Source organism: uncultured Granulicatella sp., assembly GCF_963521425.1.
Taxonomy (GTDB): Bacteria; Bacillota; Bacilli; order Lactobacillales; family Aerococcaceae; genus Granulicatella.
Genome location: NZ_CAUQUN010000008.1, coordinates 1 through 57,671, shown reverse-complemented (window position 1 = coordinate 57,671; position 57,671 = coordinate 1). Strand labels below are relative to the sequence as shown.

The window sequence follows — 57,671 nt, the reverse complement described above, 5'->3', positions numbered from 1 at the left end:
GGATTAGAAGCTGTACGTAAACGTCCAGGGATGTATATTGGTTCTACAAGTAGTGCCGGTTTACACCATTTAGTATGGGAAATTGTTGATAACTCAATCGATGAAGCTTTAGCAGGATTTGCGACTCATATTGAAATTGAGATTACACCTGAAAACCATATCCGTGTTACTGATGATGGACGTGGAATTCCAGTTGATATTCAAGAAAAAACAGGACGTCCTGCTGTAGAAACTGTCTTTACAGTACTACACGCTGGGGGAAAATTTGGCGGCGGAGGTTATAAAGTTTCCGGTGGTCTTCACGGGGTAGGTGCTTCTGTTGTAAATGCACTTTCTACTGATTTAACCGTCCAAGTTTTTAAAGATGGAAATATTTATGAACAGTCTTATAAACGTGGTGCTGTTTTAGAAGATTTAAAAGTAATTGGAAAAACGGATAAACATGGAACTAGTGTTTATTTTGTTCCAGATCCAGAAATTTTCCAAGAAACAACTGTATATGACTTTGAAAAATTAGCGAATCGTGTACGAGAACTAGCTTTTTTAAATAAAGGATTAAAACTAACGATTACTGATTTGCGGGTAGAAGAGCCTGTTGTAAAAACATTTTATTATGAAGGCGGAATTAAAAGTTATGTTGAACATTTAAATAAGTCTAAGCAAGTATTATTTGAAGAACCGATTTATGTTGAAGGAGAACAAGATGGTATTCAAGTAGAAGTAGCTATGCAGTATACTTCAGGATACCATACGAATTTATTAAGTTTTACAAATAATATCCATACTTATGAAGGTGGAACACATGAATCTGGAATGAAAACCGCACTTACTCGTGTCATTAATGATTACGCTCGTCGTCAAAAATTAATGAAAGAGAATGAAGAAAAATTAAGTGGGGAAGATGTACGTGAAGGATTGACGGCTGTTGTATCTATTAAACATCCTGATCCACAATTTGAAGGTCAAACGAAAACAAAATTAGGAAATTCTGAAGCAAGAACGATTACAGATCGATTATTTGCAACTCATTTTGATAAATTCTTAATGGAAAATCCTCAAGTTGCTCGTAAAATTGTTGAAAAAGGGATTTTAGCTTCTAAAGCACGTTTAGCTGCTAAAAGAGCGCGTGAAGTAACTCGTAAGAAATCTGGTTTAGAAATTTCTAATTTACCAGGAAAATTAGCGGACTGTTCAAGTAATGATCCAAGTGTTTCAGAAATCTTCATTGTCGAAGGAGATTCTGCGGGAGGTTCTGCAAAACAAGGACGTTCTCGTCATTTCCAAGCGATTTTACCAATTCGAGGGAAAATCTTAAACGTTGAAAAAGCATCATTAGATAAAATTTTAGCCAACGATGAAATTCGTTCTCTATTTACTGCAATGGGAACAGGATTTGGTGGAGATTTTGATTTATCAAAAGCTCGTTATCATAAATTAGTGATTATGACCGATGCGGATGTCGATGGAGCACATATTCGAACATTATTAATAACATTATTCTATCGTTATATGCGCCCAGTAGTGGAAGCAGGATATGTTTATATTGCGCAACCACCTCTTTATAAATTAAAACAAGGAAAACAAGAGTTTTATATTCAAAATGATGAGGAATTAGAAGCAAAATTAAAAGAACTTCCTGCTAGTCCAAAACCACAAATTTCTCGATATAAAGGTTTAGGAGAAATGGATGCGGAACAATTATGGGAAACAACAATGAATCCTCAAAATCGTTCGATGTTACAAGTAACGGTTGAAGATGCTGCTGAAGCTGATCAAGTGTTAGATATGTTAATGGGCGATAAAGTAGAACCACGTCGAGAATTTATTGAAGCAAATGCGAAATTTATTGACGTGAATGATTTAGATATTTAATGATTGAAGAAGAGGAGAGACAAAATGTCTGAGGAAAAAGATTTAGAATTTTTCGAAGAAAAATTCGAACCAACGGATTTAGCAAAAACAATGCGTAAATCATTTTTGGAATATTCCATGAGTGTTATTGTATCTCGTGCGCTTCCTGATGTTCGTGATGGGTTAAAACCTGTTCACCGTCGTATTTTATATGGAATGCATGAATTAGGAGTAACGCCAGATAAACCCCATAAAAAATCCGCTCGTATTGTTGGGGATGTAATGGGTAAATATCATCCACACGGAGACTCTGCCATTTATGATGCAATGGTTCGTATGGCACAAGATTTCTCATATCGTTATCCATTAATTGATGGTCACGGAAACTTTGGTTCTGTTGATGGAGATAGTCCAGCCGCAATGCGTTATACAGAAGCAAGAATGAGTAAAATTGCTTTAGAAATGCTACGTGATATTAATAAAGATACGATTAATTACCGTGATAACTATGATTCAACAGAACGTGAACCAGAAGTTTTACCATCTCGTATTCCAAACCTTTTAGTCAATGGAGCTACAGGGATTGCGGTAGGGATGGCAACGAATATTCCTCCACATCATTTAGGGGAAGTTATTTCTGCCTTACATTTATTAATGAAAAATCCTGATGTTACAATAGCTGAATTGATGGAAGTATTACCAGGACCTGATTTTCCAACAGGTGGAATTGTATTAGGCAAATCTGGAATTCGTCGAGCTTATGAAACAGGTCGTGGATCTATTACGGTTCGTGGTCGTGTACAAATCGAAGAATTAAAAAATGGAAAAGAACGCATTATTATTACGGAATTACCATATATGGTCAATAAAGCTCGTTTAGTTGAACGTATTTCTCAATTGCATCATGAAAAGAAAATTGAAGGAATTACGTACTTAAATGATGAATCTGACCGTAAAGGAATGCGTGTCGTTATTGAAGTGAGAAGAGATGTTTCTGCTTCAGTTGTGTTAAATAATTTATACAAATTAACGCCATTACAATCGAACTTTGGATTTAATATGTTAGCGATTGTGGGACAAGAACCAAAAATTTTAAGCTTAAAAGAAATTTTACGACACTATTTAAATCATCAAGAAGAAGTGATTCGTCGTCGCAGTATTTTTGAAAAGAAAAAAGCAGAAGATCGTGCTCATATTTTAGAAGGATTACAAGTAGCTTTAGATCATATCGATGCCATTGTGGCGATTCTTCGTAGTTCTGCTAGTGGTGATATTGCCAAAGAACGTTTCATGAATGAATATGGATTAAGTGATAAACAAGCTCAAGCTATTTTAGATATGAGAATGGTTCGCTTAACAGGATTAGAACGTGAGAAAATTGATGCAGAATATGCAGATTTACAAGCACTTATCAAGGAATTAAATGAAATTTTAGCAAGCGAAGAAAGACGTTATGAGATTATCGAACAAGAATTATTAGAAATTCAACAAAAATTTGATAATCCTCGTCGTACTGAATTATTAGTTGGAGAAGCTTTAAGTTTAGAAGATGAAGACTTAATCGAACAAGAAGATGTAGTCATTACTTTAACGAAGAATGGTTATATTAAACGATTAGCAAATTCTGAATTTAAAACACAACGTCGTGGTGGGCGTGGTGTACAAGGAATGAGCGTCCATGATGATGACTTTGTAGAAAATATGATTTCATGTTCAACTCATGATTCATTATTATTCTTCACGAATACAGGTAAAGTATATCAAGCAAAAGGATATGAAATTCCAGAATACAGCCGTACTGCAAAAGGATTACCAGTTATTAACTTATTGAATATTGACTCAACTGAGAAAATTCAAGCGATTATTAGTGTACCGGAATCTGAAGAAACAGAAAGATTCTTATTCTTTACAACTTTACGTGGAACTGTAAAACGTGTGAAATTATCAGACTTCAAAAATATTCGTACAAATGGATTACGTGCGATTCAATTACGAGAAGATGATCAATTAATTCGTGTAGTAGTAACAAGTGGTCAAGATGGTATTATTCTTGGAACCTACCACGGAAATGCTGTAACATTCCATGAAGAAAAAGTTCGTGCAATGGGTCGTACAGCTGCAGGGGTTCGAGGCGTATCTTTACGTGATGATGATTACGTGATTGGAATGGATATTTTAACACCTGAACGTGAAGTATTAGTCGTTAGTGAAAAAGGATATGGTAAACGAACAGCTGCCAGCGAATATGCCTTAAAAGGTCGTGGTGGTAAAGGGGTTAAAACTCTTCGTATTACTGAAAAAAATGGTCCTCTTGTATGCTTAAGAACTGTAACGGGTGAGGAAGATTTAATGATTATGACGAATAAAGGAGTAATCATTCGATTCCACGCTTCAGATGTTTCTCAAACAGGTCGTGGTGCTCTTGGAGTTCGTATGATGCGTTTAGATCAAGATGCTATTGTAAGTTCATTAGCTATTGTAGATCGTGAAGAGGAAGCAGAAGAAACTGTCATTTCGTCTGAAGAAACAGTTATTTCTGAAAAAGTAACAGAAAACTTACAAAACTTCGCACAAGAATTAGTAGACGAACAAGAATAAAATAGTAAAAATAGACTTTTCTAAATGAGCAAAGGGGTTAAACATCCTTTTACGCTATGAGGAAAAGTCTTTTTTCTATTTATAATTAAGAGATAAAAAAATTCAAGTAAAACTTTATAAAAATCGGACTTTAGTCACTAGAAAAGCGCTATTTTTAGGTGTATAATCAGCGTAATTACAGGATGGGAGGAAGTTTATCATGATTGAATTTAAACAGGCAACAAAAAAATATGGAGATAAGGTAGCTTTAAACAACTTAAACTTAACGATTGAAAGTGGAGAAATTGTTGGATTAATTGGACATAATGGTGCCGGAAAATCTACAACGATTAAATCATTAGTGAGTATTTTGCCACTTACAAGTGGAACGATTGAAGTAGATGGCGTTCCTCTATCACAAGATCCATTAACAATTAAGCGAAAAATTGGATATGTGGCAGATTCTCCAGATTTGTTTTTACGTTTAACGGCTAATGAATTTTGGGAATTAATAGCAGTTTCTTATCAATTAACAATGAATCAAATCGAAGAAAGATTAACGTATTTATTAGAGTTATTCGACTTTACTCCTTATCGTTATGATGTGATTGAATCATTCTCTCATGGGATGAGACAAAAAGTATTCGTTATTGGGGCTTTATTATCCGACCCAGATATTTGGATTTTAGACGAACCATTAACTGGTTTAGATCCACAAGCTGCTTACGATTTGAAAAAAATGATGCGTGAACATGCCGAAAAAGGAAAAACAGTATTATTCTCTACCCACGTATTAGAAGTAGCAGAACAATTATGTGATCGTATTGCCATTTTGAAAAAAGGTGAATTACTATTTTACGGTACAATTGAAGAGTTAAAAGAACATAATCCTCAAGAGTCTCTTGAAAGTATTTATTTATCTTTAGCGGGACGTAAGGAAGGAGAGAATGTCGATGAATCTACAAGCTGTTAGAAAATTAGTAAAGTTGAATTTATTATATGCAGTTGCTCCTGCTCAATTAGCTGCTTATCGACAAAAACAAGAAAAAAATCCACTGAAAAAAATCGATATTCCTAAAAAAATCCTTCGTTCTCAACTTATGATTGGATTAATTTATATTGCTTTTTTTGGGGTTCTTAATTCATTTGTGAATCCTATTGGAAACAATCCTGTCCTATTTGCGAATATGATTAGTATTTTTAGTGCTTTTACATTTTCTCAAAGTTTTATTGCTTTTTATAATGTATTTTATGAAAGTAAAGATTTAACTTCTTATCGACCTTATGCTTTTAGAGAAGTAGAGATTATACTTGGAAAAGCTATTTCAGTTATGATGGTCGCTTTAATGGGATTAGGCCCGATTATTGCTTATTTTATCGTTTTACCGATTCAATATGGAAAAGATTTTTGGTATACCATTCCTTTAATGATTATTAACTGCTTTATCTTATTAGTCTTTTTAGGAGTATTTATTTTTACACTCGTACATTATTTGACAAGTTTGTCATTTTTTAAGAAGTATAAAAATATTATTTCAAATATATTATTAGGGTTTGTTTCTATTTTTTCAGGCTTACTCTATATTTTAATTTCTAATCATAATACTGTTTCAATACTAACGAAACAAGAGAGGGCTTTTATTCCTCCATTTGAAGCATTTTATGCAATGATTCTTCATCCATTATCGTTTGATGGAATGATTGGCTATATTGGTTGGATTGGAATTACCATTCTCTTATTGGTAAATATTTACTATAAAGTATTGCCAACCTTTTATGAAAAAGCGATGGAAGTTAGTTCGATTCAACAATATTCTAAAAGAGTTCGTAGCTTTACATTGGATAATTTTTCAAAATTAGTGAGAAAATACCATATCCAATTAATGAAAGAAGGGTCAATTATTGTTCAAGGAATCATTGCACCAAGTATTTTACCGTATTTGATGTTATTACCCATGATTTTTGGAATAATGAGAGAAGGAATTACTGTTACAGAATTTTTTACCTTCCGATTTTTAATTTCTTATTTATTAGTTGCATTACTATTTGCAACGACGAATTCAATTGGAAATAACTTAACAAGTATTGGTTTTTCTTTAGAAAGAGATAATTTTGAATATTTAAAAGTATTACCAATTGATATGAAAAAATATGCTCGTGAAAAATTTAAAGTATTATTTTTAACGCAATCTTCTGTACCGATTTTATTATTAAGTATTGTATTATTAGTACTACGCATGCCAGTTTTATTAGTATTAACAATAATAGTTACTTGGTTTTCAATTAGTTTTGGGTTATCAGCTTGGGGCTTTGAAAGAGACTATCGCCTACGTGTTCCTAATTGGAGTAATATTGTCGAATTACAAAGTAGAGGAAATAAATTTTTATTAGGATTCTTAATGTTTATTTTATTTATCCTTTTAATCCTTTGTATAGTGGCCTCTTTCCCAATTATTCACTTCCTTCCAGAAACAATTGGATATATCATAGGCGCTGCAGCTTTTATCATTCTGAATGGACTAGGGATATTTTTCGGTGAATTTTATTTAAGAAAATTGAAAAAAGCTTTATAATTTTTGACTCCATAGTGAAAACTATGGAGTTTTTATAGTTTTTAATATAGTTTCAAACTATAACTTAAGATAATAATTAGATAATTGACTAGAACAGTTTCTCCTGTTATTCTAAGTTCAGTTAAAGAAACGCACTATGAAAAGGTGAGTAGAGAAGGAAACTTGTTTAGAGAGTCTCGGTAGGTGAAAAGAGATCAAGAGAGAATTTTTGAAGATGGCCTTGGAGTGTTAGATATTGAATGATTAAATATCTACGGGTAGCCCGATATAGCAAGAGTATAAAAATACTCAAAGAGGGGATTATTGCGAAATAATTCTAAACCAAGGTGGTAACGCGAAATTTCGTCCTTGCAGTGAAAAACTGTAAGGATTTTTTATTTTAGGAGGAATATATCATGACAAAACAACAAGCACCATTTAGAGTAGATCACGTAGGAAGTTTCTTACGTCCAAAAGAATTAGTAGAAGCAAGAGAAAAATTTGCAAACGGTCAAATTACACGTGAAGAATTAACAGCAGTAGAAGATAAAACGATTCAAGAAATTGTGAAAAAACAAATTGCTGCTGGATTACAAGGGGTAACAGATGGAGAATTCCGTCGTGCTTACTGGCATTTAGACTTCTTTTGGGGCTTTAACGGAGTAGAACATGTAGTGGGGGAACGTGGCTATTTATTTCACGGAATTGAAACAAAAGCTGATACCGCAGTACTTAAAGCACCGATTAATGGGAAAAATCATCCATTTGTTAAACATTTTGAGTTTTTAAGAGATTTAGTAAAAGAAGAAGATGTAATTGTTAAATTTACGATTCCTTCACCTTCACAATTTTATTTTGAATTAATTCGTACACCAGAGCATATTGCTGCTTGGGAAGCTGTTTATTCAACAACAGATGAATTATTTGATGCTATTATTAAAGCTTATTCTGAAGTTATTCAAGATTTATATGATGCAGGACTTAAAACATTACAATTAGATGACTGTACATGGGGAGCTTTAGTAGATGATGGATTTACAAAACGTTTCCGTGAAGATCGTCCATTAGAAGAAGTAAGAAGAGATTTTGCTGCTCGTGCGTTACGATTAAATAATGGTGTCATTGCAAATGCTCCTAAAGATTTAGTCATTAATACTCACGTATGCCGTGGTAATTTCCATTCTACTTGGATTTCTCAAGGAGGATACAATAAAGTAGAAGATGAGTTATTAGGTGGGGAAAATGTAAATGCCTATTACTTAGAATTTGATACAGACCGCGCAGGGGACTTTAAACCATTAGCAAAAGTTGGAACAGAGAAAAAAGTAGTTCTTGGACTATTAACATCAAAATTTGCTGATTTAGAAAATAAAGATGAAATTATTGCTCGTATTAAAGAAGCTAGTCAATATGTACCATTAGAAAATCTATACTTAAGTACACAATGTGGATTTGCTTCAACAGAAGAAGGAAATGTAATTAAAGAAGAAGACCAATGGAAGAAAATTGCATTAATTAGCGAAATCGCTCGTGAGGTATGGGGAGAATAATTATCCCGCAAGAAGAAATTAGAAGATAGATTGGAGAAATAAACTTATGACAACACATGCACCATTTAGAGTAGACCACGTAGGAAGTTATTTACGTCCTAAAGACTTAGTAGAAGCACGCGCAAAATTTGCAAACGGAGAAATCACACGCGAAGAATTAACAGCAGTAGAAGATAAAGAAATCCGCGAACTTGTAAAAAAACAAATCGTTGCTGGATTAAAAGGCGTTACAGACGGAGAATTCCGCCGCGCATACTGGCACCTTGACTTCTTCTGGGGATTCAACGGCATAGAACATAGGGTAGGTGAACACGGTTTAAAATTTAACGGTGTCGAAACAAAAGCTGATACGGCAACATTAACAGCTCCAATTGATGGACATAACCACCCATTCGTAGAACATTTCAAATTCTTACGTGACTTAGTGAAAGACGAAGATGTTATTGTGAAATTCACAATCCCTTCTCCATCACAATTCTATTTCGAATTAATTTTTACACCTGAAAATATTGCAGCTTGGACATCTGTGTATCCAACAGAAAAAGAGCTTTTCGAAGCAATTAAAAACGCATATGTAGATGTAATTACAGACTTATACAACGAAGGTCTTCGTACGCTTCAATTTGATGATTGTACATGGGGCGCTTTAGCAGACGATGGTTTTGTAAAACATTTCAACGCAGACCGTCCATTAGAAGAAGTTCGTCGTGACTTTGCAGGTCGTGCATTACAATTGAACAATTCAGTTCTTAATGTATTACCAAAAGACCTAGTAGTGAACACACATGTTTGCCGCGGTAACTTCCAGTCAACATGGATTGCTCAAGGGGGATACGAAAAAGTAGAAGATGAATTATTAGCAGGCGAACACGTAAATGCGTACTACTTAGAATACGATACAGATCGTGCCGGCGACTTCAAGCCTCTTGCAAAAGTGTCTGACGGTAAGAAAGTGGTTCTTGGTCTTTTAACTTCAAAATTTGCAGACTTAGAAGACAAAGATGAAGTCATTGCTCGAATTAAAGAAGCTAGTCAATATGTACCATTAGAAAATCTATACTTAAGTACACAATGTGGATTTGCTTCAACAGAAGAAGGGAATATCCTTACTGAAGAAGATCAATGGAAGAAAATAGCATTAATTAGTGAAATTGCAGAAGAAGTTTGGGGAAAATAAATATAGTATTATAAAACAAACAAAGGGCTATGGGGAGATTTATGTTAATCCATAGCCTTCCATTTTTTTTAGGTGGAGGCTTTCTTGATGAAAATGGAGTTCAACAAACACCAGGTTCACCTGTGCGTGCAATTGCTTATTTACCAGAACATGAATAAAAGAAAAGAGGAATAAATATGTCAAATCATGAAAATTGTAATTGTTGTCAAAAAGCGCCTTTCCGCTTAGATCACGTAGGAAGTTTCTTACGTCCAGAACGATTAAAAGAAGCTCGTGCAAAATTTAGTGCTGGAGAAATTACTGCTGAAGAACTAGAACGTGTAGAAAACGAAGAAATTATTGCCTTAGTTGAAAAAGAGAAAGAACTTGGACTTCAATCCATTACAGATGGAGAATTTCGTCGTGCTTTCTGGCACTTAGACTTTTTAGAAAACTTAGATGGAGTGGAACTAGTAGAAGTAGAACATTTCTCTGTTCAATTTAAAGATAAAGATGTAAAACCAAAAACTTTACGCATTGTTGGCAAAATTGATTTTTCTGAAAAACATCCATTTGTAAAACATTTCAAATTCTTAAAAGAACATGCAGGTGATACACCAGTTAAATTAACAATTCCTTCACCAAGTATGTTACATTTAATTACACAAGTACGTGAGAAAAATTATGTCCCAATTGATCGTTACAAAGATAATGAAGCATTATTTTATGAGGATGTTGTGGCAGCATATCGTAAAGCTCTACAATGTTTCTATGACTTAGGGTGCCGTAATATTCAATTAGATGATACAAGTTGGGGAGAATTTTGTGCTTTAGATAAGCGTGAGGCCTATGAAGCACGTGGATTTAATTTAGAACAAATTGCTCGTGATTATGTAGACGTATTAAACCGTGTAATTGAATGGAAACCAGAAGATTTAGTAGTAAATATGCATATTTGCCGTGGAAACTTCCGTTCAACATGGTTCTCTAGTGGTGGTTATGAACCAGTTGCTAAGACTTTATTCGGTCATTGCCGTGTAGATGGATTCTTCTTAGAATATGATAGTGACCGTGCCGGAGACTTTACTCCATTACGCTATATTAAAGACCAAAAAGTAGTACTTGGATTAATTACTTCTAAATCTGGTGACTTAGAAGATAAAGATGAAGTGATTGCTCGTATTAATGAAGCAAGTCAATATGTTCCTCTTGAACAATTATGTCTAAGTCCTCAATGTGGATTCTCTTCAACAGAAGAAGGAAATATTTTAACGATTGAAGCACAATGGGATAAATTAAAACTAATTGATCAAATTGTTCGTGAAGTTTGGAAATAAATATTGAACAGTATGTGGATTTTCTGCATACTGTTTTTTATATAAAAATTAATACAAAATCGTTGTCAGAATGCAATTTCTCTGCTATAATAATGGAACGTGAGTATTAGTATTAATACTCTCCTTGCTTATTCAAAAGAATAAGCCAAAAGACCATAAGGAGGTGACAGTCAATGAGTCAAACATCAAAATACGAGATTTTATACATCATCCGTCCAAACATCGATGAAGCTGCTAAAGCTGAATTGGTTGCAAGATTTGATGCTGTATTAACAGACAATGGCGCTGTTGTTGTTGAATCTAAAGACTGGGCGAAACGTCGTTTTGCATACGAAATTAAAGATTTCCACGAAGGTATCTATCATTTAGTGAATATCACTGCTGAAGATGCAAAAGCAATTGACGAATTCGACCGTTTAGCTAAAATCAGCAATGACATCTTACGTCATATGATTGTTAAAGTAGAAGCATTTGCTTAATATTAAGTAAAACAAATCTTGAAAGGAGCAGATACTATGATCAATAATGTTGTGTTAGTAGGTCGTTTAACTCGACCAGTAGACTTAAAATATACTCCAAATGGAGTAGCAGTTGGAACTTTTTCAATTGCATGTGAGCGCCGTTATACAAATCAACAAGGAACTCGAGATACAGACTTTATTAACTGTAGAGTTTGGAGAAAATCAGCTGAAAATTTAGCAAAGTTTACTCGTAAAGGTTCTTTAATTGGTGTTGAAGGACATATTGAAACTAGAAACTATGAAAATCAACAAGGACAAAAGGTTTATGTAACTGAAGTTATCGTTGATAATTTTTCATTCTTAGAGTCAAAAAATGTTACTGAACAACGTCCAGGAAATGATGGATATAATGGTTATTCACAACAAAATCAGTATCAATCACAAGGTGGTTTTAACTCACCAAGTGCTCCTACATCATCATTTGGAAATGTTCCAGCAGATCCGTTCTTAGCTAATGGTGAAGCAATTAATATTTCTGACGATGATTTACCATTCTAATCAAAAGGAGGATACCGTAATGGCTCAACAACGTAGAGGTGGCGGCGCTCGTCGTCGTAAAAAAGTTTGCTACTTCACTGCAAACCACATTACATATATCGATTACAAAGATGTAGAATTATTAAAACGCTACATTTCTGAAAAAGGTAAAATCTTACCACGTCGTGTAACAGGTACTTGTGCTAAATATCAACGTCTTTTAACAGTTGCTATTAAACGTGCTCGTATTATGGGATTATTACCATTCACAACAGTAGACTAATAAAGACAAAGGACTGGATTTCCAGTCCTTTTTTATATCAAAATGTTTCACGTGAAACATTAGAAGTTTCCCTCTGATGTCCGAGTAGTAAATGTTTCACGTGAAACATTTTGAAAAAGTATGAAGGGTATTCCTTAGCTTTAAAATATGTTAAAATGTATATAGAAAGATGGTGATAAACATATGTTGAATCATTTTAAAGAATGGTATGAAAAACTTCCATCTTATCTAAAGATTCCTTCTGTAAAATATTATGGAGGATCCTTTATAATCCTTTTAACTATTCTATGTGTCATGAGTTTTGCGACTCATATATGGCTAGGATTTATATTTCTATTTTGGTTATGTTTATTTGCCATATTAGTGTATTTTTCTGTTCAGCATATCAGTAAACAAATAAATCAATATACAATTGATTTAGCTTACAAAATACGTAAAGGTGAGCAAGATGCCTATTTAAAAATGCCAATAGGTATGATTTTATATGATATGAATGAAAATATTACATGGATAAATCCTTATCTTCAGAAAAAACTCCAGAGAAAGGATGTTATCGGGATTCCATTAAAGGAATTAAATGAACGATTATATTATCAAGTAAAAAGACAAATTCAAAATCAAAAAGAAAATGATATTTTTACTCATATAGATAAAAAATACCAAGTAATCGTACATCCAGATATTCGAATGATATATTTAACGGATATTACAGAATATGCAAGTATTGAGGAAAAATATCATGAAGAACAAATTGTATTTGGACAAATATTTTTAGATAATTTTTCAGAAGTTTCCCAGTCATTAAATGATAGAAGAAAATCAAATTTAAATAATTTCGTAACGAATCAATTATCTAGTTGGGCTATCAATCATAATATCTTTATGAAAAGAGTGGACGAGGATCGATTTATTGCATTTTTAAATCGTAAATCATTAGAAACTTTGGAAAAAGAAAAATTTGATATTATGGATAAGATTCGTGAAACTACAGCAAAACAAAATTTTCCATTAACAGTTAGTATGGGATTCTCCTATGCTGATAAAAATAATAATGATGTAAAATATCCAGAAATTGCTTCGTATGCTCAAGCTAACTTAGATTTAGCTTTAGGACGTGGTGGTGATCAAGTAGTAGTTCGTTCTCAAAATGAGGATGCTCGTTTCTATGGTGGAAAATCAAATCCAATGGAAAAACGTACAAGAGTCAGAGCTAGAATGGTTTCTCAAGCATTAAAAGATTTGATGGAAGAGGCATCTGAAATTATTGTAATGGGACATCAGTTCCCAGATATGGATGCAATTGGAGCTTGTTTAGGAATTCGAAGAATCGCAAATATGAATCATAAAAAAGCTTGGATTGTGACGAATGAAAATCAATATTCACATGATATCCATAAATTGATGGATGTGATTCAAGAAAAAGAAGATTTAAGAGATGATATTATTTCTCCTGAAGAAGCTTTAGAAAAACTAACGTCAACTACATTAGTCATATTGGTGGATGTTAGTCGCCCAGTAATTGCTGCTGCTCCTGAGGTATTAGAGCAAGCAAATAAAATTGTTGTCATTGATCATCATAGAAGAAGCCAAGATTTTCCTAAAAATCCAGTATTAGTTTATATTGAACCATATGCTTCTTCAACTGGTGAATTGATTACAGAATTATTTGAATATCAAAATGATAATGTAGAAAGTATTCAACCAATTGAAGCAACTGCCATGTTAGGTGGTATTATTGTAGATACAAGGAATTTTACTTTAAGAACAGGATCTAGAACCTTTGATGCAGCAAGTTATTTAAAATCAGTTGGTGCCGATACAATATTAATTCAAAGATTATTGAAAGAAAATGTTGAAACTTATTTATTAAGAAGTCATTTATTAAATTCATTAATTTTATTAGAAAATAATATTGGTATTGTACAAGGAGAAGAAGATACTCCTTATCCAACAGTGGTAGCTGCACAAACAGCAGATATGATGCTTTCAATGGAAAATATTGATGCTTCATTTGTTGTTACAAAACGTGAAGATGGACGTATTGGTATTAGTGGTCGAAGTTTAGGAAATAAAAATGTACAACGTGTAATGGAAAAAATGGGTGGTGGTGGACACCTCTCAAATGCAGCTACTCAATTAAGTGATACTACGATTGCAGAGGCTGTTATTCAATTAAAAGAAGTGATTTCTGAATTAGGAAATGATATAGATTTATAGGAGGTAAGAAAAATGAAAGTTATTTTTCTACAAGATGTTAAAGGTAAAGGAAAAAAAGGAGATGTAAAAAACGTAGCAGATGGCTATGCACAAAATTTCCTTATTAAAAATGGTTTAGCAAAAGAAGCTACAACGGCTAGCTTATCAACTTTAGCAGGTCAAAAGAAAGCTGAAGAAAAACATAACGCTGAATTATTAGCAAAAGCAAAAGAATTAAAAGAATTCTTAGAAAAAGAAGAAACAGTTGTAACGATTAAAGCAAAAGCTGGTGAAGATGGTCGTTTATTTGGAGCTATTCCAGCAAAACAAATTGCAGAAGAATTCAATAAAACATTTAATGTATCATTAGATCGTCGAAAATTTGAATTAGCTGCACCAATTCGTGCTCTAGGATTTGCAAGAGTACCAGTAAAATTACATCATGATGTAGAAGCAACATTAACTGTGAATATTGTTGCTCAATAAATTCTTGAATGAGTAAAGGGCTGTGGATAAGTTTTCCACAGCTTTTTTTATTATCATTTGTTAAGAAAATCACAAAGTTTGATAAATAAAAACCACCGATTTTCATCGGTGGAAAAAAGGATTAGAAATATTTATTTTGGGAGGATAAATATTCTTATTTGGGAATGACTAAAGTATAGAGGAAGATTATGAAGAAATTATGAAATAAATTTATAGATTTTATTATATTTATAAAAAATTATTTATGATAGGCATGCCCTGCAGTAATTCGGAAAGAACGATAAATTTGTTCTACTAAAACTAGTCTCATTAATTGATGAGGAAGAGTAATTCTACCAAATGAAATTTTAGCATTCGCACGTTTTTTAACAGTATCACTTAGTCCAAGTGAACCACCAATAATGAAAATAATAGAACTTTTTCCATTTATTCCATAATTTTCAATCTTTTCAGCTAATTGTTCTGAACTAATTAAATCTCCCTCAATTGCCATAGCGATAACGGTATCAGAATCTTTTACTTTAGCAAGAATTTTTTCTCCTTCTTTATCTTTGACCTGTTCCATTTCTTTTTCACTTAGATTTTCTGGAGCTTTTTCATCTGGGACTTCAATTAGTTGTAGTTTACAATAACTCCCTAATCGTTTGGCATATTCATCTATTCCTTGTTTCAGATATTTTTCTTTTAATTTCCCAACACTAATAATAGTAATATTCATATAAATCTCCTTTAAAAAGCTTACGTTAGTATTATACTAAACATTTGGATAAAATTTCATTTATTTTATCGCTTTTTTTTTTGAAAAGCATTATAATTTTCAAGAATAGATTTTTATCATTAATGGAGGAATTAAATGATTCGTTTTTTATTTCAACAATCCATTCCTAAAAGAATAGCAGCTAGTTTTGCTATTGTTATTTTAGTGGGTTCTTTATTATTAAACTTACCTATCTCACAATTAGATACTTCACAGGCAACATATTTTGATCATTTGTTTACGACAGTTTCTATGGTTTGTGTAACTGGATTATTTACTCAACCAGTTGCTACTACTTATAATACATTTGGTCAAATGATTTGTATGCTATTAATGCAAATTGGTGGGCTTGGGTTAATGAGTATGATTGCTTTTTTCTTCTTTGATTCAGGAAAGAAACTATCTTTAACTGATCGTTTAGCGCTACAAGATAGTTTGAACAGAGATGATACAAAGGATTTTAAAGATTACTTACGTACGATTTTTAAATATACTTTTATCATTGAAGGAATAGCAGCTATTTTGTTTTCTTATCGATTTATTCCGATGTTAGGAGTCGGTAAAGGGATATTTACTTCAATATTTTTTGCGATTTCTGCTTTTTGTAATGCTGGATTTGATAATTTAGGAAGTAATAGTTTGGTTGATTATGCAACAGACCCATTATTATCAATTGTTATTTCAGCATTAATTATATTAGGTGGTATTGGTTTTGCAGTTTGGTTTGATGTGAAAAATTCTATTTCATGTTATCGTCGTTCTCAAAATAATAAATATCATAAGACATTTTATAAAAGATTACATTATCATACAAAAGTGGTTATTTTATTAACATTAGGGATTTTAGTGGTAGGAACTGTATTAACTCTTATTACAGAGTGGCATAATCCCGATACAATCGGAAATTTAAATTTTGGGCAGAAATTATTAGTTAGTTTCTTTCAAACTGTAACCATGAGAACAGCAGGATTTGCAAGTATTGATTATACAAAAGCTAATCCATCCACTTTACTACTCTATTGTATTCAAATGTTTATTGGAGGTTCTCCAGGCGGAACTGCTGGTGGTGTTAAAACAACAACTGTATTAGTCGTTTTATTATTTATTCGCTCAGAAATTTATGAGAAGAAGTCCATTAATTTTAGACATCATACGATTTCTTATGAAGTGGCTAGAAAATCATTAATGATTTTTATCATCTTTACAGTATTAACATTAAGTAGTGTATTCTTGTTAAGTATCACAGATCCACAAGCTCCATTATTATATACATTATTTGAAACGATTTCTGCTATGTGTACAGTAGGAGTAACGGCTAATTTAACACCGACTTTATCGATGATTGGACAAATTATCATTATGATTTTAATGTTTATCGGAAGAATTGGACCTTTAACGGTATTATTAAGTTTCTCAAATCGTAAGAAACAAGACTTAAAAATAAAATATGCGAAAGCTCCATTATTAATTGGATAGAAAGTAGGATTAATTATGACAAAAACAGTAGGAATCTTAGGATTAGGCTTATTTGGTACAACGATCGCAAAACAACTAAGTCAATATGACTGTGATATTATTGCAGTAGATAGTCAAGAAGAAAATGTGAATCGCATGGAACCTTATATTACAAAGGGAGTTATTGCGGATATTACAGATTATCATGTGTTAGAAGAGATTGGAATTAGTGATTGTGATGTAGTGGTCATTGCAACAGGAAGTAATTTAGAAGCGAGTATTTTAGCAGTGATGCATTGTCATAAATTAGGAGTTCCAAAAATTGTAGCAAAAGCTAAAAGTAAAACTTCAACAGAAATTTTAATGAAAATGGGAGCCACAAGAATTATTAATCCTGAAAAAGAAACAGGAATTCGAGTTGCTAAAAATATCTTGCATCATAAATTATCAGATGTAATTTCATTAGATGAAAATATCTCCTTAGTAGAATTTTATCCACCATCATCATGGGTTGGAAAATCATTAAAAGATTTACATTTACGTCAACAATATGATTTAAACCTAATTGGCTATCGCCAAGAAGAAAATGCACCGTTAAAAACTCAGTTAAGTGCGGATTTTGAAATTCAAGACAATGTTATGTTAGTGGCGATTATCGATAGTAAACAATTAGAAAATGCCGATTTTTTGAATGAAGATTAATAAAAGAAAGCTCCCTTTTTAGGGAGCTTTCTTTTTTGAGTTTGCATTAACGAATAACTGTTTCAGTTTCTGCATCGAAGAAGTGTGATTTATTTAAGTCAAATGCTAAATCAACCATTTCTCCTGGGTTGTGGAAGTCACGAGCATCCACTTTAGATACGAATTCAGTGTCATCTACTTTAGTATATAACATAGTTTCAGCACCTAATAATTCTGATACAACAACTTCAGCTTTTACAGAAGATGAAGGATATGTTTCAAGAACAATTTGTGAACCTTTAATATCTTCTGGACGGATACCGAAGATTAATTCTTTACCATTGTATCCTTTTTCTTCTAATAATTTTTGCTTAGCTAATGGTAATTGTAAAGATAAACCTTTACCGTTTGAAATTACGCCATCTTGTAATGTTACTTTGAAGAAGTTCATTGCTGGTGATCCAATGAATCCAGCTACGAATACATTGTTTGGAGTGTTGTAAACTTCTTGAGGAGAACCGATTTGTTGAACGATACCGTCTTTCATAATAACGATACGGTCAGCCATTGTCATCGCTTCAGTTTGGTCGTGTGTTACATAAATAGTAGTTGTTTCTAAACGACGGTGTAATTTAGCGATTTCTGCACGCATGGCAACACGTAATTTAGCATCTAAGTTTGATAGAGGTTCGTCCATTAAGAATACTTTAGCATCACGAACGATTGCACGACCTAAAGCCACACGTTGACGTTGTCCACCTGATAAAGCTGCTGGTTTACGATCTAAGTATTGAGCTAATCCTAAGATTTCAGCTGCATTTTTAACACGTTTGTCGATTTCAGCTTTGTCATATTTACGTAATTTTAACCCGAATGCCATATTATCATAAACACTCATATGTGGATATAAGGCATAGTTTTGGAATACCATTGCGATGTCACGATCTTTAGGAGCAACATCATTCATTACAGTGTCCCCAATTTTTAATTCACCTTCAGAGATATCTTCTAAACCAGCAATCATACGTAATGTTGTAGATTTACCACATCCAGAAGGTCCTACGAATACGATAAATTCACGATCTTTGATATGTAAGTTAAAGTCTGTTACTGAATAGAAATCAGCATTGTCGTATTTTTTGTGAATATGATTTAATTCAATTTGTACCATTTTATAATTCCCCTTTGTTTCTTATTGGATAAATTCATTATACATGAAAAAGCTTTCAAAACCTACAGTCCCCTTGCCTAAAAAATCCTCTTCATTTTTGTGCAAGTTGCTGAATAATTTATTATTATGATATAAGGTTTTGTAAAAAATGAAGGGACTTCTAGTGTAATTTTACGCTTTGAATGTTATGATAGAAGAGAATAATATGATTAGAAAAGGTGATGAAATGGAAAAAAAACGTGGATTTGAAATTATTACTAGTTATCAAGATAAAGGGATTAATATCCCAAAACGTTCTACAAAACATTCAGCAGGATATGATTTTGAAGCAGCAGAAACAATTGTATTACCAAGTATTTGGAAGATGATTTTTAAATATTGTGCTGTTCAATTAAAACAATGGGTTTACCGTAGTGATAGAGAGGTAGTAGAAGCAGAATTAGAAAAAGAACAAAAAGTATTAAAACCAATTTTAGTTCCTACAGGAATTAAAGCGTATATGCAAGAAGATGAATACTTACAATTAGCAAATCGCTCTAGTAATCCATTAAAACACTTCTTAGTATTACCAAATGGGGTAGGAGTTGTGGATAGTGATTACTATAATAATGAAGGAAATGAAGGACATATTTATTTCCAATTATTGAATTTTGGATTATTTGATAAGGAAATCCAAAAAGGTGATCGTATTGGTCAAGGAATTTTCCATTCATTCTTGAAAGCAGATGAAGATGATGTAGAAGAAGCGAATGAAAGAACGGGTGGATTTGGTTCATCAGGTGTTCGTTAGAAAGGAGTTTTTATGGCAAAAGCAACCGTTAGCTATCTATGTTCAGAATGTGGGTATGTTTCTCCTAAATATTTAGGGAAATGTCCGAATTGTGGACAATGGAGTACAATGGAAGAATATAAGGAAGTTGCTACAAGTAGTACTAAAAAACAATCTTTAGTGAGTCATTCTGAGGAAGAAAATCGTGCAAAACCACTGCGTATTGATCAAGTTGCCTATGAACGTGTAAAGCGTGTAGAAACTTCAATGCAAGAATTAGATCGTGTATTAGGTGGTGGAGTAGTTCCTGGTTCTCTTGTACTAATTGGAGGAGACCCTGGAATTGGGAAGTCTACTTTATTATTACAAGTATCGAGTCAATTACAAAAAGCAGGAGGCAGTGTTTTATACGTTTCAGGTGAGGAGAGTGCTGCGCAAGTAAAAATGCGTGCAGAGCGTTTAGGGATGCAAGCAGACGGTTTTTATATTTATCCGGAAACAGATTTACAAGCTGTAGTGACACAAGTCGAACAAATTAAACCAGACTATGTCATTATTGATTCAATTCAAACAATGGCTCATCCACAAGCAACAGGAATTGCAGGAAGTGTTTCTCAAGTAAGAGAATCTACTGCAACATTGATGAGATTAGCAAAGTTAAATCAAATTGCAATTTTTATTGTAGGGCATGTGACAAAAGAAGGAGCTTTGGCAGGTCCTAGAATGTTGGAACATATGGTGGATACTGTATTGTATTTTGAAGGAGAAAAACACCATAGTTTTAGAATTTTACGTTCGGTGAAAAACCGTTTTGGCTCAACTAATGAAATTGGCGTATTCGAGATGATGCAAGATGGATTAAAAGAAGTCATCAATCCGTCAGAAGTTTTTTTAGAGGAACGGTTAAAAGGAGCAACCGGTTCAGCAATTGTTGTATCACTAGAAGGTAGTCGTCCAATATTAGCAGAAGTTCAATGTTTATTATCTCCAGCAGTATTTGGAAATGCTAGAAGAACAACAAGTGGACTAGATTATAATCGAGTAGCGCTACTAATGGCAGTATTGGAAAAGAGGGCAGGATTATTGCTACAGAATCAAGATGCTTATTTTAAATCAACTGGTGGCTTGAAACTAAATGAACCCGCAATTGATTTAGCGATTGCAATGAGTATTGTTTCGAGTTATAAAGAACAAGGAACAGCGGTAGATGACTGTTTCGTAGGGGAAATAGGTTTAACTGGAGAAATTCGTCGTGTAAATCGTATTAGTGACCGTGTGAGAGAAGCACAAAAATTAGGATTCAAACGAATTTTTATTCCGAAAAATAATATTGATGGATGGGAATTCCCAAATGGAATTGAAGTTATTGGAGTTTCCTCTGTGAAAGAAGCTATTCAAAAAGCATTTTAAAACTTTATTAGATAAGGAGGGAGAATAAAATGGATTTATCTTTTAAAGGTCAACTTTTTGCCAAACGAATGATCAGCCTTATCTTTGTAATTGTAGGCGGTAGTTTGGGAGTGACCTATTTACCATCATTTTGGGAACTAATAGGGATTTCAAATGAATGGTTAAATTCTGCTGTGGTTAGTGTAGTGATTGGAGCTATTATTTTCTTTTTTATTTCATTAGTATTAACAAAACCTATCATGACAGGATTTAAAAAATTAGAAAAATTAGTGAATCAATTATCTGTTACGTATTTAGTCTTTGGATTATTAGGGATGTTGCTTGGATTAGTAGTTGCTTCATTTATTAGTTTACCACTAACAAATTTACAAATACCGGCTATTACACAAGTGGCACCAGTAGTATTGAGTATTATTTTTGGATATTTAGGATTTTATATTGGAACAAGTCGCAGAGGAGACTTTCATAAATTATTGAGTTTAAAGAAAAAAACAGAAGAGCCTCAAGTGCTTGAAAGAAAAGTGGATGATGCTTTCCATAAGTACAAAATTTTGGATACTAGCGTGATTATTGATGGACGAATTTATGATATTGCGCAAACAGGATTTTTAGAAGGAGTGTTAGTCATTCCAGTATTTGTACTGAATGAATTACAATATATTGCAGATAGTTCCGATAGTGTGAAACGAGTTCGTGGTCGTAGAGGATTAGATATTTTAAATGCTTTACAAAAAGAATCAAAAGTTCCTGTTGAAACATATGATGGAGACTATGATGATATTACTGAAGTTGACCGTAAGTTAATTCGATTAGCTAAAGCGATTGATGGAGTGATCATTACGAATGACTATAATTTGAATAAAGTTAGTGAATTTCAAAATGTTCCTGTCTTCAATATTAATGCATTAGCAAATGCGATTAAACCTGTTGTGATTCCAGGGGAAATGATGAAAATTCAAGTGATTAAAGCTGGAACTGAAAGGCAACAAGGGGTTGCTTATATGGATGATGGAACAATGATTGTAGTTGAAGATGGTCAGCATTATATGAATCAAGAACTCGAAGTTATTGTAACAAGTGCGTTGCAAACAGCAGCAGGGAGAATGATTTTTGCAAAACCTGCTCATTCGCAAAAGAAAATGAATAAACCAGAAGAATAGAATCTATGGATTTGTAAAAGTGGGAAGAAACAAAAATGTTTTTTCTCACTTTTTTTGTATTGAAAAAAATGACTAAAGTCATTTTAGTTGGTGACGAAAGTCAGTAGGCGGGGATAGGAATAATTTGTATAATAAGGATACAGTAAAGAGAAGGGAAGAGAGAGTATGATGACTTATCAAAAAGGAAAAGAAAAAATTGTAATCGTCATATTAGGAATACTCTTAGCTCTTGTCGTTTATAAATTTTTCTTACATTAATGAGTACTAACTGATAAAGGAGAACAAATATGGCATACGTTGAAATTCAATCTATTACAAAATCATTTGATGAAAAAAAAGTATTAAATCAAGTATCTTTTGAAATTATGAAAGGGGAATGCTTTGGATTATTAGGGCCTAATGGTGCTGGTAAATCAACCCTAATTGATATTATTACTGGATTAAAGAAAACAGATCAAGGAGATGTCTTGATTGATGGGCGTTCGATTAAAGAAGACGCGTTGACGATTCGACAAAAATTAGGAGTCGTTCCACAAGAATTAGCGATTATTGAAGAATTAAATGCAGTTGATAATTTAACGTATTTTGGTGGACTATATGGCTTATATGGGAATACGTTAAAAGAGAGAATTGCAGAAATTCTAGCAGTAACTGGCTTAGAAGAAAAGAAAAAAGAAAAGGTAAAAACTTTTTCAGGTGGGATGAAGAGACGATTGAATATTGGGATTGCACTCTTACATCAACCAGAATTTTTAATTTTAGATGAACCAACGGTTGGTGTTGACCCACAATCGAGACAGCATATTTTTGACTTTTTAGAAACTTTAAATCAACAAGGAACAACTATTTTATACACTTCGCATTATATGGAAGAAGTGGAAGCATTATGTGACCGTGTATTTATTATGGATCTTGGAGAAGAAGTGGCATATGGAACAAAAGAATATGTGAAAGAATTAGTAGGTTTAACGTATTCTATTGAAGTAGTACTGGATCGTATTCCACAAGGATTCGAGCAAGTGGTGCTAGATAGTGAAAATGGTATTCAAGAAGTAACGGTTGAAAATCGTCAAATGAATTTAGTCGTGGATCGTTCGATTTACTCTATGATGAAATTTATTTCTTTAGTAGAAGAAAATCACTTAGTCATTAAAAAAGTTTCAGTCAATGAAACAACATTAGAGGAAGCCTTCTTGAAATTAACAGGAAAAGCATTACGAGATTAAAGGAGAGTAATATGAAATTTTGGTATTTTTTAAAAGCAAATCTTCAGATGATGTTCAAACAGTTTCATATGCAGTTTTTTATGATTGTATTAGCGCCTTTAGTAATAGGACTGTTTATTAATTTTTCAGGGAAAAATGTCATTGAACGTAAACCGAATAAAGTAGATACATTATTATATGTGGAAAATCAAGATCAAGAAGTGTTAGGAAATATTGTCCAAAAAGCACTTGAACAATTGAATGAACGAGAAATCATTGTCATGACAACGGATAAAGAAAAGGCAGAATTAATTGCTACCATTCCAACAGATTTTTCCAAAACTGTATCGGAAGGACAGCAAACAAATCCGATTCAAATACAAAAGAAATCAAAAGTTTCAACTAGTAATCAATTGACGTATGAAATCATTTTGAAAAATATTACAGGTCAATTATTAGAGCAAGTGGAATTGAAAGAATTGGTGAAGAATAAAAAACAAGTGGATGATGCAACAGCAGCTGTATTGTCTACGCAAATTCTTCAAAAAACAAATGAGGTTCTTACTACAGAACTCTATCAAAGAAATGATTATCAAACGAGTCGAATGCTAACAAGCGAGCAATACTTTTCTACTGCGCAATTAACGATGATTTGGTCCATGGTTTTATCAATAGTGGTGGCAGGTGCTGTGAAGCCTGAATTAAGTGGATTAAATAAACGAGTGAAATTATTACCACTTAGTGTTCGGCAAAGAGAAACATATGGATTCATCTCGAATTTTATACAATTTTATATTTTCACCTTATTATATGTAGGAAGTTGGAAGGTGATTAATCCATCAACCTTTAACGGTAATCTATTTGGGATTGCAGGAATTTTAGCCATTCAACTATTTGCGATGCTTTCGATAGCAGGATTTGTAAGTATTTTTATTACGGAGAAAACATTAGGAATATTTTCTTCTATTATCTCACTTGGATTTGTTCTTTTTTCAGGAGCTATTCCACTTGATAAAATGAGTCCAATGTTCCATTGGTTTGGAGATAATCCATTTAGAAGAGTATTGATTGAACCAATCATTCGTATGATGCAACAAGAATCGGTAGGAGATTTTATAATCATCTATGTTGTAATCGTCATCGTGGCTTTACTGATTACTGAATTACAAATTCGTTGTTTACAAAGAAGGGAGGAATACTGATGGATTTATTAAGAGGGATAGGCTTTCATATTAAAAGAATCGTAAAGAGTCCAGCATTGATAGGTCAAATGGTGATTCTTCCAACAATAGTGACACTTTTTATGGTATTCATTCAATTATCGAGTACAAATAAAAACAGCACAAATACTTCTTCATCCACTCCTTCATTAGCAATTGTATTGGAAGAAGGAAATGAAGAGTTTCAACAAGAATTAGAAAGTTTATATTCGAAAAATGTTTTTTATACAGATAAAGAAAGAGCTCTAAACGAGTTAGAAAAAGGATATATTCGAAGCGTATATGTTGTTCCTAAAAATTTTGTGCAATCTTTAGGAAATGGACAAAAAAAACAGATGGAAGTGTACAGTCGTCAAAAACAAAAAGAAGTTTTATTAGAACAGGATATGCAAGGAATCTTGCAAAAACAATTAGTTGATACAGCTCTTCAAAAAGAAGGCATATTAGAAAAGGGAGAATTATTCAAGCAAAGTGAAAATCAACTCGTTCATTTTGAAGAAAAAAATGCAACAACTGTAAGCTATGTGTTATTGCTATTGTTAGTGATGTTTTATATTTTGTTTAATGTATCTTCTATTTCGTTTGACTTAATTACCTTTAAGAAAAATTATGTATTAAAACGTTCATTATTAGCACCACGTTCGAATGCGTGGATTACAAAGAGCTTTTTGGGAGCTTACTTTGTAGTGATGTTTGTTGCGAATTTATTTATAATTTTCTTTATGGATAGAGTGATGAATGTAGGAATTCCAAATTGGTTTAACGTTTGTTTATTAGTTGCAAGTGGAATTATTTATAGTTTGAGTCTAGGATTATTTTTATTTAGAATTTTTAAAAATCCAATGATGGCACAACAAGTAGGAGTTTTCGGAACCCTTTTCCTTGCGGGACTTGGAATGGCACCAAAACTATTTCAGTCTGGGATAATCGACATTGCTGCTCATTTTAGTCCAGTTTATTGGTTTGTTCAAATCATTGATCGTCAAGAATTACTTCCAGGCATTCCAATGGTATTAGTGATGGCACTTGTATTCTTTACGGCAGGGAATTATCGTTTAGAAACTTATGTTGATTAAGAAGTATTGCATCAATTTTTGAATAATGGTAGGATGAATAGAAAAATTATCAAGCTGAGGAGATTGTATGCCAGTAGGAATTATTATCAATTCATTTGCCATTTTATTAGGAGGAATTGTTGGTGGGTTTGCCGGACATAAAATTCCTTCGGAAATCAAAACACAATTAAATTTAATTTTTGGATTATCTGCTATGATGCTAGGAATCACTTCCATAGGATTAGTAAAAAATATTTCAGCAGTCATTCTATCTATGATTATAGGAACGATTGTGGGAATATCTTGTAAAGTAGGATTAAGAATCAATCAATTGGGACAATTACTGGAACGTCCAGTAGCGAGATTTAGCAGTGGAGGTCATGGGGAATTAAGTCAGGAAGAATTTTTGATGCAATTAGTAACAGTAATCGTATTATTTTGTTTTAGTGGAACAGGAATTTATGGTTCGCTTGATTCTGGAATGACAGGAGATCATAGTATCTTAATTGCAAAATCTATTCTAGATTTTTTCACGGCTGCTATTTTTGCTTGTAATGTTGGATATGTTGTTTCATTAGTGGCAGTACCACAATTTATAACGTTCTTTTCGCTATATTTATTTGGGACACAAATTTTACCTTTGACCAATCCGGTGATGTTAGCGGATTTTAGAGCTTGTGGTGGCATGATTATGTTAGCAACAGGCTTTCGAATCATTAAGGTTAAAATGTTTCCAGTAGCCGATATGATTCCCGCAATGCTCATCGTAATACCGATAAGTTGGGGATGGGTTAATTGGATTCTCCCATTGATTACGGGATAAACTGGGTGTATAATAAAATTGATAAAAAAATCACAAAGGAGTGGTTAGGATGATTATTACAACAACACCAACAATTGAAGGACATAATATTGTTGAATATAAGGGAATTGCTTTTGGAGAAGTCATTTCAGGGGTAAATGTATTAAAAGACCTTGGAGCAAGTTTTCGTGATTTCTTTGGTGGCCGTTCTCAAGGGTATGAAGAAGAATTATTAAAAGCTCGTGAAGATGCTCTTCGTGAATTAGAAAAACGTGCAGCTAATTTGGGAGCGAATGCTGTTGTCGGAGTGAAAATAGATGCTGAGACAGTAGGAACAGGTGGTATGTTAATGGTAATGGCATCTGGTACTGCTGTTGTTGTTGACTAAAATCTTTATTAAGAGATAGAAATTATTTATAGGGGTGATGGTTTTTCCATCCTCCTTTTTTAGTTTGTTTTTAAGTCGTTGAAAAAATCACAGGATGTATTACAACAGTAAAAAGTTATACTGTAAAAAATAGTTGAGAATCAATAATTTTTAAATGATTCTATTAAATAATAAAAGGAAAAATGCAAGCGGATACAGTTGAATCAAGCTTTTTTGAAATTGAATGGTTTAAATAATAATAATTTTAACAGATGAATACAAATATTTTATAAATCTTATCTGTACTAAACTGTATTAATACAGTTAGTTCAAGGTGTTCTATTTTGTTGAAAATTAGTTATTTTAAGGTGGAGAGCTTTAAATATAGGCTTTTTAATAGTTTTTCTTTATAAAAAATTAACAAACTGCTTGTATTAAATATCACTTATGTGAAAAAATAGTACAGATTTTTGTGATTATTCCATTGATAATTATTGAGAAACGATGTATAATGTGCTTGTTAAAAGAAAAACAAAAACAAAACCCAAAAGAAAAGAGGAAAATAAATGGTTAATAAAGCAGTTGTAGAATCCCAAGAACTTTTTGAAAAAGCTTGGGAAGGCTTCAAGGGTGTAGATTGGAAAGAAAAAGCAAGTGTATCTCGCTTCGTTCAAGCTAACTACACACCTTATGATGGAGATGAAAGCTTCCTTGCTGGGCCAACAGAACGTTCACTACACATTAAAAAAGTAGTAGAAGAAACTAAAGCTCACTATGAAGCAACTCGTTTCCCAATGGACACTCGTCCAACTTCTATTGCTGATATTCCTGCTGGATATATCGACAAAGAAAACGAAGTAATCTACGGTATCCAAAATGATGAATTGTTCAAATTGAACTTCATGCCAAAAGGTGGTATCCGTATGGCGGAAACTACTTTGAAAGAAAATGGATATGAACCAGATCCGGCTGTTCACGAAATTTTTACAAAATATGTAACAACAGTTAACGATGGTATCTTCCGTGCTTATACTTCAAACATTCGTCGTGCTCGCCACGCTCACACTGTAACTGGTCTTCCAGATGCTTACTCACGTGGACGTATTATCGGTGTTTACGCACGTCTTGCTTTATATGGTGCAGACTACTTAATGCAAGAAAAATTAAACGACTGGAACTCAATTGAAGAAATCAATGAAGAAACAACTCGTTTACGTGAAGAAATCAGCTTACAATACCAAGCATTACAACAAGTTGTTCGCTTAGGTGACTTATACGGAGTTGATGTTCGTAAACCAGCGATGAACGTTAAAGAAGCTATCCAATGGGTAAACATTGCCTTCATGGCTGTCTGCCGTGTTATCAACGGTGCTGCTACATCTCTAGGTCGTGTGCCAATCGTATTGGACATCTTTGCAGAACGTGACCTTGCTCGTGGTACATTTACTGAATCAGAAATCCAAGAATTCGTTGATGATTTCGTTATGAAACTTCGTACAGTTAAATTTGCTCGTACAAAAGCTTATGACCAATTGTACTCAGGTGACCCAACCTTCATCACAACTTCTATGGCTGGTATGGGTAACGACGGTCGTCACCGTGTTACTAAGATGGACTACCGTTTCTTGAACACTCTTGACAACATCGGTAACTCTCCAGAACCAAACTTGACAGTTCTTTGGACTGACAAATTGCCATACAACTTCCGTCGCTACTGTATGCACATGAGCCACAAACACTCTTCTATCCAATACGAAGGTGTAACAACAATGGCTAAAGACGGATATGGTGAAATGAGCTGTATCTCATGCTGTGTGTCTCCACTTGACCCAGAAAACGAAGAACAACGTCACAACATCCAGTACTTCGGTGCTCGTGTAAACGTTCTGAAAGCCCTTCTTACTGGTTTGAACGGTGGTTACGACGATGTTCACAAAGACTACAAAGTATTTGACATCGATCCTATCCGTGACGAAGTTCTTGAATTCGAATCAGTTAAAGCGAACTTTGAAAAATCTCTTGACTGGTTGACTGACACTTACGTAGATGCTTTGAACATCATCCACTACATGACTGATAAGTACAACTACGAAGCTGTTCAAATGGCCTTCTTGCCAACTAAACAACGTGCCAACATGGGATTCGGTATCTGTGGATTTGCTAACACTGTTGATACATTGTCAGCTATCAAATACGCTACAGTTAAACCAATCCGTGACGAAAATGGCTACATCTACGATTACGAAACAATCGGTGAATACCCACGTTGGGGTGAAGATGACCCACGTTCAAACGAATTGGCAGAATGGTTGATCGAAGCTTACACAACTCGTCTACGTAGCCACAAACTTTACAAAGACGCAGAAGCTACTGTATCACTTTTGACAATCACATCTAACGTTGCTTACTCTAAACAAACTGGTAACTCACCAGTCCACAAAGGTGTATACCTCAACGAAGATGGTTCTGTGAACTTGTCTAAACTTGAATTCTTCTCACCAGGTGCTAACCCATCTAACAAAGCTAAAGGTGGTTGGTTAGATAACTTGAAATCATTATCAAGCTTAGATTTCAGTTATGCAGCTGATGGTATCTCATTAACAACTCAAGTTTCACCTCGTGCTTTAGGTAAAACTCGTGATGAACAAGTAGATAACTTAGTAGCAATCTTAGACGGATACTTCGAAAGCGGCGGTCAACACGTTAACTTAAACGTAATGGACTTAAACGATGTTAAAGATAAAATCTTATCAGGTGAAGACGTTATCGTACGTATCTCTGGATACTGTGTAAACACTAAATATTTAACTCCAGAACAAAAAGCTGAGTTAACTCAACGTGTATTCCACGAAATCTTATCTATGGATGATGCTTTAGCATAAAAATAGAACTTAAATGGAGACCACCTAGCCTTGGCTAGGTGGTTTTTTATGCTAGAATACTAGATTATCCTATTGAAAACGTTATAAGAATTGTGTATAATACAACAAATATCAAAAGTAGGTGAATGGAATGAGAGAGTGGTATAGAGAACTACGTGAAGATTATAATGTTAGCCGTTCATATCATGAAGGATTTTGTGAATGGTATATTAAAAGAAAAGCACCAGATAGCGTTAGACAAATCTTAGCTTATTCCATCTTTTTCTTCGGAGTATATTTATGGACGAACATACAATTAAGTATATTATTAATTGAATTAGGTTCAATAGGATATATTTTAATTGTATTGTATGAGTGGATTCAAAAACTGAGAATGAAAAATAAAAACCAATTAAAAAAGGCTGGAGAATAACTCCAACCTTTTTTATTGTTTATTAACTTATTTTACTTCTACACGATCTAACCATGAAGTAGCTGTTTCATCTAATACAACATTTAAGTCTTCAATATTTTTGCGACCAGTTGAAGCTAACCATTCACGACCTTTGTCGTCTCCTTCGTTAGCATAAACTGCAACTGAATCTTTCCAAGTAGCACGTCCACATAATACTCCATTAAATTTAGAACCTGCTTCTTGAGCAAAGCGTAAAGTTTCTTGGAATAGTGATGCAGATACACCAGCACTTAAGAAGATAAATGGTAAGTGAGTGATTTCTGATTGTTCTTTGAAGTATGCTAAAGCTTCTTGACGAGTATAAACTGGTTCAACACCTTCTGCTGTAAAGCCTTCTACAAAGTTCATATTTACAGGAACTTCAACTTTTAAGACATCTACTTGATAACGAGGATCAGAGAATACTTTCATCGCATCATTTACTTTATGAGGTTTTAAGCCTGCATAATGAGCAGATTTTACATCTTCATTACTTGCATCATAAGAAACGATTTCTAAGAAGAAAGGAATATCTTCAGCAGTACATTCACTACCAACACGTTCTACCCATGCATGTTTGATATCGTTAATGGCTGGATCTTCATCAATATCATAGTATAGTAATACTTTTACAGCATCTGCACCGATTTCTTTAATACGTTTTGCTGACCAGATTGGTAATAAATCAGGTAAGCGTCCAACTTCAGTAGCATCATAACCTGTTTTTTCATATGAAATTAATAATCCACAATCTGCATTTCTTTTTTCTGCAGCTGGTAGCCCGTATTCTGGGTCTAATAAAATTGAGCTTGAATATTTTGTTAATTCTTCAGAAATTAATTCTTTAAAATGAATAATTCCTTCATCACCTGTTTGGTCTGGATTTCCAGCAGCAATCATTTTTTTAAGAGAACCACGTTGGTCGATAGCTAATGCACCGATGACATGATTTTCATTTGATAAACGACGTAAATGTTCGTATTTTCCTTTTGTAACTGTATGTTTTGACATATTTAACACTCCTAAACTTGTTTTTAAGGATTTCTCACGCCTTAATTTCTCTGTCTAACTTTTATTATTTTTCAAAATAAGCTTTACCGTCTAAATAAGTAGCTTGTAATTGTAAGTCGTCATCTAATACGATAAAGTCTGCAGCGTATCCTGGATTTAGATGTCCACAAACATCATCAATTCCAACTGATTTTGCAGGGACTAAACTAGCCATTAATAAAGCTTCATGAGGAGTTGCAATTCCCCATTTTACAACATTTTGTACTCCTTGGATTAGTTCTAAAATACTTCCAGCAAGGCTACCGTTATGTTTTAATCGAGCTGTTCCTTCTTTTACAATAACGTCAAATTCTCCTAATGTAGATTCGCATTCACCTAATCCACCTGCACGCATACAGTCTGTAATTAAAGCTGTACGGTGTCGACCGCAACAATTCATGACAATATTCGCAGCAACTGGATGAACATGGTGACCATCACAAATTAATTCGTCAAACACATCAAATTCATTTGGAAGAGTTAAGGCTGCTCCAACTACACCTGGTTCACGGTGGTGAAGTCCTCGCATGCCGTTATAAGTATGAACGAAAATATTTGCACCTGCTTCAACTGCATTTTTACATTCTTCATATGTTGCATCTGTATGAGCTAAGGCAACGTAGATATCTTCTTTTACAGCATGTTTGATAAAGTCAACGGCTCCATCACGTTCAGGAGCAATCGCAATTTTCTTCACCCAACCATTTGCTTTTTGTTGCCATTCATCTAAAATTTCTGTTTTTGGATCCCCCATATATTTAGGATTTTGAGCCCCTTTATGGATTTCACTAAAGAAAGGCCCTTCTAAGAAAATCCCTCTAATTTTAGCTCCAGGAATTGACGTTGCATTGTCTCCGATTGTTTGACAGACATCATTTAATAATTCTCTAGAAGCTGTTAAAGTAGTTGGTAAGTAAGAAGTAACTCCGCAACTAGGTAAACCATCAGAAATAGTTTTTAAGCCTTCTACATCATTATCCATTACATCTGCGCCTTTATATCCATGAATATGTGTATCAACAAGACCAGGTGCAATGCTATAAGCCGAATAGTCTACAATAGAACCGTCCGTTGGTTTTTCTTCTTGAAACTCTCCGAATACTCCAGAATCTAATATTGGTAAATACCCAGGACCTTTTACTTTTTTTTCAAAATAAAATTGTTTTGCATAAATATAAGTAGTCATAATATCCCTCCTTTAAATCATTTATGAATTTATATTTATTGAATGTTTAGCGGATGGATTGTTACACCTTTTACAACACGGTTTACTGTTCCGCTTGGAGAAGGTGTGTCTGGTTTGTTTCCAACTTTAATAGAAGATAGTAAACCAATCGTTTGACCAAAAATAGCATATGGAAGAGCTAAGTAAGCATCTGGAATAGATGAAAATTCTTCTGCAAAATCAAAGCTAGTTCCTTCATATTTACTTTCTACAGATACTCCGACTGCACATACTAGAGGTGCGATGCTGTCTCCATACATTTCTTCTAAAATGTCTAAGTCGTATTGACGTGTATAAGCATCATTTGAAACAAATACAAATGCTAATGAACGAGAGTCAACGAATGATTTAGGACCGTGACGGAATCCCATAGATGAATCATAAATTGTTGCAATTTTACCCGCTGTTAATTCTAAGATTTTCAATTGTACTTCTCGAGCTAGACCTGCTAATGGACCAGAACCAAGATAAATCACACGATTATAGTCTAAGTCCACAAATTGTTGTAATACATGTTCACGTTCTAAAACACTTTCTCCCATTTTACGAATAGCTGTTACAAATGCAGCTTTTTCTTCAACAGAATGTCCTTCATCAAAAATTAATAAAGCTGTTAAAGTCATACAAGTAAAGCTACCAGTCATTGCAAAACCAGCATCATTTGAACGAGCAGGCATCATTAGTAATAAATTACGGTCATCACCAGGTGCTGCTAGAGCTAATTTTCCTTCTGGAGCACAAGTAATGGTAATTTGATAGAAGTCTTTGACAATTTGTTGTCCTAATTGAACGCTGGCTAAACTTTCTGGAGAATTACCGCTACGTGCAAAAGATACTAAAATTGTAGGAATGTCTGCTTTGAAATAATCTAATGGATTACTCACTAAATTAGTTGTTCCTACTGATTGGAATTCAAAACGATCTTCACGACCATGACGTTTTAAATAAGGTAAAATTGTATCTCCTACATATTGAGATGTACCAGCACCAGTGAAAATTACGCGATAACGTTCATGTGGTAATGATTTTAAGAACGTTTGAATACGATCTAAGTTTTCTGCATAATAGTCAAATGCTTCCTGCCATAATTCTGGTTGTTGACGAATCTCACGAGTTGTGATTTCCGCAGTTAGTGCTTCTAGTTGTTCTTTTGAAAATTGAAACATTTCAAAACCTCCCATGTTTGATTGTTTAATGTGTATTTCTATGATAACGAACTTTATAAAAGAACTGGTCACTTCTAGCAACGCTTAATGTAAACTCAATCACATGATTTTCGCTATTGACACTTGTCCTCTTTAAACGCAAGCAAGCAGCATGCATTGGGACTTCCAATATAGGTGCCTCATCCTTTGTTAAAATACTCGCTGAAAATTCTTCATCTGCATAATTGATTTTTTGTTGAAAATCATCTGAGAAAACTTCATATAAAGAACGATTTTGTAATTGTTCTTGTGTGAGGTTAGGGAATAGTCTAGCGGGTAAGAAGGTTGTCTCTTTCATCATTGGAATACCATCTGCAAATCGAATACGTTTGAGTCGATAAATATATTCTCCTACTTGAATTCCTAATTGCTGAGCAATATAACTATCAGCTTTATAGTAATGAAAAGCTGTAATGATAGTAGAAGGAGTTCTCCCTAATTCTTTCATTTGTTCTGTAAAACTGTAACCTTCTAGTAAATTTTGACGTTCTTTCCATTGACTAGAAATAAAAGTGCCTTTTCCATGGCGTTTATAAATGTAGCCTAATGTTTCTAACTCTTTTAATGCCGTACGGACAGTGGTTCTGCTAACTCCATATTCTTTACAGATTTCTCTTTCCGACAACATTTTTTGGTGAACCTGTCCATGTGTCGTAATATATTCTATTAAGTCAAAGCTAAGTTTGGAATAAAGTGGCACTTGTTCAGTTTCTACCATGTTCTTTCCTCCTTTCGAAATCATGTAACGTCTACTGGTCATTACCAGTTAACTATATTGTAAGTTTATTAAGGAGATAAGTCAAGAAGACACTGAAAAATAATTGTATAACTAATAATTTGAATTGAAGAAAAGGAGAGATTTCTAAGAAATCATAAGTTTAGGTATAGAAAAAAATGATTAGTTGTTCGTACTTTTTTGAATAAGGTAAAATGGTTGGAAACTTGACGAGCTTCCTAGAAAAAAAGTACAATAAAGGGTACAAAAGAGAGGGGTATCATTGTGGATAAAGTGTTCAATTATAAAAGTTGTTTCGATATTATCGGTCCTATTATGATTGGACCATCAAGTTCACATACGGCAGGAGCGCTTGCGATTGGAAGATGCGCTAGGCAATTGTTTGGTGGAACTCCTAAAAGTGTCCAATGTATTTATTATGAATCATTTGCTCAAACTCATAAAGGACATGGTACAGACTTTGCGATTATTAGTGGTGTTCTGGGATTTGAAACGGATGATGAACGTGTTCCACAAGCAGTCGAAATTGCTACTAAAGAAGGGATTTCTATTGAATTTATCGAAAGAGATGGTCCAAGTCCAGTAGCTCATGCGAATACAGCTGATTTAACGTTGATGTCTGCAACAAGACGAGTACGTTTAATTGGAACTTCTATTGGTGGAGGAACTGTGGAAATAAAATATGTGGAAGTAGATGGATTTATCTCCAATCTTTCAGGACCATTACCGATTATTTTAGAAATTCTACCAATTGAAGAAGCTTCAACAGTGGAACCTCTATTAGAAGAATTTGGTATTTCGATTGGGAAACAAAAAGAATTAAAGGAAGGTTCATCACGCTTTATTAGTTATGAATTGAATGGATTAATTTCTCCAACTCTTCAAGAAAAATTACAATTCATTCAACAAGAAAAAACAATCTATGTCTTTACATAAAGTTAAGAAAGGAATTTCGTGATGTTTGTTAGCATACAGGAAATAGTCGCATTAGCAACTAGCCAAAATAAATCTATTTCTGAAGTAATGATTGAACAAGAAATGGAAATGACCCAACAAAGTCGAGAATTTATTTGGGCGAAGATGGAAAAAAATCTTCAAACAATGAAAAATGCGGTAGAAAGAAGTATACAGGGTCAAGGTGTATTCTCTCCAACAGGACTAACCGGTGGGGATGCTGTAAAAATGAAAAAATATCGCGAAAAAGGAAAAACTTTATCCGGAGATAAAATTTTAGCAGGAGTGCAATACGCTTTAGGAACAAACGAAGTGAATGCAGCGATGGGAATTGTTTGTGCGACACCAACTGCGGGTGCTAGTGGAACTTTACCAGGGGTTGTATTTTCTATTTCAGATAGTATGGATTTAACTCATGAGCAACAAGTACGATTTTTATTTACAGCATCAGCATTTGGAATGGTTGTTGCCAATAATGCAATGATTGCTGGAGCGATGGGTGGTTGTCAGGCTGAAGTGGGAAGTGCTAGTGCGATGTCTGCAGCAGCAGCTGTTGAAGCTGCCGGAGGAACGCCGCAACAATGTTCCGAAGCTTTTTCGATTGCATTAGGGAATTTGCTAGGCTTAGTGTGTGACCCTGTTGCCGGCTTAGTAGAAATCCCATGTGTGAAGAGAAATGCGATTGGAGCAGGAAATGCACTAATCGCCGCAGATATGGCATTAGCAGGGATTACAAATGTTATTCCTGCAGATGAAACAATTGAAGCAATGCGTTCTATCGGTAAAAGAATGCCAAGTGAATTAAGAGAAACAGGATTAGGTGGAACTGCTGCTACTCGAACAGGACTAGCGATTAAAATGAAAATTTTCGGACAAGATGTTTCGCTTGAAAAAGAGGAGGAATAATGATGGCAAAAGAAGTAGCAACATTTGCAGGAGGATGTTTCTGGTGTATGATTAAACCATTTGATACACAACCAGGAATTGAATCAGTCATTGCAGGGTATACAGGAGGTCATAAGGAAAATCCTACTTATAAAGAAGTTTGTTCAGGAACAACAGGACATACAGAAGCTGTACAAATTACCTTTGATCCAGAAATCTTCTCTTATGAACAATTAGTTGAAGTCTATTGGCAACAAACAGACCCAACAGATGCGATGGGACAATTTGTAGATAGAGGAGATTCTTATAGACCAGTGATTTTCTATCACACTCCAGAACAAAAAGCAATCGCAGAAGCTTCGAAAAAAGCTTTACAGGAAAGCGGACGTTTTAAAAAAGATATTGTTACAAAAATCGAACCAGCGAGTACATTTTATCCAGCTGAAGAGTATCACCAAGATTTTTATAAGAAAAATCCAGATCATTACTATCGTTACCGTGGTATGTCTGGGCGTGATACGTTTATTGAAGAAAGTTGGAAATAGATTATTTCAAAACAAAAACCGAGGAGTTTCATTTTTCGAAATTCCTCGGTTTTCTTATTATGTTACCTTTCAATTCTTTTACTCCCCACTCCAGTCAATTTACTAATGACAGTAAATACAACTGAACCGATAATAGCAGGGACTAACCATTCGAATCCGAATTGGTGCAATGGTAAGGTGTTTGTCCAAGCAGCTAATCCAGAGAGGAAGTTGCCACCTTGCATTTGTGAGAATAGATGAATAGCTTGAATTCCTCCAATAAAGAATGCGCCAACAACTGCACCTGTATAAGTCCAGTTATAAACAATATAGCGGTCAAAAATGGATAAGAAGATTAAGGCGATGACCATTGGATAAATAGCGCTTAATACTGGAACTGCTAATTGTAATAAGGCATCTACTCCTAAAAGTGATAGAAGGAATGAAATCACGACTGAAACGACAACAATTTTTTTATATTCTAATTTCCCATTTGTTAAAGTTGAAAAATAATGTCCACAAGTTGTAATTAGCCCAACGGATGTTGTTAAGCAAGCAAAGGATACGGCAATCCCCATAGCAACTTTACCAAATGATCCTAATAATTGTTCAATTAAACTAATTAATAAAGCCGGTCTTTGAACCGTTGAATCATAAACCGTACTTACAGTTGCTCCAGCATAAGTTAAACTGCTGTACACTAATGCTAGTAAAATGAAAGATACAATTCCGACTCCAAACATCATTTGATGTTGTTCTTTTTTCTCTGTATAACCACGTCTAGTTAAGTCTGAAATCACAACTCCTGCCATTAAGGCTGCTCCAAGTGCGTCCATTGTTTGGTAACCTTCTTTAAAGCTTTGAGAAAATAATCCCACGGAAGTTGTTGCTTGGAAGCCTGCATTCGGTTGAATTACAGCTCCAATAAATACAAGTAATAGAATAAATAATAAAATCGGAGTTAAATATTTCCCAATTGCATCAATAACGGTGTGTGAGTGAATCGCAATGTATAAAGTTAATCCGAAAAAGATAAGAGAGGTAATCCATTGTGGAGCAGTTGGTACAAATGATTGTACAAAAATTTCATGAGTAGTAGCTCCGGTTCTTGGAACGGCAAATAATGGCCCAATTAATATAATGGAAATCGCTCCAATAATGATAGAAAAATGTTTACTAACTCTTTTTCCTAAATCGGTTGCTTGTCCTCCTAATAGTGCTGTTACAATTACCCCAAGAATTGGTAAAAGTGGATCAGATAGTAAAAATGCAATATTTGCAATTCCCCAGTTATTTCCAGAAATAACTCCTAAATAAGGGGGGAAGATTAAATTACCAGCACCAAAGAAAATGGCAAATAATGCGAATCCACAAATAATAATATCAGTGATTTTCTTTCGAGACATAAATTTCCTCCTGTATATTCTTAAAAAATGATTAAAAAACAATTACAAATAGTGTACCATTTCTTTTTTTGGATTGCTAGTGATATGTACAAAGTTTCACGAGTGGATTTTCAAAAACTTATTGATTACAATGTTATTAGGAAAACAATTTGTTAGGAGGTTATCCTTTTGCGTAAAGTATATTTAAACCATGATGGTGGAGTAGATGATTTAGTCTCATTATATTTATTATTAAAAATGGAAGATGTTGAATTAGTTGGTGTAGGTGTTATTGAAGCAGATTGTTACTTAGAACCTGCGGTTGAAGCAAGCAAGAAAATTATTCAAAAATTTGGTTCTACAAAAGATCAAAGAATTCGTGTTGCTTCTTCAAATTCACGACCGATTCATCCATTTCCAAAAGAGTGGCGTATGCATGCTTTTACAGTAGATGCTCTGCCCATTTTAAATGAACATAAACCGATTTTAGTACAAGATTCTCCTTATAAAGCACATGAGGATTTAGTGCATGTTTTAAAGGAATCAACGGATAAAGTGGATTTATTATTTGTAGGGCCATTAACGGATTTAGCTCGAGCATTAGATTTGGATGCAAGTATTGAAGAAAAAATTGGAAAACTATATTGGATGGGTGGTACATTTTTAGAACAAGGAAATATTGAAGAACCGGAACATGATGGAACAGCTGAATGGAATGTTTATTGGGATCCATTTGCTGCGAAACGTGTTTGGGAATCATCGATTCCTATTGAATTAGTCGCCTTAGAAAGTACTCGTATGGTTCCATTAACGTTAGATGTACGTGATCGTTGGGCGAGAGAACGTAAAGTAGAAGGCATTGATTTCTTAGGCCAATGCTATGCTATTGTTCCTCCATTGACGCATTATGTTACGAATTCAACCTATTTCCTATGGGATGTATTAACAACAGCTTCTTTTGGAAAAGAAGATTTAGTGAAACGAGAAGTTGTTCCCTCAGATGTAATTACAACAGGTGCAAGTTCTGGTAGAACAATTCGTGTAGAAGATGGTCGTCCAGTTGACCTTGTTTACTATGTAGACCGTGATGCATTTTTTGATTATATTACAGGCTTAGCAAGAAAAGATTAACAAAAGTTAGATTAACTGTAAAAGGAAGAGATTCTTTTTGCAGTTTTTCTTTTTTATCAGTGAAATGAACCATGATAATACACGAATGATAGCTATCTATGGTACAATAGCTAAGCAGAATGATTGAAAGTGAGGAAATAAAATGAGTTTTAAGATTGGCAATATTCAAATTGACAATCCAGTAGTCGTTGCACCGATGGCAGGAATTAGTAATTCAGCTTTTCGTGTAACGGTAAAAGAATTTGGAGCAGGCCTAGTTGTTTGCGAAATGATTAGTGATAAAGGAATTCAATTTAGAAATGAAAAAACATTAAGTATGTTACATATTGAACCAAATGAATACCCATTGAGCGTCCAAATTATGGGCGGAAATAAAGATACATTAGTAGAAGCTGCCAAATATGTAGCTGAAAATACAGAGGCAGCGATTATCGATATTAATATGGGATGTCCTGTGAATAAAGTGATTAAAGCTGAAGCTGGCGCAAAATGGTTATTAGACCCAAATAAAGTTTATGAAATGGTTGCTGCAGTAGTGGATGCAGTAGATAAACCTGTAACGGTAAAAATGCGTACCGGTTGGGATGATGAACATTTATATGCCGTTGAAAATGCGCTTGCAGCAGAACGAGCAGGTGCAAGTGCTGTTGCGATGCATGGTAGAACTCGTGTACAAATGTATGATGGAAAAGCAAACTGGGAAATTCTTGGTGAAGTGAAGAAAAACTTAACACGAATTCCATTAATTGGAAATGGAGATGTTCGTTCTCCTCAAGATGCTAAGAAAATGATTGAAATAGCGGGTGTAGATGGTGTCATGATTGGACGAGCAGCCTTAGCAAATCCATGGATGATTAAACAAACCGTTCATTATTTAGAAACAGGAGAATTATTACCAGAAAATACTGTTCCAGAAAAAATTGAAATTGCTAAAACACATTTAGATCGTTTAGCAAATTTAAAAGGTGAATCAGTAGCAACAAAAGAATTCCGTAAATTGGCAGCTTATTACTTAAAAGGAATTCCACGTGCAACGAAAACAAAAGTTGCAATTAATGAATCAACGACAGTATCTCAAGTAAATCAAATTTTAGACCAATTTGTGAAAGAACATTTAGAGCGTGTTGAAAGACAATTAGAACGTGGAAAAGAAGTAGAGTAAAAACTTTTTAAACACTTTTATAGAACTTTATTTCTATTGATATAAACGCTTTATTTATCAGTCAATAATTGGTACAATAGATAAGAAATACAGTGACACACGTCACAAAAAGGAGGAAATGCAGTGTCTAACGAAGTAGAAGTACAAGAAACACTGAATGATCAATTACAAGTTCGCCGTGAAAAAATGAATCAATTACGTGAAAAAGGGGTAGAGCCTTTTTCAACAGGATTTAAACAAAAACAATCAACTGAAGAAATTCATAAACAATTTGAAGGTGCGACAAAAGAAAGCCTAGCAGAACAAGAAGAAGTGACGGTTCAAATCGCAGGTCGTATCATGACAAAACGTGGAAAAGGTAAAGCAGGTTTTGCTCACATTCAAGATGGTAAAGGTCAAATTCAAATTTATGTTCGTAAGGATGTTGTCGGAGACGAAGCTTATGAATTATTTGATAAAGCAGACTTAGGAGATATCGTGGGTGTTGTAGGAACAATTATGGTGACAAACACTGGTGAATTATCTGTTAAAGCTAATGAATTTGTTCATTTAACAAAAGCTTTACGTCCATTGCCAGATAAATATCATGGACTAACAAATGTAGAGCAACAATACCGTCAACGTTACTTAGACTTAATTAGTAACCGTGAGAGTATGGATCGCTTTGTAACACGTAGTAAAATTATCCGTGAAATTCGTCATTACTTAGATTCTCGTGATTATTTAGAAGTTGAAACACCAGTATTACACACATTAGCTGGTGGTGCGAATGCTCGTCCATTTATTACTCACCACAATGCTTTAGATATGGAATTATATATGCGTATTGCTCCAGAATTACACTTAAAACGTTTAGTAGTAGGTGGAATGGAACGTGTATATGAAATCGGTCGTGTGTTCCGTAATGAAGGAATCGATACAACTCATAACCCTGAGTTTACATCTATCGAAATCTATACTGCTTATACTGACTATCAAGATGTTATGGACTTAACAGAAGGAATCGTATCAAGCGTTGCACAAGAAGTTTTAGGGAAAACAAAAGTCCCTTATGGAGAATATGAAGTTGAATTAAAAGCTCCTTGGAAGAGAGTTCATATGGTAGATGCCATTAAAGAAGTAACAGGAGTAGACTTCTGGGTAGAAATGACAGATGAAGAAGCTCGTGAGATTGCTAAAGAAAAAGGTGTGAAAGTTGAAGACTCAATGACTTATGGTCACGTAGTTAATGAATTCTTTGAAACATTTGTAGAAGAAACATTAATTCAACCAACATTCATTTATGGACATCCAGTAGCAGTATCTCCACTTGCTCGTAAAAATGATGAAGATCCACGTTTCACAGATCGTTTCGAATGCTTCATTTGCACAAAAGAATATGCAAATGGATTTACAGAGTTAACAGATCCAATTGATCAACGTGAACGTTTCATGAAACAAGTAGAAGAAAAAGAAACTGGTAACGATGAAGCTCATCCATTAGATGAAGATTTCGTACAAGCATTAGAATATGGATTATCTCCAACTGGTGGGGTAGGTATCGGTATTGATCGTTTAGTAATGTTACTAACAAACAGCCAATCAATCCGTAATGTATTACTATTCCCAACAATGAAACATCAAGACTAATCATTAGAAAAAGGCACTTCTTAGAGAGATTCTGGGAAGTGTTTTTTGTCGTTTGGAATATGGAGGAAAACTTTCTTGTTAGAATTGTGAAGAATGTTAGATTTTTCCTATTAGGTGAAAGGTTCTGTCTGTTTCTTTTGTAGATTTTATGGTAAAATGACACCGTATGTATTGAATGAAAGAAGGTGTCAATGGACAAGTGGATGAACAATTTGAAGGAAGAATTCCACCGCAAAATTTAGATGCAGAACAATCTGTTTTAGGAGCAATTTTATTAGATCCAGATTCAATTGTGTCTGTAATGGAATTTTTAATGCCAGAAGATTTTTATCGAGTAAACCATCAAGTGATTTTTAAAGCGATGGTGGAATTAAATAATGATTCTTCGCCCATTGATATTGTTTCAGTTGCAGAACGTTTAAATCAAAATAAACAATTAGAAAATGCAGGTGGACAATTTTATTTACTAGAATTAGCTGAAAAAGTTCCAACTGCTTCGAATGTAGAATATTATTCTAAAATTGTTAGCGAAAAATCAACTTTACGAAAATTAATTCGAACTTCTACAGATATTGCAACAGATGCATATGGTGAAACAGATGAAGTAGCAGTAGTGTTGGATAGAGCTGAGCGAAGTATTTTAGAAGTTTCTGAAAAGAGAAATCGAGCAGGATTTGTAGATATTACAAAAGTCTTGAACGAAGCCTATTTATCTCTTGAAGAGCGTATGAAAAATACGGGAGAAATTACAGGAATTCCAACAGGATATATTGATTTAGATCGAATGACTTCAGGACTTCATTCGGATGAATTAATTATTTTAGCAGCACGTCCATCTGTTGGTAAAACAGCGTTTGTATTAAATATTGCTAAAAATGTTGCGACAAAAACAAATGAAACGGTAGCGATTTTCAGTTTAGAAATGAGTGCAGAATCTCTTGTAAATCGTATGTTGTGTTCAGAAGGCAGTATTGATGCAAGTAATATGCGAAATGGTCGTTTAACGGAAGAAGAACTTCGTAGTTATTTTGTAGCATCGGGTACTTTATCGAATGCACCAATTTATATTGATGATACTCCTGGGATTCGTGTATCAGAAATTCGTGCAAAATGCAGACGATTAAAACAAGAGCGGAATAATTTAGGGTTAATTGTCATTGATTACTTACAATTAATTGAAGGAAATGGACGAGAAAGTCGTCAACAAGAAGTTTCAGAAATTTCAAGAAATTTAAAGAAACTTGCTAAAGAACTAAGTGTTCCAGTTATTGCGTTATCTCAATTATCACGTGGAGTAGAGCAAAGACAAGATAAGCGTCCGGTAATGTCGGATATTCGTGAATCAGGTTCGATTGAACAAGATGCAGATATTGTAGCATTCTTATATCGAGATGATTATTATCGACAAGAACCAGATGAAGATGGAAATGTTCCACAACAAGAATCGAATAATATTATTGAAGTCATTATAGAAAAGAACCGTAGCGGTCCACGAGGAACCGTAGAATTAATGTTTATTAAAGAATATAATAAATTTACATCGATAGCATCGAAAAGTTTAGAAGCTTCAATGCCACCAATGTAGAAAAATAAATTAAAGAGGTGCGGATATGTCATCAGTAGTAGTAGTAGGTACACAATGGGGAGACGAAGGAAAAGGTAAAATTACTGATTTCCTAAGTGAAAAAGCAGAGTATGTGGCTCGTTATCAAGGGGGCGATAACGCTGGACATACGATTCAGTTTGGTGGAGAAACATATAAATTACATTTAATTCCATCAGGAATTTTCTCACCAGAAAAACTTTGTATTATTGGAAATGGGGTTGTAGTAAATCCAAAATCTTTAGTAACAGAGTTAGCCTATTTACATGAACGAAATATTACGACTGATAATTTAAGAATTTCAGATCGTGCGCACGTAATTTTGCCATATCATATTGAATTGGATCGTTTACAAGAAGAAGCAAAAGGTGACAAAAAAATCGGTACTACGATTAAAGGAATTGGACCTGCATATATGGATAAAGCTGCTCGTGTAGGGATTCGTATTGCGGATTTATTAGATCGAGAAGTTTTTGAAGAACGTTTGCGTTTGAATTTAGAAGACAAAAATCGTCAATTTACTAAATTATATGATGTAAATCCAATGAGTTTTGAAGAAATTTTTGAAGAATATTATGAATATGGACAACAAATTAAACAATATGTTTGCGATACTTCTGTCTTATTAAATGATGCTTTAGATAATGGAAAACGAGTATTATTTGAAGGCGCACAAGGTGTGATGTTGGATATTGACCAAGGAACCTATCCATTTGTAACTTCTTCTAATCCATTAGCAGGTGGAGTTACAATTGGTAGTGGCGTTGGCCCTTCAAAAGTGACAAAAGTAGTCGGTGTTTGTAAAGCATATACTTCGCGTGTAGGAGATGGCCCATTCCCGACAGAATTATTTGATGAAATTGGAAGCCGTATTCGTGAAGTTGGTCGTGAATACGGAACAACAACAGGACGTCCACGTCGTGTAGGATGGTTTGATAGTGTTGTGATGAGACATTCAAAACGTGTATCTGGTATTACAAATCTATGCTTAAATAGTATTGATGTATTAACTGGATTAGAAACTGTAAAAATTTGTGTTGCTTATCGTAAGTCAAATGGAGAAGAAATTAGTCATTATCCAGCAAGTTTAGTAGAATTAGGACAATGTGAGCCAGTTTATGAAGAACTTCCTGGTTGGACTGAGGATATTACAGGATGCCGTACATTGGATGAATTACCAATTGAAGCACAAAACTATGTTCGTAGAGTCTCAGAACTAGTAGGAGTGAAGATTTCAACATTCTCAGTAGGTCCGGATAGAAACCAAACTAACATTTTAGAAGATGTTTGGGATAGTAAATAATATTTCCCAAACGCTCGATCGCAAGAGAGGAGCTAGTTATGAAAAAGATTTTAGTTGTAGATGATGAGAAACCAATCTCAGATATTGTCAAATTTAGTTTATCAAAAGAAGGTTTTGAAGTTGTTACTGCATTTGATGGTGAAGAAGGGTTAGCAGTTTTTGCTGCTGAAAATCCCGATTTAGTGATTTTAGATTTAATGTTACCAAAAATTGAAGGATTAGAAGTTTGTCGAGAAATTCGTAAAACAAGTAATGTTCCGATTATTATGGTAACAGCGAAAGATTCTGAAATTGATAAAGTTTTAGGACTAGAATTAGGAGCAGATGACTATGTGACTAAACCATTTTCAAATCGAGAATTAATTGCTCGTGTGAAAGCTAATTTACGTCGTCAACATATTTCACCAAGTGAACCGGATGAAGAAAAAGCAGCAAACGAAATTGTATTAGGAAGTTTAATTATTCATGAAGATGCCTATGTGGTTTCTAAACGAGGCGAAGAAATTGAATTAACACATCGTGAATTTGAGTTACTTCACTATTTAGCAAAACATATTGGTCAAGTCATTACGAGAGAACACTTATTACAAACGGTTTGGGGATATGATTACTTCGGAGATGTTCGTACAGTAGACGTAACGGTTAGACGTTTACGTGAAAAAATTGAAGATACACCGAGTCATCCTACATGGATTATGACAAGACGTGGAGTAGGCTACTATATTAAAACTCCAGAACAAGAAAAAGAAGCTTAGAAAGATGCGCTTTTCTTTACCAAGAAATATTCTGGGAAGAAAGGCGCATTTATTTTTAATAAAGGAGAAAAGCTATGCAAAAAGTGAAACGATTCTTTCGTTCCATTCAATTTAAAATCCCTGTGTTATTTATTTTTATGCTGATGATTTCATTGCAATTGATTGTTGCAAACTTTCTTCGTCAATTAGAAACACAGATGATTTCAAACTTCCAAGAACAAATTCAATTACAAGTTGGATTTTTAAAAAATAGTGTTCAACCTATAGTGTCAAAAGACGATAAGGATGAAGTAAAAATAGCAGAAATTTCTAAAATACTGCAAGATTATCCGACAGGAAGTAGTATTGTAGAAGCTCGAGTATTAGATTCTCAGGGATATATTTTAGGGACGACGAATCAGTCGCAACAATCAGTTGTAGGAACTCGAACGACAGAAGCAGATGCACAACAAGTATTATTAACAAATACAACGTATGCTTATAATTATACAGAACATGATACTCGTTATTGGAAAATAGTCTCTCCAATTTCGTCTAGTAGTGGAAATTCAGGAAATCCTATAGGAATTATTTCTGTTACGACTAATATCGAGTCGAGGTATACTCAAGTAAAAGATATCGGAGTTATTTTCGTAAGTTCATCTTTAATTGCTATTGTTTTAGTGATTATTATTACTTTCTTAATTTCTCAAGGAATTACAAAACCGATTGCTGAAATGAAAAAACAAACGGAAAAAATTGCCGAAGGAAATTATACTGGTGAAGTAAAAATTTATAGTGATGATGAGATTGGTCAATTAGGGCAAGCAATTAATGATTTATCTTTTAAAATTAAGGAAGCTCAAGAAAGTACAGAATCAGAACGTCAACGTTTAGATAGTGTCTTACGTCATATGAGTGATGGAGTTATCGCAACAGATAGACGTGGTCGTATTGTAATTATGAATACAGCAGCCTTAGATATTTTAAATTTGAAGTCTGAAAAAGTGATAGGTATTCCTTTATTATCTATTTTACCTTTAGATGAAAAAGTAACTTTTAGAGAGTTATTAGAAACGCAACAAGAAAGATTAATTCATTTAGAAGAAGATGGAGAGGATTCGATTGTTCAATGTGAATTTTCTGTTATTCAGCGTGAATCAGGATTTATTAGTGGATTAGTTTGCGTCTTAACAGACGTTACTGAGCAACAAAAGATTGATAGAGAGCGTAGAAATTTCGTATCCAATGTATCCCATGAATTACGTACTCCATTAACAAGTATTAAGAGTTATACTGAAGCATTAGTGGATGGAGCTTGGGAAAATAAAGAAATTGCTCCAGGATTTTTAAAAGTTATTGAAACTGAAACGGATCGTATGATGCGAATGATTACGGACTTACTGAATTTATCTCGTATGGATCAAAATCGTCTAGGTTTGGAAAAAGAATTTATTAATATGAATGAATTGGTAGTTCATATTGTGAACCGATTCGAAATGGTGTTGCAGTCTGAACCGTATCGTGAAAAAAATTATCGTCTTTTAACAGATATTACGCAGCGAGACTTATGGGTTGAATTAGACCAAGATAAGATAACGCAAGTATTAGATAATATTATTAATAATGCGATTAAGTATTCTCCAGATGGAGGAAGAATTATTGTTCGATTAATGGAAACTCATACGGATATTATTGTAAGTGTGAGTGATGAAGGTTTAGGAATTGCCAGAAAAGATATTCCTCATTTGTTCGATCGATTCTATCGTGTAGATAAGGCACGTTCTCGTGCAATGGGTGGTAGTGGACTTGGATTAGCGATTGCGCAAGAGGTTGTTCAATTACATGGTGGAAAAATTTGGGTGAATAGTATTGAAAACAAAGGTTCAACCTTCTTTGTTTCCTTACCATATATTCCATTTGAAGAGGATGGTGAATGGGAATGAAAATTCGTTTAAGATATTTAGTGTTCATTTTAATGCTATTAAGTATTATTAGTTTAGTATTAACGATGGCTGTTGTATTCCGACCTGTAGAAATTTTCTCTCCAAATGGATTTACAAGAAATGTAGCTTCAACAAACCAAGATGCTAGTACTCAATCAAGAGTTTCTTATTCATTGGAAGATGTTTTTAGACCAACGCGTTTTATTATTTCTTATGAGAATAAAGGAAAAATGACGAGTGATTCTACAATCATTGCTTCTGTTAATGAAGATTTAGTTGGTAAATATAAAGATATTTCAAAAAAAGAAGTACTGAGTCAAGAAGCATATGAACAATTAGTATTAAGAGAGTCATTTGGTCAATTATTATTTGATGCTCCAGTGACATTTGGAGTAATGACGAGATATTTTAATGATGTACCTGATGAATATAAGCAAGAAACTTTTAGTAGAATTATTTATCGTTATGATGATCAAAAAAATGTTTACTTCATTAATGATTATACAAAGCAAGTATTTCAAGCTAAAACAGATCAAGATGTTCAATTAGAGTTATCCAAATATCATGATGATACAAAATTTCACTTAGTAGAGTCCTATATTTTAAAAAATAAACAGATTTTCATTGAAGTGAATAATCTATCATTAGAAAAACAAACTTATCTGATGGAACAAATTCCAATGAGTTTTTATATTACTCAGTTATTTGCCAATCCTTCAGAATTGAGAAATAGAAGTGATGGACAATCAATTATATATAATGATAATCTTTCCCAATTAAAAATGGATCGGTCAACAAATGTTATTTCCTATTACCAAAATCGAGTAGATGATGAACATTTAACAACAACCGTTCATTTACAGCAATCTTTTGCGCAAATGAAGAAATTAGGTGGATGGAAATTAGGGATGAGTTTCTCAGACTTTGATAATGATCGAAAAATTGTAGAGTATATGCGATATGTAGGAACTTATCCAATTCTTTCAAATGCGAAAGAGGGATTATCTCAATTTATTATTACAGCAACAGGAATTGAAAAAATGCGTGTTTCTTCTCTAATTGCGGAGACTCCGATTCCTTCAAAAAATGAATCTGTTAATTTAATGAGTGGGAAAGAGTTAATGGATCAAATTTTAGGGAAAGGAATTGCATTAGATACGTTAGAAGATATTCGTTTAGGCTATGCTTGGCAATTAAGTCGAGAAAGTAATCAAATTGTTGAGTTTGTACCAAATTGGTTTATTAAAATAGACCATAAATGGAAAACTCTACAAGAAGTTTTACTGCCAACACTTGAACAAGGAGGAGATAACGATGGATTTTAGACGATCGACTTTAGTATTAATTATTAGTTTTCTCTTCTTAGATATCTTTTTGTTTGGAACTTTTTGGCAAATGAAAAAAGAAGTGAAGAGTCCTTTAAATACAAGTATTAATGTCATGGAGCAAATGAGAACGGATGGGATAACAGTGACTGGTGTGAATACAACCGTAGAATCTCTACCGATTATTCAAATTAGTCCTACTAATATCGAACATTTAGTTAATACATTACCTAGTCAAGTTGCTACATATGATAAAGGAGTTATTTCTTCACAATTATTAGCACCGATTCAATTGACATTAGATGCTAATACTACAGCTACAATAGAAAATTTTGCTGAATTAACAACTTATGTAGAGAGTGGTTCTATTATTAATGGAAATCAATATAGATGGTTTAATTATAATCCGACTACACGTAAAGTCATTTATGCGCAACGTGCTAATCAAATTCCAGTCATGGATGGAAGTAGTCAAATTATTTTTACATTAAATGCTAATAATCAAGTTATTAGTTATGAACAGACTTTTGCAGGGAATGTATCAGTACTTGGAACTAATCGTACTTTAATTACATCTCAAAAAGCGATGGAAGTATTATATTTAGCAGGGAGAATTCCAACTCGTTCGACGGTTTCTGTCGTTCGATTATCTTACTATAAATCTTTAGCATTAAAAGATTTATCTATTTATTCTCCAGCTTGGTATGTAGAATTTAAACAAGTAGATGGACAAACTCTCGTTCGTAGAGTAGATGCGATAAGAGGTACTGTATTGACGAATGAAGCAACAGAAACGGTAAATACAACAACACCTTAATAGAACTGTAGCTGCAATAGAAAGGAAGACAATATGAGTGAATCAAGTTTTTTAGTGAGTTTACTAACGAGTGGAAGCTCGGGTAATGCAACGTATATTGAAACACCACAGAGAAAAATTTTAGTCGATTGTGGGTTAACTGGAAAAGCCATTGCAGCACAAATGGAAAAAATTGGACGATCAGTGGCAGATATTGATACGATTTTAGTTACGCATGAACATGTAGATCATATCAAAGGTATCGGAGTATTAGCGAGAAAATACGGTATGGATATTTATGCAAATGAGAAAACGTGGAAGGCCATGGAAAATAAAAATATCGGTGTGATTAAGCAAGAGCAAAAACATTTGTTTGAACCAGGAGTGACAAAGACTTTTGGAGATATTGATGTGATGAGTTTTGCTGTTTCTCATGATGCAGCTTCACCTCAATTTTATTCATTTCAAAAAGATCAAAAACAATTTGTAATGTTAACAGATACAGGTTATGTTAGTGAGAAATTAAGAAGATTATTGTATAATGCAGATGCTTATTTAATGGAAAGTAATCATGATGTTGATATGTTGCGTATGGGGAATTATGCGTGGCATTTAAAACAAAGAATTCTTAGTGATAAAGGGCATTTATCTAATGAAGATGGTGCATTAGCAATGTGTGAAATGCTAGGAGATAAGACAAAGCGAATTTATTTAGGACATTTAAGTCAAGATAATAATTTGAAAGAATTAGCATATCAAACAGCTGAGTCGATTTTATTACAACATGATTGTGGAATTCATGAAACTTTTGAAGTGTATCATACAGATCCATATGAACCGACTGAATTGTTTAGAGTTTAATAGAATTTTCAAAAAATAATGGGATTTTTAACAACTTTATAATGATTTAATTACATTATCTTCAAACTTTTTTCAAAAAGCTAGATTAGTATAAGAGTATCAAAAGAAAGCAATGAAGGAATTGCTAAAGTGAAGAAGGAGGGGATTTTCATGACAAATGAATTCCATGAAGAAGTAGAAAACACACAAGAAAATATCGTATTAAATAAAGAAAATACACAGGAGCCTACTCCAAGTGGAGCCAGAAAAACAAAGAAGAAAAAAGCGTTTCGTTCAGGATTTGTTGGAGGAGTTACAGGTGGATTATTAGCGGTTATTATTGGATTTGGTGCTATGAGCGCGACAGGAACTTTAAACCAATTGACTGGAGCAAAATCAACTGCAACAAGTACAACAACTGTAAAAACAAGCCCAACAGCTTTAACAAATAAGGGTGCTGGAGATGTTTCAGATGTTGTTTCAAATGTAAAAAATGCAGTTGTATCTGTTATTAATAAACAAAGTTTAAATCAAAATAATTTATTTGGAAATTATGGGCAAAGTCGCCGACAAAATCAACAAACAGAAGATAGTGATTTAACAACTGCTTCTGAAGGTAGTGGAGTAATTTATAAAGTTGAAAACGGATATGCTTATATCGTAACAAATAACCATGTTATTTCTGGTTCTCAAGAATTAGAAGTATTAATGGCAGATGGTACTCGTGAAAAAGCAGAATTAATTGGTGCAGATAAATGGACTGACTTAGCAGTATTAAAAATTAAAGCAGATAAAGTAACTACAGTAGCTGAATTTGCAAATTCTGATGAAGTGAAAGCTGGTCAAACAGCAATTGCGATTGGTTCTCCTTTAGGTACTGAGTTTGCTACAAGTGTAACTCAAGGAATTGTATCTGCAAAAGATCGTTCTGTTCCAACAGATGTTGATGGAGATGGTAAACAAGACTGGGTTGTCAATGCTATTCAAACAGATGCAGCTATTAATCCAGGAAATTCAGGTGGTGCATTAGTTAATGCAGCAGGACAAGTCATTGGAATCAACTCAATGAAAATTAGTAAATCAAGTGTAGAAGGAATTGGATTTGCAATTCCAAGTAATGAGGTAGTTTCTATTATTAATCAGTTAGAAAAATCCGGTAAAGTAATTCGTCCAGTTTTAGGAATTTCAATGGTAGATTTAACCTCTGTTTCTTCTCAAGGTCGTCAACAATTAGATTTATCAAACGAAGTTAAAGAAGGTGTCGTTGTCGCGGATGTCCAAGAGAATAGTAGTGCAAGTAAAGGTGGATTAAAACAATACGATGTTATTACAGAAATTGATGGTAAAGCCGTTACAGGAGTACAAACATTAAGAAAAGCATTGTATAGTAAAACCGTTGGTTCTAGTATGGAAGTCACTTACTATAGAAACGGACAAAAACAAACAACAACGATTCAATTAACAAGCTCAGATAGTCCAAGTTTATAAAAAATAGAATAAGATGATGCTATCCACATAGTTATCCACAAAAATGTTGATAACTATGTGGATATTTATTTTAGTTGTGTAGAAAAAATAAAAAAGTTTTTTTAAAAATCATTGAAATAATAAGCTTTTTAAGAAGGCGAGTTATCCACAGGATAATGAACAGTTGTGAATAAGTTTAGTTTAGAGTTCCTGAAAAAGCTTTTACATCAACGTTTTTAGACGTTTTGGATATCTTTGGATAATAGAATAAAATTGTGGATAAAGTAATCGAACAAGATATGACAAAAAAATTACAAAAAAAGGGTATTGACCAATATATAGGGGATAGAAGGAAAATCATAAACAAAATTTAGTAGCGAACATGTGTACATGTGGATAACTCTGTGGATAAGTTGTGAGTTTCTTATAATATTTTGAAAAAATCTTGAGGAGTTTAAGAAAAGAGAATATACTAGTATTAATAATGGAGAAGTACCCAAGAGGCTGAAGGGGTCGCACTCGAAATGCGATAGGTCGTGAAAGCGGCGCGGGAGTTCAAATCTCCTCTTCTCCTTTTATGTTATTGATATATCAATGTTTTCAGCGGTTTTGTTCCTTGCATGTTCCGTGAACAAAACCTTATTTTTATAGAGTTTTCAAATTAACATTGGTATAATAAAACTGTTATATGTAGAAAATTTGATGAAATAAAACATACAAGGAGTGAGAATATGCCAAGATTTCTTGTTGGGGCAACTGTAGATACTTGGGATTTTGATGCGGCTTATGAAGCAGCTAAGGATGGAGATATTATTGAATTTACTCCTAATTTGACAATGAATTTTACAAAAGAGCCTTTTACTGAAATTACAAAAAATATTACAATCATCGGTCATGTAGAAGGAAATACATTTTTAAATACGATTACGGGAAAACTTAGAGTTTCTAATAAGGCTAAAGTTACTTTTCAAAACTTGTGGATGTCAGTAGTAGAAAATAATAATATGTTTCGTATTACAGGAGAAGCAGAAGTAACTTTTGAAAATTGTGTACTGCAAAGTGAATTTCCAGAAAATGAGCATTTCTTGTTGTTTTCAGAAGAAAAAAGTAAAGTCAATTTTAAGGGGTTTACGACAAAGTTACCGGACAAACACCAATTAGGGATGAAATTTGTTCATTCAACCGTTTCTATTCAAGATTCTACGATTCAAAATCGATTATGGATTCGTGAAAATTCTGAATTAGAATTTGTACGTTCAAAAATGGAGTGTAGCCGACCTACTTCTTTATGGATTGAAGATTCAAAACTATCGATTAGTTCAAGTCAAGTTTCTGGAACGTTTGAGGGTGGAAGTCAAGCTGTTTTAAATGCTAGTAAAAGTGAAGTGTTGATTGAAGATAGTCTAATACAAGGTGTTGGAAAGGATTACTATACAATTTTTTTACAAAAATCTTGTACAGGAATTTTCAAAAATTTAAACGTAGATTTTATGAAGCTAAAAAATAGTCATATTCGTATGGTGAATGGGGCTGTAAAGAATAACATTTCGCTTGATGGAGACTCCACTTTATATTCACGAGGAAGATTACGATTTTTAAATAAAGAAAGTCAACATATTCCTATTACTTTAATAACAAATGCATTATTTGTAGGAGACAGTGTAGAAGTAGAAAAAGAAACTTCTTCCATTATCCGTGTAAAAGAAGGTTCATGCTTCGTTGTAAATGACTTTATTCATTTAAATGGGGATGCCACAAAACTGAATTATGAAACAGATGAAACGAGTCAATGCAGCATTGCTCAGAAACATAAAGTAGCTCCAGAAAGAAGCGAAAAAGGGGAGATTATTCGAACTGAAGATGCTCAAAAAGCTCATCATACGAATACTGATTACTATGCTCAATTACAAGAGTTAATTGGTCTTAAAACCGTCAAAGAAAAAGTAGATAAATTAATTCAACAAGCAAGATATAATCAATTACAAATCGAACAAGGATTACCTCCTGAAAAGATGACGATGCATGCAGCTTTCTTAGGAAATCCAGGAACGGGTAAGACAACCGTAGCACGTTTAATGGGACAAATCTTATTCCAATACGGAGCCTTAAAAGGGGAAGAATTTAAATTTGTAGAAGTATCAGCTGCTGATTTATTATCTGGATATGTGAATCAAACTGCAGAACAAACTCGTAAGAAATTAGAAGAAGCTAAAGGTGGCGTATTATTTATTGATGAAGCGTATGCTTTGAATAAAAAAGGTTCGAATAGTACAGGGGAAGAAGCGATTAATGAATTGTTAACGTATATGGAAAACCATCGTGATGATATTATGGTGATTTTTGCAGGATATACAAAAGAAATGGAACAATTTTTCGATGTTAATCCAGGATTTAATTCTCGTGTGCCTCATCAATTAACATTTGAAGATTATTCACCCAATGAAATTGTTCAAATGGGGCTTAAAATTTTTGAAGGAAAAGCTCGAAAAGTTGAAGATCCAGAATTTTATGCTCGTAAAATTAAAGAAGCGTATAAACGTTCCTTAGATAAGAGTAATGCACGATGGATTCGTAATCAAAATGAGCAAATTATGCAAGAATTTATTTTCCGTGTGATGTCACAAGATGGTGAAGATATGACTTTAATTAAAAATCAAGATATTGAAAAAGCATTGTCACAAGGAAGTTATGAAGAATCCGAGCATAAAGTTGATGCATGGAAGCAATTAAATCAATTAATTGGTTTAGAAAAAGTAAAAGAACAAGTCAGCGCCTTTATTAATCAAGTGGAATTATCAAAGGTGAGACAAGAACAAGGTATTGAAACAAAAAATATTACGTTACATTCATTATTCTTAGGAAATCCAGGAACGGGTAAAACAACTGTTGCACGAATTATTGGAGAACTATTGTATCAAAAAGGTATGATTGCAACGAATAAAATGGTAGAAGTTTCTCGTGGAGATTTAATTGGTGGTTACCAAGGACAAACAGCCATTAAAACAAGAGAACAATTACATGCTGCATTAGGTGGCGTACTCTTTATTGATGAAGCTTATTCTTTAAAACATGGGGCTAATGATAATTTTGGGCAAGAGGCTATTGATGAAATCTTGAAGTTTATGGAAGATCATCGACATGATATGGTTGTCATTTTTGCAGGATATCATAAAGAAATGAGTGCCTTTCTAGAAACAAATTCAGGCTTAGCGAGTCGTGTTCCGAATACTTTTGATTTTGAAGATTATACATCTGAAGAAATTGCACAAATTGGATTATATGAATTAGGAAGTGATTCCTTAACAGTAGATGAAGAAGCTTATCGTCAGGCTGTTGCAACAGCATATGCTCGTACGAATGACCGTAGTAATGGACGTTGGATTCGTAACTTCAATGAGAAATTAAGATTACGATTAGCGATTCGATTTGGGAACAATCCATCGATTGATCCAAATCAAATTATTCAACAAGATTTAGATGATGTGTTGGAGATGTCAAAATAAGAGCAAATAAAAAAAGCTGCGTTAGCAGCTTTTTTATTTTACATGAAATATCCTAAGTAATAACGAACAAATAATGCAGCAGCTACAGCACCGATAAATGGAGCAGTACCTGGAACTAATAATCCATATTGCCAGTCATTATTTACTTTATTTTTGATGGGTAATACTTGATAAGCTAAACGAGGACCTAAGTCACGAGCTTGGTTCATCGCGAATCCTGTAGTACCTCCTAGACCCATACCAACAGCCCATACAAGTAAACCAACAATAATGTTTAATTGATCTTTATTCACTTGTTCAGTAGCTAAGATAGCTGTTAAGAAAATGAATGTTGCAAATGCTTCGACGAAGTAGTTACGAGGTAAGTTACGGCAGTTAGGGTTTGTAGAGAAGATGTTACGAATCGCAATTCCATCTACTTGACCTTCAGAAGCTGTAAAGTGGTCTGCATACATGAACCATACGATAACAGCACCAACAAAAGCTCCTAAAAATTCAGCAATTGCTACAGGAATAAATTGTTCAGCAGGTAATAATCCTAATACAACTTTTGCTAATGCCATTGCAGGGTTAATACTAACTCCACCAAAGATGAATAATGTAACAGTAATACCGAATGCCCATGTTGTGATGGCAAATAAGTGACCTGAACCATTGTATTTTGTTTTTTTCAATACTTCGTCACAGTGTACCCCAACCCCGAATAAAATCATTAGGGCAGTTCCCATAAATTCTGATAATAATAAGTGAATAAATTGTTGTGTAAACATATAAGACTCCTTTTTATTTTTAATATAAATTATATTAATAGTTCTTTTTCTAATAGTTGATAGACTTTCCCAATTGGCAATTGATGTTCTTTGGCTAGTCTGGCACAATCCTCGTACTCGAGAGTTGTTTTAGAGATGTTTTGATAGGTGTTTTGTTTTAGGCGAATCATCCCTAAACTAGTTTCTACTTCTTGAAAAGTTCGTTTCATCACTTTTCGGGAAATTTTTTGATAACGAAATCCAATCGTACTTGTTTGCTCAAATAGAATGTTAGTAAATTCTTCTAATTGTGTGAGAGAAATTAGAAGAGTTACATGAATTGCTGGGCGATTTTTTTTCGCTAAAACACTGAAATAAGTAACGTCTAGTGCTCCTTTTTCATATAGGAAATCCATTAAATAACCCATTTGTTCAGGTGTTTGATCATCGATTGTAGTGTCAATTTGATAAATATCATCGTCTAATTGATGGACTTCTTTGAATGAGTGAGTGGTTGGTTGACATAGGCTTCCACGTAGAGCATTGAATTTTCCAGTATCGCGTTTCCCAAATCCATAACCGACAGAAGTAATTTCCAAGTTTTCTGGAACAGTAAAGTCTGGATGGATCGCTTTAAGTAAGGCAATTCCTGTTGGTGTAATTAATTCTGTTTTAATATCAAAATCTTGATGAATTAAAATAGAAGTTCCTTTTCTTAATTGCATGACTGCAGGTACAGGTACAGGCATAACACCATGAGCGACTTTGATAGTACCACTACCTTCGACTAAAGGAGCGCTATACACTTTTGTAATTCCTAAGTTTTCAAACAAGATGAAGAAACTAGCAATATCTACAATAGAATCAATTGCTCCCACTTCGTGGAAATGAATTTGTTCAATTGGTACTTGATGAACAGCAGATTCTGCACGAGCGATATCACGGAATACTTCAATACTTTTTTCTTTTACAAAGTCAGAAACGCTACTATTCTCAAAAATTTCAATAATTTCTTGTAATCCACGAACGTCATCGTGATGATGATGTCCATGTTCATGATAGTGATCGTGTTCATGATAGTGATCGTGTTCATGATGGTGATCGTATTCATGGTGATGATCGTGTTCATGGTGATGATCGTGTTCATGGTGATGATCGTGTTCATG

Annotated in this window: 48 protein-coding genes, 1 tRNA gene and 1 other annotated feature (1 of these 50 running past the window's edge); of the genes, 40 read left to right on the top strand and 9 right to left on the bottom strand. The window is 33.8% G+C overall.

The window, feature by feature from the left end; all coding sequences use genetic code 11:
* The 12 genes from gyrB to rplI form a co-directional block, all read left to right on the top strand.
* Window positions 1–1,872, top strand: the 3' portion of a protein-coding gene (gene gyrB, locus RWO76_RS03480; RefSeq protein WP_314354316.1) for a DNA topoisomerase (ATP-hydrolyzing) subunit B. The gene continues 66 nt to the left of window position 1, outside the view; 1,872 of the gene's 1,938 nt are visible here — the last part of the coding sequence; the start codon falls outside the window, past its left edge; it ends in the stop codon at window positions 1,870–1,872.
* A 24-nt stretch (window positions 1,873–1,896) separates the two neighbouring features.
* Window positions 1,897–4,449, top strand: coding sequence for a DNA gyrase subunit A (gene gyrA, locus RWO76_RS03475; RefSeq protein WP_314354314.1), 2,553 nt, complete (start codon window positions 1,897–1,899; stop codon window positions 4,447–4,449).
* 199 nt (window positions 4,450–4,648) lie between these two features.
* Complete coding sequence (locus tag RWO76_RS03470) at window positions 4,649–5,401, top strand: ABC transporter ATP-binding protein (RefSeq protein WP_314354313.1); 753 nt, start codon at window positions 4,649–4,651, stop codon at window positions 5,399–5,401.
* Window positions 5,382–7,001, top strand: a complete 1,620-nt coding sequence (locus tag RWO76_RS03465) for a hypothetical protein (RefSeq protein ID WP_314354312.1) — start codon at window positions 5,382–5,384, stop codon at window positions 6,999–7,001. Before RWO76_RS03470 ends, RWO76_RS03465 begins: the two co-directional genes overlap by 20 nt.
* Before the next feature lie 127 nt (window positions 7,002–7,128).
* Window positions 7,129–7,354 (top strand) — a binding site (T-box leader).
* Window positions 7,355–7,396: 42 nt separating this feature from the next.
* Entirely contained in the window at window positions 7,397–8,530 is a 1,134-nt protein-coding gene (locus RWO76_RS03460; RefSeq protein WP_314354311.1) for a 5-methyltetrahydropteroyltriglutamate--homocysteine S-methyltransferase, read from the top strand.
* A 46-nt stretch (window positions 8,531–8,576) separates the two neighbouring features.
* The gene (locus RWO76_RS03455; RefSeq protein WP_314354309.1) at window positions 8,577–9,707 is read left to right on the top strand and encodes a 5-methyltetrahydropteroyltriglutamate--homocysteine S-methyltransferase; all 1,131 of its coding nucleotides are present in this window, start codon (window positions 8,577–8,579) and stop codon (window positions 9,705–9,707) included.
* Between the two features lie 176 nt (window positions 9,708–9,883).
* The gene (locus RWO76_RS03450; protein WP_314354307.1) at window positions 9,884–11,023 is read left to right on the top strand and encodes a 5-methyltetrahydropteroyltriglutamate--homocysteine S-methyltransferase; all 1,140 of its coding nucleotides are present in this window, start codon (window positions 9,884–9,886) and stop codon (window positions 11,021–11,023) included.
* A gap of 173 nt (window positions 11,024–11,196) precedes the next feature.
* Window positions 11,197–11,502 carry a 30S ribosomal protein S6 gene (rpsF, locus tag RWO76_RS03445; protein ID WP_314112710.1) on the top strand — a complete coding sequence of 102 codons (306 nt, stop codon included), beginning with the start codon at window positions 11,197–11,199 and terminating at the stop codon, window positions 11,500–11,502.
* Window positions 11,503–11,538: 36 nt separating this feature from the next.
* A complete protein-coding gene (ssb, locus tag RWO76_RS03440; protein WP_314354306.1) occupies window positions 11,539–12,042 on the top strand; it encodes a single-stranded DNA-binding protein in 504 nt (167 codons plus the stop codon).
* A 19-nt stretch (window positions 12,043–12,061) separates the two neighbouring features.
* On the top strand, window positions 12,062–12,304 hold the full coding sequence (gene rpsR / locus RWO76_RS03435) for a 30S ribosomal protein S18 (RefSeq protein ID WP_006703119.1): 243 nt from the start codon (window positions 12,062–12,064) through the stop codon (window positions 12,302–12,304).
* 183 nt (window positions 12,305–12,487) lie between these two features.
* Window positions 12,488–14,521, top strand: a complete 2,034-nt coding sequence (locus RWO76_RS03430) for a DHH family phosphoesterase (RefSeq protein WP_314354305.1) — start codon at window positions 12,488–12,490, stop codon at window positions 14,519–14,521.
* Window positions 14,522–14,533: 12 nt separating this feature from the next.
* The gene (rplI, locus tag RWO76_RS03425) at window positions 14,534–14,986 is read left to right on the top strand and encodes a 50S ribosomal protein L9 (protein WP_006703121.1); all 453 of its coding nucleotides are present in this window, start codon (window positions 14,534–14,536) and stop codon (window positions 14,984–14,986) included.
* A 238-nt stretch (window positions 14,987–15,224) separates the two neighbouring features.
* Here rplI and rlmH read toward each other — a convergent pair whose 3' ends face one another.
* On the bottom strand, window positions 15,225–15,704 hold the full coding sequence (rlmH, locus tag RWO76_RS03420) for a 23S rRNA (pseudouridine(1915)-N(3))-methyltransferase RlmH (protein ID WP_314354304.1): 480 nt from the start codon (window positions 15,702–15,704) through the stop codon (window positions 15,225–15,227).
* Window positions 15,705–15,839: 135 nt separating this feature from the next.
* Here rlmH and RWO76_RS03415 point away from each other — a divergent pair, with 135 nt between their 5' ends.
* Both RWO76_RS03415 and RWO76_RS03410 read left to right on the top strand, forming a co-directional pair.
* Entirely contained in the window at window positions 15,840–17,219 is a 1,380-nt protein-coding gene (locus RWO76_RS03415; RefSeq protein ID WP_314354303.1) for a potassium transporter TrkG, read from the top strand.
* Between the two features lie 15 nt (window positions 17,220–17,234).
* Window positions 17,235–17,900, top strand: coding sequence for a TrkA family potassium uptake protein (locus tag RWO76_RS03410; RefSeq protein ID WP_314354301.1), 666 nt, complete (start codon window positions 17,235–17,237; stop codon window positions 17,898–17,900).
* A gap of 46 nt (window positions 17,901–17,946) precedes the next feature.
* Here the strand turns inward: RWO76_RS03410 and RWO76_RS03405 are convergent, their stop codons facing one another.
* Window positions 17,947–19,050 (bottom strand): sn-glycerol-3-phosphate ABC transporter ATP-binding protein UgpC, encoded by a 1,104-nt coding sequence (locus tag RWO76_RS03405; protein ID WP_314354300.1) that lies wholly within the window; start codon window positions 19,048–19,050, stop codon window positions 17,947–17,949.
* A gap of 226 nt (window positions 19,051–19,276) precedes the next feature.
* Between RWO76_RS03405 and RWO76_RS03400 the strand changes: the two genes are divergently transcribed.
* From RWO76_RS03400 to RWO76_RS03355, 10 genes are all read left to right on the top strand, one after another.
* Window positions 19,277–19,840 (top strand): dUTP diphosphatase, encoded by a 564-nt coding sequence (locus RWO76_RS03400; protein WP_314354328.1) that lies wholly within the window; start codon window positions 19,277–19,279, stop codon window positions 19,838–19,840.
* A gap of 12 nt (window positions 19,841–19,852) precedes the next feature.
* On the top strand, window positions 19,853–21,229 hold the full coding sequence (radA, locus tag RWO76_RS03395) for a DNA repair protein RadA (protein WP_314354299.1): 1,377 nt from the start codon (window positions 19,853–19,855) through the stop codon (window positions 21,227–21,229).
* A 29-nt stretch (window positions 21,230–21,258) separates the two neighbouring features.
* Complete coding sequence (locus RWO76_RS03390) at window positions 21,259–22,389, top strand: PIN/TRAM domain-containing protein (protein ID WP_314354298.1); 1,131 nt, start codon at window positions 21,259–21,261, stop codon at window positions 22,387–22,389.
* Window positions 22,390–22,676: 287 nt separating this feature from the next.
* Window positions 22,677–23,615 (top strand): ABC transporter ATP-binding protein, encoded by a 939-nt coding sequence (locus RWO76_RS03385; RefSeq protein ID WP_314354296.1) that lies wholly within the window; start codon window positions 22,677–22,679, stop codon window positions 23,613–23,615.
* An 11-nt stretch (window positions 23,616–23,626) separates the two neighbouring features.
* Window positions 23,627–24,796: an ABC transporter permease gene (locus RWO76_RS03380; protein ID WP_314354294.1), complete on the top strand. Its 1,170-nt coding sequence runs from the start codon at window positions 23,627–23,629 to the stop codon at window positions 24,794–24,796.
* The gene (locus RWO76_RS03375) at window positions 24,796–25,890 is read left to right on the top strand and encodes an ABC transporter permease (RefSeq protein WP_314354293.1); all 1,095 of its coding nucleotides are present in this window, start codon (window positions 24,796–24,798) and stop codon (window positions 25,888–25,890) included. The genes RWO76_RS03380 and RWO76_RS03375 overlap by 1 nt, the downstream gene beginning before the upstream one ends.
* A gap of 67 nt (window positions 25,891–25,957) precedes the next feature.
* A complete protein-coding gene (locus tag RWO76_RS03370; protein WP_314354292.1) occupies window positions 25,958–26,692 on the top strand; it encodes a DUF554 domain-containing protein in 735 nt (244 codons plus the stop codon).
* A 49-nt stretch (window positions 26,693–26,741) separates the two neighbouring features.
* Window positions 26,742–27,059 (top strand): heavy metal-binding domain-containing protein, encoded by a 318-nt coding sequence (locus tag RWO76_RS03365; RefSeq protein WP_314354291.1) that lies wholly within the window; start codon window positions 26,742–26,744, stop codon window positions 27,057–27,059.
* 545 nt (window positions 27,060–27,604) lie between these two features.
* Complete coding sequence (pflB, locus tag RWO76_RS03360) at window positions 27,605–29,920, top strand: formate C-acetyltransferase (RefSeq protein WP_314354290.1); 2,316 nt, start codon at window positions 27,605–27,607, stop codon at window positions 29,918–29,920.
* A gap of 130 nt (window positions 29,921–30,050) precedes the next feature.
* Window positions 30,051–30,332: a hypothetical protein gene (locus RWO76_RS03355; RefSeq protein ID WP_314354289.1), complete on the top strand. Its 282-nt coding sequence runs from the start codon at window positions 30,051–30,053 to the stop codon at window positions 30,330–30,332.
* Window positions 30,333–30,359: 27 nt separating this feature from the next.
* Here RWO76_RS03355 and lacD read toward each other — a convergent pair whose 3' ends face one another.
* The 4 genes from lacD to RWO76_RS03335 all read right to left on the bottom strand — a co-directional run bounded on the left by lacD (window position 30,360) and on the right by RWO76_RS03335 (window position 34,551).
* Window positions 30,360–31,364, bottom strand: coding sequence for a tagatose-bisphosphate aldolase (gene lacD / locus RWO76_RS03350; protein WP_314354288.1), 1,005 nt, complete (start codon window positions 31,362–31,364; stop codon window positions 30,360–30,362).
* A gap of 64 nt (window positions 31,365–31,428) precedes the next feature.
* The gene (nagA, locus tag RWO76_RS03345; protein WP_314354286.1) at window positions 31,429–32,589 is read right to left on the bottom strand and encodes an N-acetylglucosamine-6-phosphate deacetylase; all 1,161 of its coding nucleotides are present in this window, start codon (window positions 32,587–32,589) and stop codon (window positions 31,429–31,431) included.
* 35 nt (window positions 32,590–32,624) lie between these two features.
* The gene (locus RWO76_RS03340; RefSeq protein WP_314354285.1) at window positions 32,625–33,794 is read right to left on the bottom strand and encodes an SIS domain-containing protein; all 1,170 of its coding nucleotides are present in this window, start codon (window positions 33,792–33,794) and stop codon (window positions 32,625–32,627) included.
* 25 nt (window positions 33,795–33,819) lie between these two features.
* Entirely contained in the window at window positions 33,820–34,551 is a 732-nt protein-coding gene (locus tag RWO76_RS03335; RefSeq protein ID WP_314354284.1) for a GntR family transcriptional regulator, read from the bottom strand.
* Between the two features lie 282 nt (window positions 34,552–34,833).
* Here RWO76_RS03335 and sdaAB point away from each other — a divergent pair, with 282 nt between their 5' ends.
* Genes sdaAB through msrA form a run of 3 tightly spaced genes read left to right on the top strand, consistent with a single transcriptional unit; the run spans window position 34,834 to window position 36,953 of the window.
* Window positions 34,834–35,505: an L-serine ammonia-lyase, iron-sulfur-dependent subunit beta gene (gene sdaAB, locus RWO76_RS03330; RefSeq protein WP_314354283.1), complete on the top strand. Its 672-nt coding sequence runs from the start codon at window positions 34,834–34,836 to the stop codon at window positions 35,503–35,505.
* A gap of 21 nt (window positions 35,506–35,526) precedes the next feature.
* Window positions 35,527–36,429: an L-serine ammonia-lyase, iron-sulfur-dependent, subunit alpha gene (gene sdaAA / locus RWO76_RS03325; RefSeq protein ID WP_314354282.1), complete on the top strand. Its 903-nt coding sequence runs from the start codon at window positions 35,527–35,529 to the stop codon at window positions 36,427–36,429.
* Window positions 36,430–36,431: 2 nt separating this feature from the next.
* Window positions 36,432–36,953, top strand: a complete 522-nt coding sequence (gene msrA, locus RWO76_RS03320; protein ID WP_314354281.1) for a peptide-methionine (S)-S-oxide reductase MsrA — start codon at window positions 36,432–36,434, stop codon at window positions 36,951–36,953.
* Between the two features lie 62 nt (window positions 36,954–37,015).
* Here the strand turns inward: msrA and brnQ are convergent, their stop codons facing one another.
* Entirely contained in the window at window positions 37,016–38,338 is a 1,323-nt protein-coding gene (gene brnQ / locus RWO76_RS03315; RefSeq protein WP_314354279.1) for a branched-chain amino acid transport system II carrier protein, read from the bottom strand.
* A 168-nt stretch (window positions 38,339–38,506) separates the two neighbouring features.
* On the opposite strand from brnQ, the gene RWO76_RS03310 reads away from it, so the two are divergent.
* From RWO76_RS03310 to RWO76_RS03250, 13 genes are all read left to right on the top strand, one after another.
* Complete coding sequence (locus tag RWO76_RS03310; protein ID WP_314354277.1) at window positions 38,507–39,448, top strand: nucleoside hydrolase; 942 nt, start codon at window positions 38,507–38,509, stop codon at window positions 39,446–39,448.
* A 142-nt stretch (window positions 39,449–39,590) separates the two neighbouring features.
* Window positions 39,591–40,610 (top strand): tRNA dihydrouridine synthase DusB, encoded by a 1,020-nt coding sequence (gene dusB, locus RWO76_RS03305; protein WP_314354276.1) that lies wholly within the window; start codon window positions 39,591–39,593, stop codon window positions 40,608–40,610.
* Between the two features lie 123 nt (window positions 40,611–40,733).
* Window positions 40,734–42,239, top strand: coding sequence for a lysine--tRNA ligase (gene lysS / locus RWO76_RS03300; protein ID WP_314354275.1), 1,506 nt, complete (start codon window positions 40,734–40,736; stop codon window positions 42,237–42,239).
* 199 nt (window positions 42,240–42,438) lie between these two features.
* Complete coding sequence (dnaB, locus tag RWO76_RS03295; RefSeq protein WP_314354327.1) at window positions 42,439–43,824, top strand: replicative DNA helicase; 1,386 nt, start codon at window positions 42,439–42,441, stop codon at window positions 43,822–43,824.
* 25 nt (window positions 43,825–43,849) lie between these two features.
* Complete coding sequence (locus RWO76_RS03290; RefSeq protein ID WP_314354273.1) at window positions 43,850–45,145, top strand: adenylosuccinate synthase; 1,296 nt, start codon at window positions 43,850–43,852, stop codon at window positions 45,143–45,145.
* A 38-nt stretch (window positions 45,146–45,183) separates the two neighbouring features.
* The gene (gene yycF, locus RWO76_RS03285) at window positions 45,184–45,900 is read left to right on the top strand and encodes a response regulator YycF (protein ID WP_314354271.1); all 717 of its coding nucleotides are present in this window, start codon (window positions 45,184–45,186) and stop codon (window positions 45,898–45,900) included.
* A 74-nt stretch (window positions 45,901–45,974) separates the two neighbouring features.
* Window positions 45,975–47,825 (top strand): cell wall metabolism sensor histidine kinase WalK, encoded by a 1,851-nt coding sequence (gene walK / locus RWO76_RS03280; RefSeq protein WP_314354268.1) that lies wholly within the window; start codon window positions 45,975–45,977, stop codon window positions 47,823–47,825.
* Window positions 47,816–49,150 carry a two-component system activity regulator YycH gene (locus tag RWO76_RS03275; RefSeq protein WP_314354266.1) on the top strand — a complete coding sequence of 445 codons (1,335 nt, stop codon included), beginning with the start codon at window positions 47,816–47,818 and terminating at the stop codon, window positions 49,148–49,150. The genes walK and RWO76_RS03275 overlap by 10 nt, the downstream gene beginning before the upstream one ends.
* Window positions 49,140–49,967: a two-component system regulatory protein YycI gene (gene yycI / locus RWO76_RS03270; protein WP_314354264.1), complete on the top strand. Its 828-nt coding sequence runs from the start codon at window positions 49,140–49,142 to the stop codon at window positions 49,965–49,967. The genes RWO76_RS03275 and yycI overlap by 11 nt, the downstream gene beginning before the upstream one ends.
* Before the next feature lie 33 nt (window positions 49,968–50,000).
* The gene (locus tag RWO76_RS03265; protein WP_314354263.1) at window positions 50,001–50,807 is read left to right on the top strand and encodes an MBL fold metallo-hydrolase; all 807 of its coding nucleotides are present in this window, start codon (window positions 50,001–50,003) and stop codon (window positions 50,805–50,807) included.
* Between the two features lie 150 nt (window positions 50,808–50,957).
* On the top strand, window positions 50,958–52,274 hold the full coding sequence (locus RWO76_RS03260) for a trypsin-like peptidase domain-containing protein (RefSeq protein ID WP_314354261.1): 1,317 nt from the start codon (window positions 50,958–50,960) through the stop codon (window positions 52,272–52,274).
* A gap of 465 nt (window positions 52,275–52,739) precedes the next feature.
* Window positions 52,740–52,827, top strand: a tRNA-Ser gene (locus RWO76_RS03255).
* Window positions 52,828–52,984: 157 nt separating this feature from the next.
* Window positions 52,985–55,756, top strand: a complete 2,772-nt coding sequence (locus RWO76_RS03250) for an AAA family ATPase (protein ID WP_314354260.1) — start codon at window positions 52,985–52,987, stop codon at window positions 55,754–55,756.
* A 38-nt stretch (window positions 55,757–55,794) separates the two neighbouring features.
* Here RWO76_RS03250 and larD read toward each other — a convergent pair whose 3' ends face one another.
* Both larD and larC read right to left on the bottom strand, forming a co-directional pair.
* On the bottom strand, window positions 55,795–56,526 hold the full coding sequence (larD, locus tag RWO76_RS03245) for a D/L-lactic acid transporter LarD (RefSeq protein ID WP_314354259.1): 732 nt from the start codon (window positions 56,524–56,526) through the stop codon (window positions 55,795–55,797).
* A 29-nt stretch (window positions 56,527–56,555) separates the two neighbouring features.
* A partial coding sequence (gene larC / locus RWO76_RS03240; RefSeq protein ID WP_314354258.1) for a nickel pincer cofactor biosynthesis protein LarC occupies window positions 56,556–57,671 on the bottom strand: 1,116 nt, incomplete at its 5' end.

Coding starts and splice junctions, on each gene's coding strand:
- RWO76_RS03430 (WP_314354305.1), top strand. CDS start 12,488: ATGTTGAATCATTTTAAAGAATGGTATGAAAAACTTCCATCTTATCTA.
- RWO76_RS03335 (WP_314354284.1), bottom strand. CDS start 34,551: ATGGTAGAAACTGAACAAGTGCCACTTTATTCCAAACTTAGCTTTGAC.
- rplI (WP_006703121.1), top strand. CDS start 14,534: ATGAAAGTTATTTTTCTACAAGATGTTAAAGGTAAAGGAAAAAAAGGA.
- radA (WP_314354299.1), top strand. CDS start 19,853: ATGGCAAAAGCAACCGTTAGCTATCTATGTTCAGAATGTGGGTATGTT.
- larD (WP_314354259.1), bottom strand. CDS start 56,526: ATGTTTACACAACAATTTATTCACTTATTATTATCAGAATTTATGGGA.
- nagA (WP_314354286.1), bottom strand. CDS start 32,589: ATGACTACTTATATTTATGCAAAACAATTTTATTTTGAAAAAAAAGTA.
- sdaAA (WP_314354282.1), top strand. CDS start 35,527: ATGTTTGTTAGCATACAGGAAATAGTCGCATTAGCAACTAGCCAAAAT.
- RWO76_RS03380 (WP_314354294.1), top strand. CDS start 23,627: ATGAAATTTTGGTATTTTTTAAAAGCAAATCTTCAGATGATGTTCAAA.
- RWO76_RS03370 (WP_314354292.1), top strand. CDS start 25,958: ATGCCAGTAGGAATTATTATCAATTCATTTGCCATTTTATTAGGAGGA.
- yycI (WP_314354264.1), top strand. CDS start 49,140: ATGGATTTTAGACGATCGACTTTAGTATTAATTATTAGTTTTCTCTTC.
- RWO76_RS03385 (WP_314354296.1), top strand. CDS start 22,677: ATGGCATACGTTGAAATTCAATCTATTACAAAATCATTTGATGAAAAA.
- RWO76_RS03265 (WP_314354263.1), top strand. CDS start 50,001: ATGAGTGAATCAAGTTTTTTAGTGAGTTTACTAACGAGTGGAAGCTCG.
- brnQ (WP_314354279.1), bottom strand. CDS start 38,338: ATGTCTCGAAAGAAAATCACTGATATTATTATTTGTGGATTCGCATTA.
- RWO76_RS03410 (WP_314354301.1), top strand. CDS start 17,235: ATGACAAAAACAGTAGGAATCTTAGGATTAGGCTTATTTGGTACAACG.
- RWO76_RS03415 (WP_314354303.1), top strand. CDS start 15,840: ATGATTCGTTTTTTATTTCAACAATCCATTCCTAAAAGAATAGCAGCT.
- RWO76_RS03460 (WP_314354311.1), top strand. CDS start 7,397: ATGACAAAACAACAAGCACCATTTAGAGTAGATCACGTAGGAAGTTTC.
- RWO76_RS03470 (WP_314354313.1), top strand. CDS start 4,649: ATGATTGAATTTAAACAGGCAACAAAAAAATATGGAGATAAGGTAGCT.
- RWO76_RS03275 (WP_314354266.1), top strand. CDS start 47,816: ATGGGAATGAAAATTCGTTTAAGATATTTAGTGTTCATTTTAATGCTA.
- RWO76_RS03465 (WP_314354312.1), top strand. CDS start 5,382: ATGAATCTACAAGCTGTTAGAAAATTAGTAAAGTTGAATTTATTATAT.
- ssb (WP_314354306.1), top strand. CDS start 11,539: ATGATCAATAATGTTGTGTTAGTAGGTCGTTTAACTCGACCAGTAGAC.
- RWO76_RS03250 (WP_314354260.1), top strand. CDS start 52,985: ATGCCAAGATTTCTTGTTGGGGCAACTGTAGATACTTGGGATTTTGAT.
- lacD (WP_314354288.1), bottom strand. CDS start 31,364: ATGTCAAAACATACAGTTACAAAAGGAAAATACGAACATTTACGTCGT.
- yycF (WP_314354271.1), top strand. CDS start 45,184: ATGAAAAAGATTTTAGTTGTAGATGATGAGAAACCAATCTCAGATATT.
- walK (WP_314354268.1), top strand. CDS start 45,975: ATGCAAAAAGTGAAACGATTCTTTCGTTCCATTCAATTTAAAATCCCT.
- rpsF (WP_314112710.1), top strand. CDS start 11,197: ATGAGTCAAACATCAAAATACGAGATTTTATACATCATCCGTCCAAAC.
- RWO76_RS03365 (WP_314354291.1), top strand. CDS start 26,742: ATGATTATTACAACAACACCAACAATTGAAGGACATAATATTGTTGAA.
- RWO76_RS03260 (WP_314354261.1), top strand. CDS start 50,958: ATGACAAATGAATTCCATGAAGAAGTAGAAAACACACAAGAAAATATC.
- RWO76_RS03405 (WP_314354300.1), bottom strand. CDS start 19,050: ATGGTACAAATTGAATTAAATCATATTCACAAAAAATACGACAATGCT.
- dusB (WP_314354276.1), top strand. CDS start 39,591: ATGAGTTTTAAGATTGGCAATATTCAAATTGACAATCCAGTAGTCGTT.
- RWO76_RS03455 (WP_314354309.1), top strand. CDS start 8,577: ATGACAACACATGCACCATTTAGAGTAGACCACGTAGGAAGTTATTTA.
- RWO76_RS03390 (WP_314354298.1), top strand. CDS start 21,259: ATGGATTTATCTTTTAAAGGTCAACTTTTTGCCAAACGAATGATCAGC.
- RWO76_RS03290 (WP_314354273.1), top strand. CDS start 43,850: ATGTCATCAGTAGTAGTAGTAGGTACACAATGGGGAGACGAAGGAAAA.
- pflB (WP_314354290.1), top strand. CDS start 27,605: ATGGTTAATAAAGCAGTTGTAGAATCCCAAGAACTTTTTGAAAAAGCT.
- msrA (WP_314354281.1), top strand. CDS start 36,432: ATGGCAAAAGAAGTAGCAACATTTGCAGGAGGATGTTTCTGGTGTATG.
- RWO76_RS03375 (WP_314354293.1), top strand. CDS start 24,796: ATGGATTTATTAAGAGGGATAGGCTTTCATATTAAAAGAATCGTAAAG.
- gyrA (WP_314354314.1), top strand. CDS start 1,897: ATGTCTGAGGAAAAAGATTTAGAATTTTTCGAAGAAAAATTCGAACCA.
- RWO76_RS03400 (WP_314354328.1), top strand. CDS start 19,277: ATGGAAAAAAAACGTGGATTTGAAATTATTACTAGTTATCAAGATAAA.
- RWO76_RS03355 (WP_314354289.1), top strand. CDS start 30,051: ATGAGAGAGTGGTATAGAGAACTACGTGAAGATTATAATGTTAGCCGT.
- RWO76_RS03450 (WP_314354307.1), top strand. CDS start 9,884: ATGTCAAATCATGAAAATTGTAATTGTTGTCAAAAAGCGCCTTTCCGC.
- RWO76_RS03340 (WP_314354285.1), bottom strand. CDS start 33,794: ATGTTTCAATTTTCAAAAGAACAACTAGAAGCACTAACTGCGGAAATC.
- rpsR (WP_006703119.1), top strand. CDS start 12,062: ATGGCTCAACAACGTAGAGGTGGCGGCGCTCGTCGTCGTAAAAAAGTT.
- rlmH (WP_314354304.1), bottom strand. CDS start 15,704: ATGAATATTACTATTATTAGTGTTGGGAAATTAAAAGAAAAATATCTG.